The following is a 57,325-nucleotide window of genomic DNA, read 5'->3' as shown; positions in this document are numbered from 1 at the left end:
AGGTGTGCAGGGTGCGGAGGCGGTCCAGGTCGGGCGGCAGGTCGTACATGCGTTCGAGTCTAATCCGAGTGGAATGCACCCGCTCGCGGCCCCTGCCCTGCCACACTGGCAGTGCCCCCGTCGCCTCCCCCGTCGACGGGGGCACCCCGAGGAGGTTGTTGTGTTCGGAATCGTGCGCTCGTGGCTGGCTGATCCCACCTATCAGCGGGCTGTGGCGTTGAGCGCCTTCGCGGCGGTCATTGTCGTGGCGGCCGTAGCCGCTCTGAACCTGTCCGCCGGATGACCCGCCACCTCGCCCGCGCTGGCCGCGCCTACTGGCGGGAGAACGCCCGCGCTTTCCAGGCGATCAAGGGGATGGTTGAGCGGGACCTGCCGTCTGTCCTGGCGGTCGTCGCGCTGGTCTGGGCGCTGGCCTTTGTGGCGGCTGGCTTCGCGACGGCGGCGCTCATCGTCGCCGGGGGCAGCGTGACCGCACAGTTGCTGCGGTGGGCGGTCGGCCGATGATCCGCCGCCTGCTGGCTGCCGCCCTTCGCCGCCTCGGCGTCCCGGGCCGGGCTCGTGGCGGGACGCTTCCGCCGTACCAGCCGCGCCCGGACGACGTGCCGGTCTACCTGTCGCTGGGAAAGTACCGGCCCCGCCCGAGGAGGACACTGTGACCGACCGTGGCATCAGCGAGACGAACGACCCGCGCGTCCGGGTGCTCTGGGAGCGCGAGGGGAAGACGGTGAGGCTCGGCCTCGAAGTCGACCCGCCGCCGCGAACGCCCGTCGCCAGCCTGCCGCCCACTGTCCGCCGCGAGGAGTCCCCGTGACGTACCGCCCGTTCCCGAACGCCGACCGCGCCCTGCGCCAGCTGAACCGGCACGTCCACACGGTGGAGCTGCCGGAGTGGCGGGTGAAGATGGCGGCCGACGCCCGCCGCGCGCTCGCGGTCGCCGCCGAGGCCATGGAGCCCATGACCCGAGTGGGCCGCTTCACGGACCGCGACTGGGAGAGCGCCCTTGGCGGGCCGGACTGGCAGGAAGGCCTGAAGGTCGGGTAGCCCGCCACGCCGAGGTTGATCGAGCCCGGGTTGTTGTCGCCCGTCGGTACGCTTGTCACACCAACCCCCAGGGCCCACGGCCCGCGAACAAGGGGATTGCTTACCGCCCCCGCCTGGCTGCTCCCGGGACGGGGGCGGGGCTGCTTCTGCGGACACTGAGGAGAATGGGCGCATGGGACCCGACACGCTGAAACTCCGCTGCCAGACCATCATCAACGGCGAACTCGCCCACATCCTTCTGGCAGTCGACCGGATGCTCTGGGAGACCAACGAGCACGCGCGCGAGCACGCCCAGCGGACCGCCCGCCAGGAGCTGCACCACTACGCCGTGAAACGCACCGGCCGCGACCTGCCCGTCGCCAGCTTCGACGCCCTGCCGGTCTGGGTGGAGTACCCGGACCGGTGCGAGGTGGAATGCGTCGGCGGACCCCATGACGGACGCCGGATGACGTGGAACAGTGCCGAGCCCCCGTTCGCCATCGATCTGCCGGTCGATGAAGGCATCGGCAGCCTGCTCGCCGCTGCGCAGGGTGAGCCTGCCAGCGTCGTCCGCAAGGCCACCTACGAACCGCTCATGGGCGACGGAGGCTTCTTCAGCCGCACCCAGGACGGGGCCTGGCGGTACGCCTTCCAGGCCTCCTGAACGGAGAGGTCGCTAGGAGGCGGCCTCGTCGAGTTCGGGGTGGAGCACGATCCGCTTCACCGCCTGCTCGATCGCCCCGCCACCCACGCGCCGCTGAAACGCTTCCGCCGCCTCCAGCCACGGGGCCCAGCCCTCACGGGAGTACGGCTGACTCAACGCCTCCGCCTTCGCCGCCTCGACGTTCCGGTACAGCTCGATCAGTTCATCACTCGGTCTATCCACGCCCGGAAGCCTAAACGAGGGGTCTCACAGCAGGCCGTCGGGCATGCAGGCCAGGGCATCACTTTCGCAGTACCGCGAACGCGATCACGCCGCCTCAGTCACGTCTCCGCGCACCGCCGCAGCCCACTCCACCAGAAGCTCCTCATATCGGCGGCGGCCCTCGGCGGACACCAGACCACCCGCCTCCAGCAGCGCCCGGATCTCTTCGTTCACCACGGCCAGCGGGCGGGCAGCGCGCGGCGAGGCAGGAGGAGTCGGCATGCCCGCAGTCTACGGGCGGGGTCCGACAACCGCCTCAACCGCATCCAAAGCGCGCGACCACGGGAACGCCTTCGAGTCACCCTGCTTCGGCGGATGCGACTCGTACCCAGCCGGACCATCCAGATACACCACACCCTGCGCCCGCAGATCCGCGACACTCCGGGCCACCGCCGGCTGCGCCCCCTGCGCCCGGTTGAAGTACGGCATCGCCAGCACCGGCACACCCAGGTGCACGCCCTCCGACACCAGACCGAGCGCCACCGTGTCCGCGATCCCATTGCCCCACTTGTTCAGGGACGTGCACGACAACGGGGCCACGAGCATGGCGTCCGCCTTCGGCAGCGCATCCTTCTCACCCGGCAGCTTGTACTGAGACCGCACCCGGTAACCCGTCAACGCCTCCAGCTCGCCTATACGCGGCTCCCACCACCGGGCAGCCGACGGCGTCAGAATCAGGCACACACTCCAACCACGGGCCTGCGCCAAGCGCACCCCCTCGTCGATGTGTTCGGTGGGGCCGGCGGCGCAGGCGATGAGGTACAGGACTCGGGTCATGCCTGGAGTCCACAACGTGTAGCCAGCGCACGCAACTCCCCGCTCGGCTTCGCCGTTGCGCCGACCACGCCCTTCACGAGGTTCACCGTGGCGGGCCTGCCCTTGAACTCCTCCGGCGCCAACCGGGCCGCCTCCACCAACGACTTGGCGGCGGCTTCCTTCTTCCGTGTCAAGAGCTGGGCGCGTGCCATCGTAATCAAATGCCCGGCCCGCCGTTCCGCCTTGAGCCCCTGCACCGCACCACCGTCCAGCCCATCGGCGGCTTCGAGCGCTGACCAGCCGTCCTCGAACCGGGCAAGAACATCCACCCGGTGCAGGCTGACGTTCGTCGGCCCGAAGTTCGTCCAGTCCGCATTCATGTCCGCACCCTGCCGGCCGGCGACCTCTTCGGCCTGATCAACATGTTCCACCGCGTCCCGCACCCGGTCCGGCGTGCGTTCCATCGACGACGCCGAGATCGCCGCCGACAGGTACAACATGCCCAACGTCGACAAGCCGAGCGGACCCGCCGCAGCAAGGTCGTTGTGGAGACGCCGCGCGGACCCTATGGCGAACTCCACGGCAGCAGCTGGCTGGTGCTGGTTCGACAACGACTTCGCCACGCGCCTCGACGCGGCACCGATTGCCACCGGGTCCCCGGCCCGTTCCGCCGCAGCGAGCGCCCGGTCGGCCACCACGGCGGCCGGTGCCGCTGCGGGCTGCCCGTACTTGTGGAGGAACGACGCGGCCAACTGCAATACCCGCGAGTGCAGGACGTGAACCTCCTGCTTGCCCGAAGCAGATGAGGCAGCGGCCTTGCCAGCACCGGTGATGAGGTCGGGGAGGTCGCGGCCGAGCGCACCGTAGTGGCAGGCCTGGAACGCCTCGCAGCAGTACGTCAGGCGCCGCCGCAGCGTGTCCAGGGGAAGTGGCTGGTCGCCGGTGACATCCCGGTACAGGACGTCGATGACAGCGGCAGCCTCGGCTGGCGGACGGCCTGTGGTGGGCGCTGACGGTGTGGTGTCGGTCAAGAGTTGCTCCAGGGGGACGCGCAGGGTTTCGGCCGCCCTGACGAGGACGGACAGGCGCGGGTCCTGTTGGCGTTGCCCGCCTTCGAGGTCTTGGACCCATCGGCGGGTTTGTCCCATGAGCCGGCCGAAGTCGGCCTGGGTGAAGCCTCGCTGCTCGCGCCAGTAGGCGATACGGCGGCCGATGCGGTCAGTGTTCATGTAATGCCCCCGGGTAAGGCACGCAGAGTGCGTGCACACCTCTGTTGTACCGCGGCCTACCGTGCAGAAACAGCAGGTCGTCAACACAGTCAGGGACCGCAATGACCACCAGAGCTTTACCACCTGTCACCAACCTGACCGAGCCGCAGCAGCGCGGCTGGGCCTGCGTCTGGTGCCTCAAGTGGCTCAGTGTTGGAACGGATGAAGATCTCGGCGAGCAGCGTGTCGTTCCCGCCTCGGGTGCCGCGTACAGCTGGTTCCCCCGGGCCTGCGGGGACAAGGCGAAGTGTGCGCAGCGCGAAGAGGGAAGGAAGCGGCTGTGATCTGTGCCCGCTGCGACCGACCGGTCGAACAGCGGACCGCGGTGCGCATCGACCGGTCGGGCTCGATGTCCGGGGCCCACCCGGATGACTGGGTGCACCCGGTGGGGGATCCGGCGTGCCGACCGTATCCGGCCACCACGTCACCGTTGCGGGCCGCACTCCGACACCATGGCCGGTAAGGCCCACCTTGCCCCTGGCCTGGGGTTATACGCGCGGTGACCTGACGGGCGGTCAGTGAAACTGTTGTCGTCGGGCACTAGTTTTTCAGTCAAACATGAGCAACGCTCGATAGTGCTGCTGACTCATGGGTCAGGAGCTGCCGTCATCCCGCTGATCAGCCAAGGAGGTCTCGCGCGTGCACCCGCAACGCTTTGGCGATCATGAGCAGGTGGCTGGTCTTCGACTCTGCCCCGTACTCGATCCGCTGGATCGTGCTGCGGTCTATGCCAGTGGCTTCAGCGAGGCGTTCCTGGGTCATGTCGAGGCGCATGCGGCGGACGCGGACGCGGTCGCCGATGGCCCGGCGGGCATCGAGGATCCACTGGTCGTCTGCGGGGGCGCGACAGCCACGCTCCGCCGAAGATCATCTTATGTCCGCAGCAGGATTGAGGCATTCTTCGATCTTGAAGGATCGGGACCAGCCGGGTCGGTAAGCCTCTTGATCCTCACCAGCCTTGCGACTGTATGGCATATGCCGCCCGACTAGGGATAGCGTGCTGAACTCGAACGAGTGTTCACTCGAACGAGTGAATGACCCGGTCCGCACTGCATCCGTTGAACATGGTGAACGGTCCAACCCCCAAGAACGTGTTGACGGACAGCTTTGGATTGGCCCCCTGAGCCTCCGCCGACACACACGGCCCCCCTCACGGAAAGAGGGGGGCCGTGCTCGTGCCCATGGCCCGAGACGCTGGGTGCTCCGCCGGGATGCGGCCGCAAGGCATTGGTGCGCTGAGCTGCGTGTTTCCGGGTTGGCCTTAGGAGGAATTTAGGAGGTGCAACCCGGTAGGGGAAGCGTATTCAGTGTGCGCCGCAACGTAGGCGAGATGCAGCAGGAGGCGTCGAAAAGGGCCCCGCACCCGGCCTGACCTGGCCGGACGCGGGGCCCGTTACTGGTGGAGAGTGTGCCCCCGGCAGGATTCGAACCTGCGACACCCGCTTTAGGAGAGCGGTGCTCTATCCCCTGAGCTACGAAGGCTGGGGCTTGGAGAAAACCTTGGAGAAAATCCAGTGAATGGATCTTCAACAAGAGCGCCAAGCCCTCTGGTCAGACGTGGTGTGGACCTTGCTGAGCAGCAACGCTGCCCGACATGAGCTACGCCAACGACCGACCAGTGAACAGCGTAGCGGATGGCGATCCACCAGGGGCGCCACGTCTCTTTCCGGCTTGTACGATGGGCTCTGACCAGCATGTTTGTCGCGATCGACGGTGACCGTGCGGTGCTGCCACTCGGAGACGGCGCCGAGGTCCAGGGCCCGGCGGAGCAGGGCGCTCATGGACACGCGCCGAATCCGCTTCAGTTCCATCAGCCTCGGGAGGTCAATACGGGTCTGCGAACGCCTGCCGGATGTCGGCCGCCGGCATCAGGAACTCGGCTGCGAACGAGTCGGCTGCCCTTCCTGCTCGAGCCCGGAACCAGGCTCTGTGTACATGACCAGGTGGCCCAGCCCGTGGGCCACGCTGAACCGACAGCGATCGCCGGGCGCACGATTGTTGATCAGCGGCCCAGGTGCCACGTTCCAGGAGCGACGTACCTGCTGGGCCGCGTCCTTTGTCGTTACGAGGTCATCGATTGCCACTCTGACGAACCCGGGTACAGCGTCTCGGCCACAGCGACGACTTACTGGCGCGCGCCGGCCTCAGCGTCACGGACCGGGGCCGCCCGCGTGAATGACGTGGTCGCGACGGGGGTGCCTCTCCTTTCCGGATCCCGCTCACCCTCGTCGTAACGAGGGGCAGAATCAGGCACGTTGCGGCATGCGATCCGGGGGGAAGTCATGACACACGCGGAGGGTGGGACGAGCGAGGTGCGGACGCCCAAGGCGCTGCATCCGGCTGTCTTACAGCCACGACGAGGACTGGTGGAGGGGAACCGGGGTCGGAACCGTGCTCGTCGGCCGAGCCATCCGACGCCTCGGTACCGGGTGCCGTGGAGTCGCCTTTTACCCTGCACCTCTTGACGATCCTGGCGAGAGTCAGAACGACGGCGGTCGGGAGAACGCACACCAGGCCCTGCGCCGGAGTTGGGAACGTCTCGGCTTCGAGCACTACCGACGGGGCGTGTATGTACTCGATCTCGGCACCGTGACTCTCGAAGGTCCCTCACCTCGTTGACCTGCAGCGGTGTGCTGAGCGTTTCCAGGCGGGAGGTCACGCGTTCTGGGCCAGGCTCTCGATCGCTCGCTGACCTGCGGCGACGAGGTTCTCTCCGCGCCCTACGAAGGCGGGATGTGTGGGAAACGTGCCGGAACGCAGGCCGAACCTTTGCGATGCCGGACATGAGGACCCGTGGAGTTGTCCGGTGCGCGGCCTGCGGCTGCGTACCAGCGCCGGTCCAGCGGGTAGGGGCGGGCCCGTCGCTCTCGAGATGTCCGGGTGGCTCACGGCGGCGGGAGGGCGCGTTGTGGTTCGCGTGGAGGAAACGGAAGGGCGGGAACCCCATGCTGGCAGGTTGCTGCCAGACATGTGAGGAACGTCTCGGATCGCTGGCCGCTTCAGCTCTATCGGTGACCGTTTTCAGATAGGTGCGCGGGACTACCCGTCGCGGCTCGCCGATATGTTTCTACCCTTCGGTGTGGAATGCCGAGGGTTGCGAACTGGGGGAATCAGATGTCCACGATGATGGCGAAGACGCGAGGGCGGTCGATCATCACGCGGCTCGCCGCTCGGGAAAGCGCTCTGGAACGCCGCATGGTTCGGAATCTGGAGCAGGTGGAGACGCGGCTTCGGGAGTGCGTGCGGGAGGCGGACGATCCGCGTTTGGCAGAGGTCGCCGGTCACCTGATCGCGGCCGGCGGGAAACGCATGCGGCCGCTGCTTACTCTGCTCGGGGCGGAGTTCGGCGACCCGCGGTCCGTCGGAGTCATCGACGCGGCCGTGGTCTCCGAACTGGTCCACACGGCCTCGCTGCACCACGACGACGTCATGGACGAGGCTGTGCTCCGCCACGGCGTCACCAGCGTCAACGCCCGCTGGGGCAACACCGCCGCCGTCAGGTCGGGCAACTGGCTGCTCGCCAAGGCCGCTCAGCTGTCGGCCGGTCTGACCTCCGAGGCGATCCCGCTGCAGGCGGAAGCCTCGGAACGACTTGTCCGGGGCCAGATGCGTGAGTTGACCGGCCCGGATTCCACCGAGGAGCGGCTGTACCACTACTTCGGCGTGATCTCCGACAAGTCGGCGTCCCTGATCTCCTTCTCCCTGCGACTTGGTGCGCTCCAGGCGGGTGCGCCCGGTCACGTGGGGGAGACACTCGCGCGGTATGGCGAGCACCTCGGCGTGGCCTTCCAGATATCGGACGATTTCCTCGACATAGCCTCGCCGTCCGGGGACCTCGGCAAGGAGCAGGGCAAAGACCTCGCGGTCGGAGTGGCGGGCCTTCCCGTCCTGCTGGCGCTCGACGACCGGAGTCCGGCGGACAGTGAACTCCGCGAGCTGCTGTCCGACCCCTGGGGGTTGCGGGGGGACCGGCACATCAGGGCGCTCGCGCTGCTTCAGCGGTCCGCGTTCATGGACCGGACACGGGAGATCATGGAAGAGCGGCTCGCCGAGGCGCGTTCGGCGTTGGCGCCGCTGCGGCCGGGTCCGCCGAAGGAGGCCCTGGAAGCCCTGTGTGACTTCGTCGCGACGCGGACGACGTAGGCCAGGAGCGGCCCCCGCCGTCGTCGGCTCACCCGCGTGCGATGTCGCGGGCTCGTTCCACCGACCGCTTGAGCGAGTCGATGGCGGCCTCTCGGTACGGGGCCAGTTGGGGAACGTACCCGGATTTCGTCATCTCGGCGTGCAGGAACAGCAGATCGTCGGCGAGCCCCACCATGCGGAACGCGGCCCGCAGGTAGGGCTCCTGAAAGTCGTCCCGGTGGCGTGGCGAACCCGGCCCGTAAGTCCCGCCGCGCGCCGTCGCCACCACCGTTCGCAGTCCGGAGAGCGGACCCTTGCCGGTCTGCTGGTTCACGATCAGGGGCGGTATGGCGACGCGGTCGAACCAGGCCTTGAAAGAGGAGGGGACGGAGAAGTTGTACATGGGGAGGCTGATCAGCAGCAGGTCGCAGGCGAGGAGTTCGTCGATCAGCTCCCAGCTGTGCTGCCAGCTGCTGGACTCCTCCGCGTCCCGCGCCGCCCGGCGCGCCTGGCCCAGGTCGACGGTGCCCGCCGTTTCGAGTCGGGAGACTATCTCGATCTGAGCGGCGTCGACATGCCGGACGGGTGTGGCTGCCAGGTCACGGTGGACGACCTCGCCCTCCGGGTGGGCCGAACGCCAGGCCTGGGCGAATTCGGTCGAGATCTGGCGTGAGACGGATTCGGGGCGTGCGCTGCAGTCGACGAGGAGCAGTGTGGGCATGCTGGGCGACCTCTCTCCGAAATACGAAGGACGGGTGGTATGTCATTCAACCGGGTAGCGGGCCCTGAAGCACCGGAGCTTCGAGTAACAATCGGCGATGGTCGGCATAAGGGGAATAGACGGTATGAACGGTGCTTGACATACGAAAGCTGGTATTGCTGCGGGCGGTGCAGGCGTGCGGCTCGATCGCCGCAGCGGCCGAAGCGCTCAACTACACACGGTCGGCGGTGTCGCAACAGCTATCCGCCCTCGAATCGGAGACCGGCACGGAACTGCTGGACCGACGGAGCAAGCGCGCCGGGCTGACCGCGGCCGGACGGCTCCTCGTCGAGCACACCGAGCACATCCTCCTGGGTCTGGAGGCGGCGGAGTCCGACCTGCTCGCCATCAATGGCCGGGTCCGCGGGGAACTGCGGGTCGGGGTGCCGTTCCACGAAGGTCCCGCGCTGCTGGTGCCCGCGCTGTCCCGGGTCCGCGAGACCTATCCCGAGCTCAGGATCACTCTGCAGGGTCTCACCGCGGGCGGTGGCCGGGAGGCGGTACGGCTCGGACAGGTCGACCTGGTCCTCGCCATGGGCTACGACGGGGTGACCGAGCCGACGATGCCGGGGCTGCACGAGGAACCGGTGGCCGTCGATAGCGTCCGCCTGGCAATCGGCCCGGAAGCAGTGACCGGCAGGGAGGGGAGCCGCGGCACGCTGCCGGCCACGCTCGCCGAGTACGCGGATTGGCCCTGGGTCCTGGACCCGTCCTCCGGGCTCGGCCGGCTCACCCTGCACGCCTGCGCGGCCGTCGGATTCGCCCCCGATGTGGTGGCCCGCACATCCGATCTGCACGCCACCCTCGGCCTCGTCGCGTTGGGCTGGGGGATCGCCTTGGTACCGGATCTGGTACCCAACCGTCCCGGCTATCCGGTCCGCAGGATCACCCCCTCCGGCCCTCGGCTGATCAGACGCGTGTCCATCGTCGTTCGCCGGGGCGCCCTGTCGAGCCCCGCCGTCTCGGCCGTCCTCGCGGAGGTCCGCAGACAGTCGGGGGACTCGCTCAGGGCGTCGTGAATCCGTTGCGGTCGGCGGTCCCCGACGCTCAGCTCTCGACGAGCTGGCGGAAGGGGACGCTGTCGAAGATGTCCTCCATCACGGTGGCCTTCCCGTCGCGCAGGGTCCACGAGTGGACGAACTTCAGCTCCTTCGTGGTGCCCCGGGTCGACGTCACGTGGCGCACGCCGAACACGACGATGCGATCGCCCGACTCCAGGAACTCACGGGGTTCGATCCGCATGGACTTCAGCACGGTCGGTACGTGGGACAGGAAGCTCCTGACACCGCCGTGGCCGTGTCTCGCGCCGCCCAGGTTGTACTCGGACATGCTGTCGGGGTGGATCCAGCACACGTCGGGCGCCAGGAGGTCCAGGAGGGCCTCGGTGTCCCGCTCGTGGAAGGCCCGGTAGGCGGCTTTGACCAGTTCGAGGTTGGGCGAGGCGACGGCGGTGCGCGCCCGCTCTTCGGCATCGGCGGGCTGCGTCGGCACGACTTGGTCGGACATGGGCATGAGAGTGTCTCCTCGACGTCAGGCGGATCGGCGTACGTACTCGGGGAAATGGGCTGCGAGCGTGCGGCGGATGCCGTCCTGCCAGGTGACCGTGCAGGGGCCGGTCAGCGCGCGCCGCCGGGCCGGGTCGAACCGGTAGGTCTCGCGGGTGACTTCGCTCGGCACCGACGTGGCGGGCACGCCCGTCAGTTCGGCCATGTAGCGCAGGCAGTCGGTGATGCCCACCGATTCGTCGCCGCCCCAGTTGACCAGGGTCGCCGGGGTCGCCGCGGCCCGCCACAGATGGGGAACCTGGGCGACGAGGTCGTCGGTGTGCAGCAGGGAGCACCAGTTCTGCCCGTCCATGGGTACGGGGATCGGCTCGCCCGCGAGCATCCGCTTGAAGTACAGCATGGGCACCCCGCCGTAACCCCCCGGACCGTACGCGATGTTCAGCCGGGCGATCGTGGTGGGGAGGCCGAGTACCCGGCTGAAGGCGCGGACCGCACCCTCTGTCGCGATCTTTCCGACGGGGTAGGCAGGCAGCCAGTCGGCGACTCCGTCGACCGGATCGTCCTCGGTGTACAGGTGGTCGAGGGTCTGGCGCGCGTACAGGGCGCCGGTCGACACGTACAGGAACGCCTCGGCGGTGCGGCAGTGCGTCATGAGCCGGCCGGTGGCCACCGCGTTGACCTCGATGGTCGTGTTGAAGTCACCGTCGTCGCCGCGACGCACCGCGGAGTGGATGACATGGGTGAAGTCCTCGGGCAGGCCCTTCAGCGCGTCCTGGGAGAGGTCTTCCATGTCCCAGCGCCAGGTGGTGATGGACTTCTCGTTGAGTTCGCGCTCGATGCCAGGGGCGCCGAACCGGCCGAGACACCAGACATCGTTGTGCTGGGCGAGTGCTTCCGCCACCGGTCTGGCGACCTGCCCGGTGCCTCCGGTGACGAGGATCTTTCTGCCCTTCAGCATGGTGTCTCCGCTCTCTTCGTGTCGGTGTCGCAGTGGTTCCGCTCGTTCGCGATGCGGTCGGCGTCCGACAGGGCGCGGTCGAGCTCTCGGCGGAAGATCGCCTGGAAGGAGGTGACATGTCGGGGGCCCATCAGCGTGTAGTGCTCACCGGGAACCTCGATGTAGTGGTTGGGCTCGGTCGTGTGCTCGTCCCAGCGGCGCAGTTCGTTGTGGAGCCAGTCCTCCTTGGTGCCGCGCAGTGGAGTCGCGTAGAAGACGCTCATCGACGCCACCGTGCCGCTCGGCCGATAGGACCGCCCGAGGTCCGTGAGGGCATTGGCGATCTCCGACCAGTCGCCGAACCGCTCCTTGGTCAGGTCGAGTTCGGCGAGCCGGTCGCGCGGGGCGATGTCCATCAGGCGCCCGATCTGCTCCTCGGGTGGAAGGCCGCGAAGGTGGGCGGGCAGGTCCAGGGCCTGCTCGCGGCTGATCAGGTTCAGGAAGTAGGCCAGGTTGACCGCGGTCTCGACGAAGTCGAGCTCGTCCATCCGGTACTTGATGTTCGGCGGCAGGTTGATGCTGCCGACGAAGTCGACGCGTTCGCCCTGGCCGCGCAGCACCTTGGCCATCTCGAAGGCGACCGCGCCGCCGAAGGAGTAGCCGGCGAGGGCATACGGACCGCGCGGCTGCCGCGCGCGGACAGCGTCGACGTAGCAGTCGACCATCTGCTCGAAGGTGGTGAAGGGCTTCTCGCCCTTGTTGAAGCCCTTGGCGCGCAGCGCGTAGAAGGGCCGGTCGCCCACGAAGTACTTGGCCAGATTGACGAAGACCAGGACCTCACCGACCCCGGGATGGACGCAGAACAGCGGGGTCTTGGCGCCATGGGTCTGCATCGCCACGATCGGGTCGTACGAGGGCGGGCTCGAGGACGGCTGTTCGCCGAGCCGCGCGGCGAGGGCCCGGACCGTGGGAGCCCTCAGCACGGTGATGATCTCCAGGCCGGTGACGCCCAGGCGCTGGGCGACCTTGCTGCGCAGACGCAGGATGTCGAGTGAGGTGCCGCCGATGTCGAAGAAGCCGGCACTCGCGCTGACTGTGCCGGGCTCGGCGCCGAGGATCTCCGCGTAGATCTCGCACAGGATCCGCTCGGTGTCGTTCTCGGGCGCGTCGTAGCCGCCGAGCATGCGCAGGGTGAGGGCGTCGACGGCACTCCTCCTGCTCTCGTAGGCGCCGGACTCCAGCCGTCGCCGCATGACGGAACGCTGGATCTTGCCCAGGCTGGTCTTGGGGAAGGCGTCCTTCGGCAGCGGCAGGACGAGGAAGGGCCGGAACCCCCAGTGCATCACGACGCTGTTGCGTACGGCTGTGAGCACCTGGTAGAGCGCGGTCTCGTCCCCTTCCGGTACCTCGGGGTGCAGAGCGATCACCAGTTGCTCGGTGTCGGCGCCCGCCGAGCGGGTCGGAAAGGCTGCCACATAGGAGCCTGCGACGCCGGGCAGCTGTTCGAGAGAGGTCTCGATCTCATGGCTGAAGTAGTTGACCCCGTTGATGATGACGCTGTCCTTGCTGCGGCCCACCAGGGAGAGTCGTCCGGCGTCGATCCGGCCCAGGTCGCCGCTGCGGAACCAGCCGTCGGCGGTGAACGCCTCGGCGCTGGCCCGCGGGTTGTTGTAGTAGCCGCTGGTGATCATGGGGCCGATGAGCTGCAGTTCGCCCACCTCCCCGTCGGGCAGCCCCCGGTCGGCCGTGTCGGCGACCCGCATGCGCAGACCGGAGACCGGGGTGCCCAGGGAGGCGAATTCGCTGCCCCGGTCCACTTCGGGGAAGACGGCGCGGGAGTACACGCTGCCGGCGCAGGTCTCGGTCATGCCGAAGGCCGGCCACAGTGCGTCGGAGGCGAGTCCGTACGGGGCGAAGTGGTCGAGGAAGGCTTCCCCGGTGGCGCGGACCACGGCCTCCCCGCCACTGACGATGTGGCGCAGCCGGGACAGATCGAGCTGTTCCTCGTCGGCGTCGAGCCTTTCGGCGGCGGAGTTGAGCTGCCCCAGAAGGAAGTTCGGGGTGAACGTCATGGTCACGCCGTGCCGGGAAACGAGCCGGAGGAACTCCAGCGGCTCGCCGAGGACGACCTGAGGCTCCACGTGCAGTTGGCGGCCGCCGGTGGCCAGGGGGAGCAGGTGGCACTCGAGGAGGGCGGCCACATGGTCGAAGGAGACCCAGTTCAGCGTCGTGTCCGCGGCTGTGAGGCGGTGGTGGCCGTTCTTCCCCGCCATGGACGCGAGCAGGTTGGCGTGGGTGAGGACGACGGCCTTGGAGTTCCCCGTCGAACCCGAGGTCAGCACCAGCAGTGCGATGTCTTCGGGCGCCGCGGTGTACGGTTCGGCCCGTTCCGCCGACGGCAACTGCTCGACGAGGGCGATCGTAAGCCCGTCGACTGCGGGCAGTTCGGCGCCGATGGCCTCGTCGGTGACGATCAGAGGCCCGTCGAGCAGGGTGTTGACGTGGGTCAGCTGGGACGACCATCGCTCGGGGTCGCCGCGCAGTGCCACCATGGGGCACGGGACGAAGCCGCCGAGCACCGCGGCCCAGAACGTGGTGAGGAACTCCCTCGGCCGCTCCAGGATCAGGACGACCTTGTCCCGGGGGCGCAGGCCCCGGGCGCGCAGGCCGACGAGCAGCCGCAGGGCGTCGTCGAGGAGTTCCTGGTGGCTCTGCTCCTGGAACCCGGCGGCTTCGCCGCCGACGCAGTAGCGGATGCCGGATTCGGGATGGTGCTGAGCGGCGTACACGAGCAGGTCGCTGATGCTCCGCTGGGGCGGTGTGTTCACGGTTGTCTCCGTTGCCTGATGGAGTGTCGGGCCTGGCGGGCACACGCCTCGACGGGGTGAGAGCTGCAGGTGTCGTGGCGGGAGGCTCGCGTGGGAACCGCAGAGAGTCCTGTGGGTCTCGCGAGCGGTTGGTCGGGCGGCCTCGTACTCCGTGCTCCGCGGGACTTTGTTCGTGAGGGCGTGAAGGGAGAGAGCTCCTATGCGGGAGTTCGTCATGAGGAATCCATCGGCTGTTCGGCCGTGATTTCCTCAGGAGCCCTGCTGGGAGCCGAAAGAGCATGCGCACCGGTTTGGCCGGTTTGCGCGACTATTGCTGTACTGCCTCTGGATAAACGGGGTCTTCCGCTATGGGTGATGCGTGACGGCGGAGAGGAGTCGCGATGTCTGAAAACCGAAAGTTTCAAGAGTCGGTCCGGTCGGCCGGTGTGGAGCCGAGGTCACTCGAAAAGAGGCTCTTGCACCTTTTGTTCAGACCTGGAGGTGCCGATCCGCTGGGGCTGTCGTGACGGGAGGGAACTTTTTTGCGGGTGAGTGGTGTGCGCGGCGTGTGCTCATGTCGGAAACTTAGACGGCGCCCTGTCCATGGTGCGGAACGGTTGGCCGCTAACGGACAGGGGTGCTACGGATGGTGACGACTACGATGCGGTAACGCGAGAAAAGGGGAACATGAACCGCCGCTTCCACGGTTTCCGTGCAGTTTGCTGACAAGGCTTCGAGTCGTGGCGACGGTGATGTTGAAGAACGTTCTTCATTTAGTCTCATGTTGAACTAAATGCTTAAGCAGGTTGACTGGATGTGATTGCCCGAACTAGTGTCGGAAAAAAGTTTGACAGGGCCTTCTGGGCGTAAGTCAGGAAGGCGAAAAGTGGCTTAGTCACCAGGTTTCTGCACGGCGATCCCGTGACGACCCGATATCGGCAGGAGCCGCTGGGGTCCGGACCTGGTGAACTGACGGGGGGAGCTTGATGTCGGACGTATTACTTCAACGCTTGGCGAGTGGGACCGAGGGGCAGGGAACAGCCGGTCATTCCGCAAGTCTGGAACAGACGCTGCTGCAGGTCAGCGCCTTGATCGATTCAACAGTCCTGCTGCACCGGCAGCGCTCGGTCATGCCGACGCCGGTGGCGCGCACGGGAGGCGTCCCGATCGGCGACGCGCTCGACTCGCTCCTGGGGCGGGCCCGCCACACGGTGTGCGTCGCGATGACCGGAAGCAGCGAGTTCACCGACGCCGTGGCGCGGTCGCTGATCACCATCCCGGCGCAGGTGACGGTGCGCATCCTCTGCACCGCGGCGGCCACCGACTCCTCGCTCGCCCAGCTGGCCCGGCTGGTCCGGCCGACCAGCCGCCGGGTCGAGGTGCAGGTGTCGGAGAGCGAACTGCGCGAGACCCTCGTGGTCGACGGTGTGGTCGCGCTGGTACGCGGGGAGAGGGGAGCCGGGGAACAGGCTGCCGTGGTGAACGACGCCGCCGCGGTCCGCGCCCTCGAACTGCTCTTCGCCGGCGCCTGGTCCCGCGGGCGCAGGCTCGCCGACCACCTTCAACTCAGCCCCCGGCTCCGCACCGAGCTCGCCAGGAACATCCTGGAGCAACTGCGCGCCGGCAACACCGACGAGACGGCGGCACGTGAACTCAGCGTGTCCCTGCGAACCTACCGCCGCTACGTCGCGGAGATCATGCGCGAACTCGATGCGCACTCCCGCTTCCAGGCCGGAGCCCGAGCCGTGGAAGTCGGCTTGCTGACGGAGTAGAGCTCGCTGCTGAGTAGGGATCCGACACGTGGGAACGGCCCGTAGAAGAGTCTGTGCCCGGCGGGCCTCGATGCCAGAGCCAAGGTGGTGGATACGACGTGCTCAACAAGGGAGATGACGAACTGGAGAATGCTCTCCTCGAGGTTCGGGCGCTGATCGAGTCGACGGTCGCTCTTCACAGAGACCGCAATGTCCAGGAGAGTCTGATCTCCAGCCCGGGGAACGACTACGACGCCGTGCTCGACCAGGGACAGCGGCTCATTCGGGCCGCCACCCGCAGCATCGACATCGTGCACGCACGCCAGCTCGCATCCGACGAGCGCTCCGATCGCACCGAGCGACAGCTGATATACGACGCGCGCGAGGACGTGTCCGTGCGGGTGCTGACCAGCCCGGACATGCTTGACGAGAGCTTCGTCCGCGAACAGATGGCCATCGACAAGCCGGTGGCCGTCCGCGTCGCCCGGGTTCCTCCGCTACAGGCGCTCATCGTGGACGGGAACGTCGCACTGGTGGTCGCGGATTCCGCAGTCGGCCGCCGGGCGTCGCTGATCCAGGTGCCGGAGGTGCTCAACACGCTGCAGTCCCTCTTCGAGAACGTGTGGGTCCGGGCGGTTCCCGCCGGCGAGCGCACGATCTTCGGGGACAACTACCGGGCGTCGCTGGCGCGGCAGATACTCGGCGCGCTGCAAGCCGGTGTCACGGATGAGGTGGCGGCCCGTGAACTGAAGATATCCGTGCGCACCTACCGGCGTCATGTCGCGGAGATCATGACCCTGCTCGGGGCGCACTCCCGCTTTCAGGCGGGGGTACGCGCCGCTGAGCTGGGATTGCTGCCACCGGCAGCCAAACCGGGCACGAGGCGGGGCGACCCGTTGGCATTTTCCTGAAAGGTCCGTTGCCGGAGCTCGGTCCGGCGCAGTCTCCTTAGGCGTCAGGAACGGATCCGCCCAGATGGCGGGCCCGTTCTCCGGCGGCCGATTCCCCCGTAGAGCCGTCGGCGCACGAGGCCGGCCATCTGAGCCCAGATGGCCGGCCCTGCGTGCCCCTTGATGAGCGTCGTGCGGAAGGCGGGTTCATGGATCAGGTACCGGTCGGCTTGGTGTTTCCCGGGCAGGGAACGCAGAAGCAGGGAATGGGCGAGGTCTGGCGGGACACCCCCTCCTGGCACCTTGCCGAGGAGATCTCCGAGGTCACGGGAGAAGACCTTCCCGAACTCCTGTTGCGCACACCCCAGGAGCATCTCCGGCGTACCGACCTCGCACAACTCACCGTGTTCACCGTGACGATGATGGCCCACGCCGAAGCGGTACGCGGTGACAGCTTCGGCGGGCCCGTCGTCGCCTGCGCCGGGCACAGTCTCGGTGAGTACGCGGCTCTCGTCGCTTCCGGCGCCCTCGCGGTCACCAGAGCCGCGGCTCTGGTGACCGCGAGGGGTCGTGCCATGCGCGAGGCGGCACTGGCACACGAGGGCAGGATGGGCGCGGTGGTGGGGGTGCCGCCCGAAGAGGTCGCGGCCCTGGCGGACGAGATACGCGGGGAGGGCGGCGAGGTGTGGGTCGCCAACATCAATGCCCCCGCGCAGACCGTGATCTCCGGATCACCCGCATCGGTCGCCGAGTTCGGGGGGCGAGCGCCGGCGATCGGGGCGCGGATGATCGCCATGGAGGTCGGAGGAGCCTTCCACACTCCGTTCATGGCACCCGCCGCCGAGGCACTGGGCCGTGCGCTGCAGGGCACGCCGTTCGCCCCGACGGCCGTTCCGGTGGTGGCCAACGTCGACGCGGCGCCGTACAGGGGCAACGTCGACTGGCCGGCGCTCTGCGTTCGGCAGCTCACCTCTCCGGTGCTGTGGGAGCAGAGCGTGCGGACCCTCACCGGACAGCTCGGCTGCCGCCGGTTCGTCGAGCTCGGGCCGGGCCGGACGCTGGCCGGGCTGATCCGCCGCATCGACCGGAACGTGGAGGTCGTCTCCTCGGACGTCTCCGGAGCGCTTCTCACCCGACGGGTGAGTGAACGATGAGCGTCACGGCGGAGCACCGGCCGCGAGGGATCAGCGGGATCGGGGTGCTCGACAAGGCATCGGTCCTCCTGGAAGTGGTGGAGAAGGGGCCGGCGACGCTGGCGGAGCTGGTGGCCGACAGCGGGTTCGCGCGCCCGACCGTGCACCGGATCGCGCTCGGCCTGGAGCATATCGGGCTGTTCACCCGGGACTTCAAGGGCCGATTCGTCCTCGGCCCGAGGCTCGGCACCATGGCGGCCGAGGTGCAGCGCGACCGGTTGGTCAGGGTGGCGCCGCCCGTCCTGGCGGAGCTGCGGGAGCGGACCGGGTTCGACGCCCGGCTGTTCCGGCGCAGTGGAGCCATGCAGCTCTGCATCTCCTCCTCCGTGGATGCCTCCGGTGGCAGGGAGGACCTGCCGGTCGGCATGGCGCGTTCGCTCAAGGCGGGGCCGGTTGCCCAGGTCCTGCTCGCCTGGGAGGAGCCCCGGGAGCTGTACGAGGGGCTGCGCAGCGCCCGCTTCACCGGTGCTCAGCTCACTCTCGTACGCAGTCGCGGCTGGGTGCACGGCCCTGAGGCGATCATCCCGGGGGCCGTCTCGATTGCGGTGCCGGTACGTGCCGTGGGGAAGCGGGTGGTGGCCGCGCTGGCTCTCACCGGTCCGTGTTTCCGGATGCCCGCGACCCCGAACCGGTTGCTGCTCGGTGCGCTGATCGACGCGGCGGGCCGGCTCGGTGACCTGATGGCGAAACCCGGGTCCGCCGGCCGGGCATGGGCCCGGTAGCCGATCGACCGCGAGTGCCACGGGCGAGTTCGGTGTCGGAGCAGTGGGAGCCGGGTGAGGGCCGGTGGCTTCTCCTGGTGGAGAACCGGGGTGGCGCCGACGAGCCGGACGGCTTCCGGAGGATGGCCGTCACCGAGGCCATGTCGAGGAGACCGGTGGTGCTGCTTCTGGTCGAGGAAGGCGTGGCGCTGGCCGTTCCGGGGAGCGACTCCGCTCTCGACCGGTTTCAGCGAGCAGGCGGACGACTGGCCGCCGACCGCCACTCCCTGGCGCGGCGCGGTCTGGACAGGGCTTCGCTGCGCGTCGGGACGCGGGTGACCGACCTGGGCGAGGTGGCGGGCTGGGTTCTCGACCGTGCTGTGCGCGTGGTGTGGCACTGACCCGTCATTGAAACGCCCCACCGCATTCTTCCTTTTCTCTTTTCTCGACCTCGCAGTTTCTCATTCGGAGCGGGCGGGAGTGAAAACACGTCGCCGGGTGGGCGGAGGGCTTCCATGCCAGTCGGACCTGACCATATGAGGAGTTGGCAATGACGATGCAGGACCGGGTGAGTGAGCTCGGGCTTATCCGCGACGAGGTTCTCGAAGGTGCGGCGCCGGCCACGGCCGCCCAGCACGCCAAGGGGAAGCTCACCGCGCGTGAACGCCTTGCGCTCCTTTTCGACAAGGGTTCTTTCACTGAAACCGAGCAATTGCGCAGACACCGGGCGACGGGCTTCGGCCTGGAGGCGAAGAGGCCGTACACCGACGGCGTGGTGACGGGGTGGGGCAAGGTGGAGGGCCGCACGGTCTTCGCCTTCGCCCACGATTTCCGGATCTTCGGCGGGGCGCTGGGCGAGGCGCACGCCACGAAGATCCACAAGATCATGGACATGGCCATCTCGGCGGGTGCTCCGCTGGTGTCGTTGAACGACGGCGCGGGGGCCCGTATCCAGGAGGGTGTCTCCGCGCTCGCCGGTTACGGCGGGATCTTCCAGCGCAACACGCGTGCTTCGGGTGTTATCCCGCAGATCAGTGTGATGCTCGGTCCGTGCGCGGGCGGTGCGGCCTACAGCCCGGCGCTGACCGACTTCGTGTTCATGGTCCGTGAGACCTCGCAGATGTTCATCACCGGACCGGACGTCGTGAAGGCGGTCACCGGCGAGGAGATCACCCAGAACGGCCTCGGCGGCGCGGACGTGCACGCCGAGGTCTCCGGCGTCGCGCACTTCGCGTACGACGACGAGGAGAGCTGCCTGGCCGAGGTCCGGTATCTGCTGTCCATGCTGCCGGCCAACAACCGTGAGATGCCGCCGGCCGCGCGCGCGGACGATCCGGCCGACCGGCGGTGCGAGCGGCTGTTGGAACTGGTGCCGCTCGACGGCGGGCGCCCGTACGACATGCACGAGGTGATCACCGAAATCGTGGACGACGGCGAGTACATGGAGGTGCACGAACGCTGGGCCACCAGCGTCATCACGGCCCTCGCCCGCCTGGACGGCCACGTGGTCGGTGTCGTCGCCAACCAGCCCCAGTCCTTCGCCGGCGTGCTCGACATCCCCTCCTCGGAGAAGGCCGCGCGCTTCGTCCAGATGTGCGACGCGTTCAACATTCCGCTGGTCACCCTGGTCGATGTACCCGGGTTCCTGCCAGGCGTCGACCAGGAGCACGGGGGGATCATCCGGCACGGGGCCAAGCTCCTGTACGCCTACTGCAACGCCACCGTTCCCCGGGTGCAGGTGATTCTGCGCAAGGCGTACGGCGGCGCGTACATCGTGATGGACTCCCGTTCCATCGGCACCGATCTCTCCCTGGCCTGGCCGACCAACGAGATCGCGGTCATGGGGGCGGAGGGCGCGGCCAACGTGGTCTTCCGACGGCAGATCCAGGCGGCCGACGACCCCGAAGCGGTACGCGAGCAGCTGGTCAAGGAGTACAAGTCCGAGCTGATGCATCCGTACTACGCGGCGGAACGCGGCCTCGTGGACGATGTGATCGACCCCGCCGACACCCGCTCCGCGTTGGTCGGCGCCCTGGCCATGCTGCGCACGAAGCACGCTGCGCTGCCCTCCCGCAAACACGGCAACCCCCCGGTGTAGAGGAGACCGCCATGTCGGCTTCAGCATTCGACGGGCCTCTTGGCCCCAGCCTGCTCAAAATCATCAGAGGAGCCCCCTCCGCGGAGGAACTCGCTGCCGTGACCGCACTGGTCACCGCCCTGTCGAGTGCAGCCCGGGCCGAAGCGGACGGCGAGCCGGAGCCGGAGCCGGCCGACTGGAACCGCGCCACGACCTTCTCGCAGGTCTCCTGGATGGCGGCCGGGCACCGGGCTGGCAGGTAGCTGTCAGCTTCGTTGTCGCCTCTCGACTTGCCCATCAATCATCAAATAGCGGTGTGAACGAGTCATACGGAACCGGGCCGCGACGTCAGGAGGCTGCTCGTGCTTCAGGTGGTGTTCCGCATCCTGGGGCCGTTGGACATCAGCGTCGGAGGGCAGGCGGTCGTTCTCACCGGCGCCCGTCGGCGCACCATCATGTCGATGCTGCTCCTCAACCCCGACCGGGTGGTCTCGGTCGACGAACTGGCCGACGCCGTCTGGCACGGGGCTCCTCCCTCGACCGCCCGCAACCAGGTCGCGATCTGCGTCTCGGCACTGCGCAAGACGCTCAAGGCCGCCGCGAGGTCGGACGACATGCTGGTCACCAGCCACCCCGGCTACATGCTGTTCACCGGGGACCACCGCATCGACGCCGTCGAGTTCGAGGAGCGGGTCGCTCTGGGCCGGGCCGCAGCGCGCAGCGGTGGTCGCGAGGAGGCATGTGCCCGCTTCGACGAGGCCCTGGCCATGTGGCGCGGGCCCGCCCTCGACGGAATCTCGGCCGGCCGTGCCGAGGCCGCGGCGGCCCGACTGACCGAGATGCGCCTCGACGTGTACGAGGAGTACATGGGGCTGCGCCTGGAGCTGGGGCAGCACCGGGAGGTGATGAGCGAACTGGCCTCCTTCGTGCGCGAACACCCGCTGAGAGAGCAGGCGATGGCGCACCTGATGCTCGCTCAGTACCGGTCCGGACGGCGGGCCGAGGCGATGGAGACCTACCGTGAGGGCTACCGGTTCCTCACCGACGAGCTCGGTATCGATCCCGGCCCCCGGCTCCGGGAGCTGCACGAGGAGATCCTCGCCGACTCCCCGCGGCTCAGTCTTCCCGACGAATCGGCCACGTCCACCCCCGCGACGGTCGCACCCGCCCAGCTTCCCGCGGGAACAGCGGCCTTCACCGGTCGCCATAACGAACTCGCGACGCTGGACACGCTGCTGGACCATGTCGACGCATCGGCACTGCCCGTCGGATCGGTTACCGGCATCGGAGGGGTCGGCAAGACCGCGCTGGCCGTCCGCTGGGCGCTGCAGGTCGCCGGCCGGTTCCCCGATGGCCAGCTCTTCGCGGACATGCGCGGCTACGACGAGGAGGCGCCGCGCTCTCCCGCCGCCGTGCTCGACCGGTTCCTGCGCGCCCTCGGTGTGCCCGTACCTGAGATTCCCGCGGACCTCAACGAGCGGGCTGCGCTCTTCCGCAGCGTCCTCGACGGCCGGCGCGTTCTGATCGTCCTCGACAACGCGCGCTCCTTCCGGCAGATACGTCCCCTGCTGCCCGGCTCCGGCCGCTGCTGCGTCCTGGTCACCAGCCGGGATCCCATGGGCGGCGCGCTCGCCGGTGACTATGCCTTCGTACCGCTGCACCTCGGCGCGCTGGGACAGGACGAAGCCATAGCGCTGCTCTCCAGGGTCGCCACAGACGGCAGGCTGAGTGCCGAGCCCGTGGCGGCGGCCCGGCTCAGCGCCCTGTGCGACCGGCTGCCCCTCGCCCTGCGCATCGCTGCCGCCCGGCTCGCGGCCAAGCCCCACTGGTCGGTCCGGACCCTGGTTTCGCGCCTGGAGGACCAGCACCGGAGGCTGGACGAACTGAGTCCGGACGAGCGCGGTGTCCGGGCCGGCCTCCGGCTGAGCTACCGCGACCTGCCCGCTTCCACAGCCCGGATGTTCCGGCTGCTCGGCTCCTTGAACGTGCCCGACTTCGCTTCCTGGGCCGGCGCCGCGCTCCTCGACATCGATCTGATCGACGCGGAGGACCTGATCGAGGAACTCGTCGATGCCCAGATGCTGGTGCCGCTCTCCTCCGCCACCAGCCATGTGCGCTACCGATTCCAGGGGCTTCCCCGGCTGTTCGCCCGTGAACTGGCGCTCTCCGAGGACAGCGAGGACGAGCGCCGCGCCGCGCTGCGGCGAGTGTCCGGGGCGTGGTTGAGTCTCGCCTCGGAAGCCCATCGGAAGATCTACGGCGGGGACTACACCATCATCCACGGCCCGGCCCCCCTGCATCCGCTGCCCGCACAGCTGTCGGAGAACCTGCTCACGGACCCGATGGAGTGGTTCGAGAGCGAGCGCGCCTCACTGACCGGCCTGGTGGACCAGACGGCGCGGGAGGGCGAGGCGGCGTTCGCCTGGGACCTGGCGTTGACCAGCGTGACCCTCCTGCAGAACCGCAACTACCTGGAGGACTGGCGCTTCTGCTGCGACCGGGCGCTGGCCGCTGCCCGGGCGGCCGGCGACCGGCTCGGCGAGGCCGTGATGCTGCACTCGCTCGGCACACTGGAGATCGTGTGCTGGGAGTACGAGGCGGCCTCCCGCCATCTCGACCTCGCGCTGTGCCTTTTCGAGGAGGTGGGGGAGGAGCTGGGCGCGCGCGGGAAGAAGGGGCGGGCCCTGGTCCTTCGCAACCTGGCGCTGTGCGAACGCCACCGTGGGGACCTGGACGCGGCGCGGGAGCTGGGGTACTGCTCACTGGAGCTCTTCCGGGAGGTGGGCGATCACTACGCGGTGGCTCATCTGCTGGGCCTTTTGGCCCAGATCGAATTGGAGCGGGGGGATTCGCAGGCGAGTCTGATGCTGTCCGCCGAGGCGGTTGCCAGGAGCCGTGGCCTGGGGACCGTTCGGGGAGAAGCGCAGAGCACCGTCCGTCTCGCCGAGGTACTGATCCACCGAAGGGAGGGCGAACGGGCGGAGGAAGCCTGTCGCAGGGCGCTGGAACTCGTACGAGCCAGTGGCGATCTGCGCGGGGAGGCCCATGCCCTGCGGGCCCTGGGCGAGGCGTTGTGGTGTCAGGAGAGGAACGCGGAAGCGGAAGTGGTGCTCGACCTGGCCGTGTCGGTCGCCGGCCAGGTGCCGGACCACTACCTGGAGGCCAGAGCCGGGCTGACCCTCGGCCAGGTGCGTACCGCGCTCGGTGACCGGGCCGGGGCCGCGGCCTGCTTCAAGGTGGCGGGCGACCTCTTCGCCGAGATCGGGACTGTGTCCTGGCGGGACCGGACGAGCCGGCTGCTGACGTCGCTCGGCGATCAGGACCTGGCCCCGCCGACGGACCTCATCGAGCTGGTCGGGCCCTGAGGGGCCGCGACACGGCCGGGATCAGGTCCACGGGTCGTCCGCGGCGGCCCTCGCGACGACGCGGTCCGCCGCCGAGTCCGTGAGCGCGGTGGCCGGGGTAACCGTACCCACGACGAGCAGAAGTGTCGCGCCGGTCGCGGCGACCGCCTTGGCCGAGGTGATGACGAAGCGCTGCACGACACTCTCCTTCTGCTCTACGGGCCGCCGTGGTACAGGGCCCCGCCGGATGCCGTGAAGATTACGAGGGCGGCTTGTTCCGGCGGTTTCGTCTCGCTTTCGTGAGCGCGAAAGCGCTCCGATAGCCGTGGAAAAGACCAGGTCAGTAGTCTTCTGCGGCAGATGGCTCAGCATCCGGAGCGGGCTGCGCGGCGAGGAGGAGGCCATGGACTTCACCATCCTCGGTGCGGTTTCGGCCGCATCCGACGGGCGTCCGATCGCACTCGCCGGCGGCAAGCAGCGCACCGTTCTCGCCGCCCTGCTACTGGCCCGCGGCGGTGTCCTGACGGATGAGCGGCTCACCACCCTGGTGTGGGGCTGGGAGCCGCCGCCGACCAGTACCAGCCAGCTCTACACCTACGTTTCGCGACTGCGCACCCGCATGGAACCCGGGATCGCCCTGGAGCGCAGCGGTCCCGGGTACCGGATGGACATCGGTGAGGCCACACTCGACTGGGACTCCTTCCGGGACCTGGCACAGGCGGGCGACGCCGACCTCCGGGCCGGACGGTTTGCCGACGCCGAACGCCGGCTGGCGGCGGCCCTCGCCCTCTGGAAGGGGCCGGCGCTCACGGGCGTCACCGAGCAACTCGCCCTGACCGAGGCTCCCCGGATGGAGGAGGCCCGGCTGTCCGCGGTCGAGCACCACGCGGAGGCGGCGCTCGCCCTCGGCCGGCACGCCGAGATCGTCTCCGGTCTGACCCGCCAGGTCACCCTCCACCCGCTGCGGGAGCGGCTGCGCGGTCATCTGATGACCGCTCTGTACCGCTGCGGCCGGCAGCCCGACGCGCTCGAACTGTACGAGGAGGGGCGTCGTACCCTCGCCGAGGAGCTGGGCATCGATCCGGGCAGGGCGTTGCGCACGCTCCATGAGGAAATCCTCGGAGGCATACTCGCCCCGCCTGCCTCACCGGAGCCGGAGCACAGCGTCCCGGCCGGTCCGGCGGTAATGGGCCAGGACCGGAGTGCCCCTGTGCCGGCGCTTCTCCCCGCCCCGGTACGCGACTTCACGGGCAGGGACACCGAGGTGGAGCAGGTGTTCGCTGCTCTGCGCGCGCACCAGGACGTGGTGATCACCGGCGCGCCGGGGACGGGCACGTCGGCACTGGCCCTCCACACGGCGGGACGCGGTCGCGACGCCTTTCCCGACGGCCAGCTCTACGCGGACCTGCGGACCGATGGAGGCGCGCGCGAACCGCGGGTGGTTCTCGGTTGGTTCCTGCGCGCCCTGGGACACGACCCCGACCGGTTGCCCGAAACCGTCGACGAACGCGCGCAGCTCTACCGGACGTTGCTGGCCGGACGACGGATGCTGATCGTCCTCGACAACGCGACCGACGACGCGCAGGTACGCCCGCTGCTGCCTGGTTGCGGGCAGAGCCGCACCGTCGTCACGGGCGGACGCGCCCAGTTGGCCTCGCTGGAGGGAACGAGGCTGGTCCGGCTCGGCCCGCTGAGTCCGGGTGACGCCGTACGGCTGCTCGCGGCGGTCATGGGGCCCGCCCGGATCGGGGAGGACCCCGAGGCGATCGTCCGCATCGCCGAGTTCTGCGACCGCCTGCCGCTCGCCCTGCGGATCGCCGCGGCCCGGCTCGTCGTCCGTCCCCAGTGGTCCACCACCCGGTTCGCCTCCCGTCTGGAGCAGGAGGAACGACGTCTGGCGGAACTGAGGCTGGGCAGCCTCGATGTCGGCGCGGGGTTGCGGCGCGCCCTGGACGAGCTGCCGCCCCGCCTCGCCGAAGCACTGGTCACCCTGACGGCCAACGGGCCCCAGCAGTTCACTGCTCCCGCCGCGGCCACTGTTCTCGGCACCGGGACCGATGACGCCGAGGAACTCCTGGAGCAGTTGTCCGACGCCTGTCTGCTGGACAGCCGGGGCGCCGGCGACGCCTGGCCGTGCTACCGCTTCCCGTCCCTCGTCCGGCTCTTCGGCCGCGAGCTGAGCCGCCCGGCTCTTCTGGCCGCCTGACGTCGCGGGGCCCGCCCCGGTGGGGAGTGCGGGCCCCGGAGGGCTGGAGCCCACGATCAGCCGCAGCCTCCCGCGTGGCCCTCGTCCAGGGCATACAACGGGGCCGGGCTGTCGTAATCCTGCCCGCGCGCGATGATTTCGCTCAGCGCGTCTATGTAGTCCGCGAGCAGCACAGCCCAAGGGGTGGTGCTCGCCGGGAGCATATCCTCCTGTTCCTTCGAAAGCTTCTCCTCGATCTCCTCCAGGAATTCCAGCGGGTGAACAACCTGGGCAGGAGAATTCAGATCCTCGCGCATAATTCCTCCTCTGGTCCGGGCCGGGGCAATCCCGCATCGCCAGAGTCGGCCTCTCCCCTTGAGGAATTCCTGCGTCGTTCTCCCATCCTCCGTACAGCTCCCGGGCGGCCCGGTACAGGTTTCGTACAGACCCGCAGCCGGGCCGCGGTCCGCGCCCGCGTGACCTCGGCGCGGTTGCATGAAACTGCCAAGCCGCCGCCGAGCCCCGCCTGTCTCCCGAAAGGCCGCCTCCCCCTCCTCGTGGCCGTCCGCAACGGCTCACCGACGGGGACCGCCCGCCGGGCAGGTTCCTGCACCTTCCGTTGTCCCACTGCTCCAGATCGGTTGATATGGAGTGGAATTCATGTGCTTCCGGAGGTAGGGAACGGGCGGCGCCCGATCTCGCTTCTGTTCCACGGAGAGACAGGGGGAGTGATGCATGAGCGGGAGTTCCGGGCGTTTGTGTCCGTAGCCGATATCGGACGAATGGACCAGGCGGCGAAGGTGCTTGGATATTCGCAACCCGCCATCAGCTACCAGATCAAGTGCCTGGAACGGATACTGGGCGCCAAACTCTTCACCCGGGACTCCGCCGGGGCGAGACTCACCCGGGAAGGGCACATGGTTCTGCCGTCCGCCCGAGCCGTCCTCGCCCTGATCGACAGCATGAAAGGCGTCTGTGCACCGGTGTGCCCCGACGGGCCGCGGCCGGGCATGGCAGCTTTATGCAACGAGTCTTGTCGGTGAAGAGCTCCGTCTCATAGAAAGATCGCGACCGAGTCGGCCATTGTGGCTGAATTATCGGGATGACGAAGGAGCTGAATCAGCCATGACCGGTACGTACGACGAGCGTTTGGCGAAGATCCAGGAAATCATTGTCGACATCCTGGAACTCGAGGACGAGGAAGTCACCGAGACAAGTCTCTTCAGGGAGGAGCACGGGGCCGATTCGCTCCGCGCGATCGAGATCCTCGCTGCTCTGGAGAAGGAGTTCGGCATAGTCATCGACCAGGCGGAGCTCGCCAGAATGGTCCATCTCAAGGGCGTCTACGAAGTGGTGTCCGAGGCAGCCGGCTGGTAGTGGGCCATCGGCGCCGTGATGGGGCGGGACAGGCCCCTGCGTCCGGTGCACAGCGAGGGAGAGCAATGACAAGCACGGACAACCGGGTTGCCCTGGTCACGGGAGGCTCACGTGGCATCGGCAGGGCGACGGCGCTGCGGCTGGCACGGGACGGCTTCGACGTCGCCTTCTGCTACCAGGCCAACGACGAGGCCGCTCGTGAACTGGAGAAGGAGCTCACCGAGATCGGTGTTCGCGCGCTGGCCCGCAAGGCGGATGTGCGCGACAAGGAATCGGTACGGGCACTGGTCGCCGGGACCGAGGAACTGCTGGGGCCCATCGAGGTGGCCGTGACGGCGGCTGGAATCACCAGGGACAACCCTCTGGTGCTGATGACCGACGACGACTGGCACCAAGTGCTGGACGTCAATCTCGACGGCGTCTACAACCTCAATCGTGCCGTGGTGTTCCCGATGATGAAGCGGAAGGCGGGGTCGATCATCAACCTCTCTTCCGTCGCCGGGGTCTACGGAAACGCCGGCCAGGCGAACTACTCCGCTTCCAAAGCGGGGATCATCGGGTTCTCCCGTGCCCTCGCCAAGGAAGTGGGGCGCTACGGCATTCGCGTCAACGTGGTGGCGCCAGGATTCATTGACACCGACATGACCTCCGTTCTCAGCGGTCCCGTCAAGGACAAGGCTCTGGGGCAGATTCCGCTGGGGCGCCTGGGGCGTGCCGACGAGGTCGCCGACCTCGTCGGGTATCTCGCCTCCGACCGCGCCGGCTACGTCACGGGAAGCGTGATGCAGATCGACGGCGGCATCACTGTATAGCCGTGCCCGCACGGTGCATCTTCAGGAGGTTGTGATGGCTGTCAAGCCAACACGCTGGTACTTTTCGTTCCGCAGCCCGTACTCGTGGCTCGCCTTTCACGATCTGACCGAGCGGTACCCGGATGTCGCCGACGCCATCGAGTGGCGTCCGTACTGGGAGCCGGACGGGATCAGCAGTCGGCTCCTCGACGAGGAGGGTATCCAACTACCCTACGTTCCCATGTCGAAGGAGAAGCACCTCTACATTCTCCAGGACGTCAAGCGCCTGTCCACCGAGCGTGGGCTGCCCATCGCCTGGCCCGTCGACAGGGATCCCAACTGGGGGGTTCCCCACCTGGGCTACCTGGTGGCGGAGGAGGGGGGCCGCGGACGCGACTACATCAGAGCGGTCAGCGAGGCCCGCTGGGTGAAAGGGCACGACATCACGGACCGCAAGGTCATAGCCGCCCTCGCCGAGGGGCTGGACCTGGACCCGCTCCGGGTGGCGAACGCGGTCGATGACGAGTCGATCCGTATGCGCGGCCTCGGATTCCTCCGCGAAATGGACCGGGACGGAGTCTTCGGAGTTCCGTTCTTCATCCACCGGCGCGACAAGTTCTGGGGAATCGACCGGCTCCCCGGCTTCGTCGCGGCGGTCCGGGCCGCGAGTGCCGCCGCCTCCGCCGCCGATGCAATTTCCGCAACGACCCGCAGGGAAGGTACCCAAGAATGAGCAATCCGTTCGAGGACGACAACGCGAGCTACTACGTCCTGGTCAACGACGAACTGCAGCACTCCCTCTGGCCGGCCTTCGCCGAGGTCCCGGCCGGATGGACCACGGTGTTCGGTCAGGACACCCGTCAGGCGTGCCTCGACTACGTGGAGGCGAACTGGACCGACATGCGGCCCAAGAGCCTTGTCGAGGCCATGGGCTGACCATCCCGGCCACTGCGAAGCCCGGAGCCGTTGCCGGCTCCGGGCTCTCTTTCCGTTTCCTGACAGCTCCCAATGCAGTGAGGGATGTACATGATCGTGGGAATCGCTGTCCTCGTGGCGGCCAGTTTCGCGCTCTTCCTCGTGGTCTTTCCCGTGGTGGCGCGCCGACTGCTCGGCATCCAGGTGGGCATCACCCGGACCGTTCTGACGGGCGGCATAGCGATCGGGGGGATGTTCCTCGCCAGCACCCTCATCAGCACCCCCGAGCGACCGGTGGTGCTGATCGGCGTGCGGCTGGGCATCGCGCTGATTCTGGCCATGACCTTCCTCGTCGTGTCCGAGATGGTCATACCCAGCGCATCCAGCGGCGGCTGGATTCGTGCGATCCGCTCCCGGGTGGCCAGAGTCCGCAGATACTCACAGATCAGCGGCATCGCGCTGCGGCATGGACTGAGCCCGTACCTGCGCGGCCGCGAAGGCCGGCGGGGGAAGGGAGTCGCGCCGGGGAGCGCCCGGCTCGCCAAGCCGTTGCGACTGGCCCTGGAAGAGGGCGGTCCGACCTTCGTCAAGCTGGGACAGGTGCTGTCCACCCGGCACGATCTGCTGTCCCCGGGCTTCATCGCGGAGCTGAGCCGGCTCCAGTACCAGGTGCCTCCCGAGCACCCCGAACGCATCGCGGAGCAGTTGCACAAGGAGTTCGGCAGGCCACCGGAGGACGTCTTCGCGCACTTCGATCATGACTCTCTCGCCGCGGCCTCGATCGCCCAGGTCCATCTGGCCCGGCTGCACTCCGGCGAGAGCGTCGTGGTCAAAGTGCAGCGGCCGGGTGTGGGGCCGGGCGTCGAGCGGGATCTCGACATCATCAGCCGCATGGCCAGAATGCTGGACCGGCGTGCCCGTTGGGCCCGGGACCTCGGCATCATCGAACTGGCCGACGGGTTCGCCGCATCCGTGCGGGAAGAGCTCGACTTCCGGGTGGAGGCCCGCAACGTGGCCACGGTGCGGGCCGCCTGGGCGCGGCGCCCGACCGACACCGCAGTGATCATCCCGGACATCGTCGAAGAGCTGAGCGGTGAACACATATTGGTTCTGGAACAGTTGCCCGGTCTGCCCATCAGTGCCGGTGAAGCGGCGCTCGTCGGAACCGATGAGGAACGGGCGCACCTGGCGCGCTCGTTGCTCGGCAGCCTGCTCATGCAGGTCCTGATCGACGGCACGTTCCACGCCGACCCGCACCCCGGCAACATTCTCCTGCTCGACGACGGCCGGATAGGGCTGATCGACTTCGGTTCGGTCGGCCGTCTCGACGGCCAGGTGCAGTCCGCTCTGCGGCGCTTCCTCATGGCGGTGCACCACACGGACTCGGCGGCCCTGCGTGACGCGTTGCTGGATCTGATCAACCGGCCGGAGGAAGTCGACGAGCAAGGTCTGGAACGTGAGCTGGGCAGGTTCATGGCCCGTCACTTCAGCACCGGATCCGCCCCGGACGTACGCGTGTTCATCGATCTCTTCCGGCTGGTCTCCGTGCACGGTCTGGGCATCCCGCCCGAGGTGGCCGCCGTGTTCCGCGCGCTGGCGACGCTGGAGGGGACTTTGACCCGGCTGTCGCCCGGCTTCGACATGGTGGCGGAGTCGCGGTCGTGGGCGTCGGGCGACCGGAGCGGTGCGGGGATGGGCGGTTTCGCTTCCGTCGGCGCGCCCCTGGAGAGCGAGCTGTTCTCCGCACTGTCCGCGCTGCGACGGCTGCCGCGCCGGATCGATCGGGTCTCCAGCGCCCTGGAGGAGGGCCGCCTTTCGGTCAACGTCCGGGTGCTCGCCGACAGCCGTGACCGCCGCTACATCCGCACGCTGGTCCATGAAGTCCTGCTCACCCTCCTGGCGAGCACCGCCGGGCTGATGGCGGTGATCCTGATGCAGTCCGACGGGGGGCCGATGGTCACCGAGTCGATCCGGCTTTTCGAGGCCGTCGGATACCACCTGTTGATCGTCAGCGGTGTGCTGAGCCTGCGGATGCTCTTCACCTTCTTCCGGGCCCAGCGCTGATCGGCGCCGTACGGACGGGAGTTCCCATGACGGGGGCCGCCGCCGGCCGTCTCACCACGTGACGGGCAGGGACTCAAGCGGGCGGACGACCATGCTCTGCGTGTAGCGGAGGGCGGAGGGGTCCACCGCCGGCCGGGCGTCGGGGAACCGCTCGAAGAAGAGGCGTGCCGACACCTCCGTCATCAGCTTCGCCAGGTGCGCCCCCGAGCAGTAGTGGATGCCGTGGCCGAAGCTGAGGTGGGCGGGCTTGGGCCGCTTGAGATCCAGCGCGTCCGGCCGCTCCGGGAACGGGCACCGGTCCCGGTTGGTCGAGATCACCGAAATGATCACGACCTCGTCCGCGGGGATACGCACCCCGCCGAGTTCCACCGGCTCCAGGGTGACCCGTTGCAGGGTGTTGGTGATGGGGCTGACGTAGCGGATCAGCTCGTCCATCTCCGCCAGCCAGCGGCCGGGCGTGGCCAGCAGGTCGGCCCGCTCCTCGGGATGGACGAGGAGCGCCCGGAGTACTCCGCCCAGGAGGCTGGCGGTGGTGTCGTTACCGCCGGTCATCAGCGCGAAACTGGTGGAGAGGATCTCCGTACCGGTCAGCCGGCGGTCCGGCTCGGCGTGGATCAGGGCCGAGATCAGGTCGTCGCCGGGAGCGCGTTCCTTCTCGGCGATGAGCGCCGACATGTAGGAGGAGAGCTCCTTGACGATGCGGTCCGCCGCGGGATCGGTCGCCTCGACCGCGCGAAGGTGGGTCGACCAGCGCAGGAAGTCGGGCCAGTCCGTGGCCGGCACGCCCATCAGGGTGGCGATGACGATCACCGGGAGGGGATCGGCGTATGCGGCTATCAGATCGCCGCCCCCCTTCTCCGCCAGCCCGTCGAGGAGTTCGTTCGCGACGGCCTCGATCTGCGGACGCAGCGCGTCCGCTCGCCGGGGGGTGAACGCCGAACTGATCGCCTTGCGCAGCGGGGTGTGCCGAGGAGGTTCGAGGTTCGCCAGATGGTTGGCGTGCTCCGGCGGCGGCGTCACGGTGGTGCCGGTCAGCCGCGAGACCAGATCGAAGTGCACGTTGATGTCCCGGCTGAGCCGCGGGTCGGAGAGTGCCGCCTTGGCGTCCTCGTGCCGCGTGACCACCCAGGCACGGCCGCCCCCGGGCATCGAGAGCTCGCAGACCGGCTGTTCCTCCCGGACCCGCTCCAGAATCGGGTAAGGATTCTGGGTGAAGTCATCAGTGAGCATCCAGTACTTGGAGAGCTTCCGCTGTTCCGTCATGTCTTCCTCCCCGGCATCCGGGCGTCGGCCGCCGACGCGGCACTCAAGATGGGCGCAGATGGTCACCGGGCCGGAAGGCCATCACCATCTGTCCCACGGACATCGCCGGGCCCGCGGAGGTCCGGCTTTCGCCTTCGAAGATCACCGAGTCGCCGAGTGAACGCGTGAGCGTGATGCGATGCTCGACCAGGTCGCCAGGCAGCACCGGGCGGTGGAAGACCGCGTTCGCCACGGAGCCGAAGAGCATCACCTGTTCGCGGGCTTCCGGGGCCGCCGCCGATGCGAGCAGCCCCGCCGACTGGCCCCAGGACTCGACCAGCAGGGACGCCGGGTAGGCGAGATCCTGGCCCGGGCCGGACGCGGCGTACCAGGGTTCGTTGTGCGTGACCGCCTTCACCGCGGTGATCCGCTCACCGGGGCGCAGCGCTGTGATCCGGTCGACCAGGAGCATCGGATGCCTGTGCGGCAGGAGGCTCATCACCTCGGGCAGCCCGGCGTCCCCCCGCTCGGGTACGAGGATGGGCGTATCCCTCGTGGTCGGGGCGTCGGGCGGCGTGCCGACGCTCCGGTACCGCAGACGCATCGACGCGGCGTCGCCCCGTGCGGTGACCGCGGTGGCGGACACCTGCCAGCCGCCGTCGTGGCGCTGCCACTTGAGGCGGAACGTCAGGGTGTCGCCGGGGAACGCGGCACCGGTGAAGCGGGCGGAACGCACCGCCGACAGCTCGACCGGTTCCGGTGCCGTGGCCAGGGCGCTCCGGTGCGCGCACTCCACCACGCACACCCCGGGAAAGATGGGGAAGTCCGGGTAGTGGCCGGCGAACACCGGCTCGGCCGGCGAGACGGCGAACCGCGTCGTGGCGCTTCCGCCGTCGCTGCGCGGGGAGACGACGAGCAGACCGGCCGCGACCGGGCTGATCCCGTGAGCCGTCTCCCACGTGCTCTCCTGGTCCGGCAGCGCCGGAGGCAGCGGCAGACCGGTCATGACGCCGCCAGGCGCAGTACGGCGCAGGACAGCGAACCGTCCCGATCGACCGAGGTCGCCACGGCGGTCCGCCCGGCCGCCTCGGCGTTGCCGGCGGCGGTGGCCAGCACCATCGCGATCTGGAAGGCGCCCGAGGCCGCGGAGACGTCGCCCAGCGCGCCCAGGGCGGGTACCCGGTTCAGGGCGCGCTCGCCCACGATCGACCCGAGCACCTCGCGTTCGACCACCCCCGCCTCGCCGGGAGACTCGCTGCAACTGGCCGCCCACACGTCCTGCGCCGGGACGCCGGCGGCGTCGAGGGCCGAACGTACGCAGGCGTCGAGAGTCGCCCGCAGGCGTGCTCCCACCGCCACCCGGGACTCGACGGCCAGGATCTCCGCGAGCGCGGGGCGCTGCGGGCTGCACGCGTTCGCCGGCTGGATCAGCAGCATGGCGCAGCCCTCACCGAGATCGGGTCCTTCCGATCCGGGCTCCCTGCTGTGGTGCTCCAGCCAGTAGCGCGCCGAGGAGAATTCCTCGGCCGCGCCGCACAGCACCGACTCCGCGCGCCCGGAAGCCAGCAGCCGTGTCGCGTAGTTGACTGCCGCGAGGCTTGCGGTGCGGCCCCCGGCGAGTGTGGTGTTGGGGCCTCGGATGCCGTACCAGATCGCGCACTGGCCTGCCGCGCAGTTCATCACCGCGTTGGGCATCTGCGCCGGGTCGACGTCGAAGGGCCGGTTGCCCACCAGGGAGCTTCGGGTGAAGTCCATCATGCTGGCGACGCTGCCCGTGGTGGTGCCCAGCACCAGAGCGGCCCGGTCGCCCGTCTCGCGGTCCCGGTCGGCGTCGGGCTGCTCCAGCAGGCCTCCGACCGTGGTCACCGCGAGTCCGGTCACCCGGTCCATGGAACGGGTGCCCTTCTTTCCGAGCGCCGCGCGCACCTCGAAGGCCGGAACCAGGTGGGCGTCGCCCGGGGGAACCCGCCAACGCTCGGTGTCCACCGGCGCGGAGGTCGGCCGGCCGGCGAGGAGCCCGGCGGTGAGCGCCTCGGCGCCCACGCCGTACGGAGACACCGCCGACCATGCGGAGATCACCGGACGGGACGCGGTGGCGGTGCTCATGCGTCCACCGCCTTCGGGCTGCTCAGCGCGGCGACGGTCGCCTCGTCGAGGGTGGCCATCGACCACTCGTTGGGGGCGTGCTCGGTGAGATAGCCGTGGGTGATGGAGCCCGTGACGGTGCGGACCAGCCGCCCGTCCCGGATGACGTATCCATCCATACGAGCCGTGTAGAGAAGGTTCTTGAACACGTTCTCGATGGTGTAGACCGTGTACAGCTCCTCCTCCATCAGGGTCTCGTCGAGCAGCCGGAGGTCGGACTGGGTGACGACGGGAATCCAGTTCCGGGTGTCCAGCACCTCCTTGATGGCCAGTCCCCGCGAGGCGAGGAAGAGGTCCTCGGCCTCTTCCATCACCCGCAGGAAGCCCGACATCTGCACGCGGTCGTTGAAGTGGCAGTAGAAGTAGGGCATGCGCCAGCGCCAGCCGAACGCGTTGTCCTCACCGATCAATTCGTCCAGGACCGGGTCCGTGCCGATGACGCCGCGGCCCTCGGAGAGCGTCCCGTACGGGCGCGGGGTCGCGGCGAGCTCGATCCGGTCCCCGGTGCCCAGACGGCGTACCGTGAACGGTTCGAGGCCGGCGGGGTACGGCTCGGCGGCGCTGATGTGATCATCTATCCGCAGCAGTACCCGCACCGTGGACGTGGCGCACTTGATCCGCTCCCCGTCCCGCATGACGAACTGCGCCACCTTGAAGGTGAACGCGCCGGCTCCCTGCTTCGTCGCCGGGGTGACCTCCGCCTCCACCTCGTCGTCGACATCGAGCAGCGCGCCGAGCCGGGAACGCAGCTCCACGACCTCGAATCCCAGGCCGAAGCGCTTGTACATCGAGCCGACGGACAGCCCCGCCTCGCGGAAGTGATGCAGAACCGCGGCTTCCGAGACGTAGTTGATGTGCTTGAAGCCGATAGCGAAACTGATGTTGTTGCCTTCGAACACCGGGCGCAGCCGTGCCACGCTCGGAGTGTTCAGCAGTGCCGCAACAGCGGGATCGAGCACGGGGCTCATCGCTGTCTCCCTTCATGTCGGTGTGGTTCGGATCGTTCGGTTCTCATGCGTACGTCGGTGACGCGGGCCCGTACCCGGCCGCGGTGCGGTCGAGGAACTCCTGGACGGAGCCGGTGAACCAGCGGGGATGCTCCAGCATCGGGAAGTGGCCGCCCTCGGGCAGGACGAGCGCTTCACCCGCGGCCAGGTCGGCGGCCAGCAGCCGGGCCTCGCCGACGGGAGCGGTGGCATCACCCTCGGCACCGATCACCAGACCGGGCACGGTGATCAGATCAGGGCGCAGCCGGGGCGAGTTGAGGTAGGCGTCGAAGAAGCGCAGCCAGCCGTAGGGGCCGATCCACTCGCAGAGCCTGCGCGCCATGTCGGCGCGGAGATCCGGGTCGATGGGCCGGTCGCCCGACTGCAGGCGGATGCCCTCCGACATGGTCTCGGGGAAGTTGGCCAGCAGCGGAGCGATCATGTTCCAGTGGAAGTCGTCCGGATCCCGCCGGTAGAACGGCGTGACCAGGACGATGCCCGAGAGGCCGGCCGGCTCGCCGCTCAGCGCCCTGCGGCCCAGCAGCTCCAGGAGGGGCAGCACCGTGAACGAGTGGGCGACCACCACATCGGGGCCGCCGGGCACGGCGGAGATGACCTCCTCGACACGGCTCGCCGAGTCGGTCTCGTAACGCCACGCGTCGATGCCATCGCTGCGCCAGGGCAGGTCCGGGGCGTGCACCCGTACGTCGTCGCGCCAGTGGTCCTGGAGGCGGGACCAGATCGCGCCGTTGTTGCCCAGCCCGTGCAGCAGCAGGATCTGCTTCATCAGGAGCGGCCGCCCGGCAGGAGGACGAGCCCGGCGGAGGGCACGTCGGAGCCGCCGAGCAGCGCGTACGTCGGCTCGGTACCGCCCTGTGCCAGCCATGCGGATGCCGCGGCGCACTGGAGGACGCCCAGCGCGCCGGATGCCTCGCCCCAGCCCCGCAGACCGAGACGGGCCGCGCCCGGGGGGACCGGGGCCGGATCGTCGGACAGCCAGACTCCGCCGCCCGGGGCCGCCGCGGTCAGGCTCTCCGCGCACGCGGCGAGCCCCGCGGTGCGGACCTGCGGGCCGATCAGGGCATGGGCCCGGCTCCCGGCCGCACGGCTCACCACGAGCCCCGCGCCGCCGTCCACGACCGGGCCGCCCATGAGCGCCCGGGTCACCTCGTTGTCCGGCTCCACGCCCACCACCAGCATGTGGTCGGCGCGGCCCGAACGCACGGTCAGAGCGGCCCAGCGAACGGCGTCCAGACCGGAGGTGACGCCGTTGCACACCGTCAGGTTCGGGCCCCGCAGGTCGAAGCGGATGGCGATCTCGGAGGCGGTGATGTTGCTGGACGCGTTCGGGGTGTCCATCGGACTCAGCCCCCGGGTGCCCTCCTTGGCGATGGTCTCGACCGCCCGGCAGACCGTGTCGGCGTTGCCCAGATTGGTGCTCACGACCACGCCGACCCGCTCACCCGGAGCGGTGAGCCGCCCGGTGGCGTCCAGCAGTCCGGCATCGGTCAGCGCGGACACGCTCAGGCACAGGCCGAGCTGAGTGGCCCGGTCCTTGTAGCGCAACCCCTTCTTGCCGATCAGCGCGGCCGGGTCGACCGGAGCCGCGCCGGGGACGGGCGGTGCGAGCAGCCCCTCAGACGCCGTGACGCCGGGCAGTGCCACGCCGACGCCGGTGATCGCCGCACTCATGCCGCACCTGCCACGATCGCCACGGCGTTGACCCCGCCGAACCCGAAACCGTTCACCTGGGCGACCTGCACGGGCCGGTGAAGCGGGGTGTCACGGACCAGGTGCAGCTCCTTCGCCTCCGGCAGCGGCTCGTTCAGCCCGCCGATCGGAGGGATCTTGCCGCTCGTGATGCTCTGTGCGGCCACCAGCAGGCTCATCAGCCCCGCCGAGCCGGAGGTGTGACCGGTCCCCGACTTGATACCGGTCAGGGCGGGCCGGGCGGCGCCGAAGACGTCGGCGATCACCTCGGCCTCCATGAGGTCGTTGACGGGGGTTCCCGTGCCGTGCATCAGCACCAGGTCGATCTCCTGCGGGGTCGCACCGGCCGCCGTGTGGGCCTGCCGGACCGATGCCGTGATGCCCTCCCGGTCCGGTGCGGTGGGATGGCGGGCGTCGCAGTTGACGGCCACCGACCGCAGCCAGCCGCGTGCCGGGCGCCCCGGTGCCGGGTTGCGGCTCAGCACGATGGCGGCAGCCCCCTCACCGAGGATGGTGCCCTGGCGCTCGCGGTCGAACGGGCGCACCGAGGGCGGCGGGTCGAACTGCACCCGGTCGGCCTGGCCGAACATGGACTCGGTCACCGTGTCGCAGCCGGCCACGACGACCGTGTCCGCCTCGCCCTGCTCCAGCAGGTCCCAGCCGAGGGCCAGCGCGTACAGCGAGGCCGAGCAGGCGTTGGCGAACGTATGGCTGTCCACGGTCCCGAACCGCTCCCGCAGCGCGGGACCGAAGTCCAGGCCGGTGACGTCGAAGGGCACACCGTCGCGCCACCACAGCTCCAGCGAACGGTGTTCGCGCAGCCCGGTGCCCACCAGCACCGGAACGCCGCTCAGATCCTCGCCGAGACCGGCGTCGGCGGCGGCCTGCCTGACGGCCTCGACGAGGAAGCGCGAGGCGCGGCCCGGCTCGTCCTCCCCCTCGGCGGTTCTGTCGTCGATCTCGAAGAGCTGCTGGGCGTGGAACCGCTGCCGGTCGAAGGCGCGCAGGGGACCGAGTCCGGTGCGGCCCTCGCACAGGCCGTCGAAGATCTCTTCCGGTGTCCGGCCGATGCTGGCCACCGCGCCCAGCCCGGTGATGGGGAAACTCATGCGGCAGTCTCCTCGTACTTGCCGAGGATGACGATGGCGTTGTTGCCGCCGAACGCCAGGCCGTTGTTCTGCACGATGCGCAGGTCCGCTTCGACGGCGTGGTTGGGCACGCAGTCGATCTCGCACTCCGGATCCGTCTCGGTGTGGTTGATGGTCGGCGGGACGAAGCCGTGGGTGATGGCGAGACCGCTGGCGATGGCTCCGAGCGCGCTCGCGGCGCCCATGGTGTGGCCGAGCATCGACTTCAGCGAGATCGTGCGCGGCGGCGCGGACCCGAACACGTCGCGGATGGCCCGGGCCTCGGTGATGTCGTTGGCCTTGGTGCCGGTGCCGTGGGCCGAGATGAGATCGACCTCCTCCGGCTTCACCCCTGCGTTCTCCAGGGCGATGCTCATGCAGGCGGCCACACTGTCGCCGTTGGGCGCGACCTGGTGGTACGCGTCGCAGTTCAGGCCGTAACCGAGCACCTCGGCGTAGATCGTGGCACCGCGGGCGAGGGCGGATTCCAGGGTCTCCAGGACCAGGACGCCGGCGCCCTCGCCGGTGAGGATGCCCTTGCGGTCGACGTCGAAGGGCTGGCAGTACTCGGGGGCGATGGTGCCGAGGCGGTAGAAGCCGGTGAAGGTCTTGCGGCACATGGCGTCGGCGCCGCCGCACAGAGCGAACTCCACCTCGCCGGAGCTCACCGCGTCGAACCCGTACCCGATGGCGTAGTTGCCCGCGGAACAGGCCGTCGCGATGGTCTGGGCCTCGACGTTGGTGAGTTCCAGCTCCTGGGCGATGGCTGTCGAGAGCCGGACCGGGGAGACCCTGCGGACGACTTCCGGGTCCATCCGTTCGGGGCCGTCGGCGAGTTCGACCGCCACGAGCTGGTCGAGTTCGTACGATTCGCCGTCGGTCGTGCCCACCGAGATCAGTCCGCGGCGGTCGGCGAGTGCGACGGGATCGAGGCCGGCGTCCTGCAGCGCCATCCGGGCCGCGCCCACCGCGAAGCGGCTGGCGCGGCCGAGGCTCTGCAAGGGGGTGTTGGTGATCCACTGCTCGGGATCGAACGACGCGACTTCACACCCGTTGCTGTGGGCGAAACCTTCGACATCGAAAATCGAGATCGGCTTCGCCCCGCTGCGCCCTGCCTTGAGACTCTCCGTGAATTCGACGGCACCGATACCGATACTGGACACCACGCCGAATCCGGTGAGCACCACGCGGTGCCGTTCCGGCGTATTACCGGGAAGCGCTGGAGACATACCTGTCCTTCGGTCTGATCGCCTCGATAGGAGGAATTCCGGCACAGGGGCCACCCTCGGATTGCAGGCGGTTTGGTCAGTGGGGTGAGATCGATCGGTTCCGAACCTGCGCCTTAAACCCTGGCTGTGGTGGGGAACCGGCTCAAGAGAAGGTGCAGCAAGCTGCCATGTGAATACCGTTCGGCTCAGTGGCGGTCGGTGACCAGAACATCCGCATCCGGCAGGGCCCATCCCTCGACGCTCAGGAGCCGGGAAAGACCGGGAGCGGCCTGCTGGTCGACGAAGATCTCGATCAGCCCGCGCGGCTGCTCCGGCGCGTGATCGATGCGCACGTCCTCGATGTTGACGCCTGCCTTTCCGACGGCGCTGAACAGCCGGGCCAGCGCACCGGGCCGGTCGGGCATGATCACCGGGACCGACACCACTCCTCTCGGCGGTGCACCCGGCCAGTGCGCCACCCGCGCCTGACCCTCGTTACCGCGTTCGAGGAGGTCGTCCAGGCCGGCCGCGGCACGGCCGCGCACCTCATGGTCCGGGCTGCGCAGTCCGCGCAGCGCACCCACCGCCTCGCCGAGATCGGCCGCGTACGCGTCCAGGACGTCCGCCACGGCATCGGCGTTGGCTTCCAGCACGTCCCGCCAGAACTCCGGGTCACCCGCGGCGACCCGGGTCACATGCCGCAGTCCGTGGCCGGAGAGCCGGACGCTGTTGTCCGGTACGTCCACCAGCCTGGCCGCCATGAGCGTGGCGATCAGGTGCGGGGCGTGCGTGGTGAGGGCGACCGCGAGGTCGTGCCGCTCGGTGTCCATGATGACCGGCACCCCTTCGCACAGGGCGACGAGTTCCAGGACTCGGTTGAGCACGCTCCGGTCGGAGGCCTCCGACGGGGTGAGCACCCACCAACGGCCTTCGAACAGGTCGGGTCTCGCGGCCAGCGGGCTGGGCCGTCCTTCGCTCGCCAGGGGATGGCCGCCGACGTAGGTGACCGGATCCGCTCCGGCGGCGAGGATCTCGTCGCGCGGCAGCCCCTTGACGCTCGCGATATCGGTGTAGGCATGGGCTGTTCGGGCGCGCTGGACGCGTGTCAGGAGCGAGGCGACCTGGGTGGGCGGCACCGAGAGCACCGCGAGGTCCACCGGCTCCCGGGGCTCTTCGAGGGTTCCCGCGCCCATCGCCTCGGCGGTTCTGGCCGCGGTGGTGTCCTCGTCGTCCAGGTGGACCTTCACGCCGCGTCGGGTCAGAGCGAGCGCGATGGACGTCCCGATCAGCCCGGTTCCGATGACCTTGACGGTCCTCATCTCTCGCGCCCCGTCTCCGACTCGATGAAGCGCGCCAGCCGCGCGATCCCCTCCTCGATCTCGCTGTGCGAGAGGTAGCTGAAGGAGAGCCGGATGGCATGGTCGCCACCACCGTGCGGATAGAAGTACGCCATGGGCGTCCAGATGACGCCGTACTCCCGGGCGGAACGCAGCAGCGCCGCGTCGTCCACGGCGAACGGGACGCGGACGGTGAGGAAGAATCCGCCGCTGGGCTCGTTCCAGCTCACCCCCGACGCGTCCCGATCGGCCTCGGGGAAGCGGCGTTCGAGCTGCTTGAGAGTGACCCGCAGCGCGTCACCGTAGTGTGCGGCGGGACCGGTGTTCAGCTCCGAGATCCGGCCGTCGGACGCCAGCAGCATGCCGGCGAGCGCAGCCTGGCTCAGCGGGGGAGTGTTCACCGTCACCATGCTCTTGATCTTGGCCAGTTCGTCCGCGAGCAGGCCGGTGGCTCCGGCGTCGTCGCGGACCCGCTGGTCCGCGATCACGAAGCCGATGCGCGCGCCCGGGAAGACCGTCTTGGAGTAGGAGCCGAGATGCACGACGTGCTGCCCGCGGTCCAGCGACTTGAGCGTCGGGAGTTGCTCGCCGTCGCTGACCAGCCGGTACGGACTGTCCTCCAGGATGATCAGGCCGTACCGCGCGGCCAGTTCCAGCAGCTCGGTACGGCGCTGCGCGGACAGGGTGTTCCCGGACGGGTTCGAGTGGTCGGGCACCAGGTAGAAGGCCCGCGGCCGACGTCCCCCGGCCAGCTCGTCCCGGACCGCCGCCTCCACATCGGCGACCGACAGCCCGTCCTCCCGCTCCGCGACTTCCCTCAGCGGGATGTCGAGCAGCTCGGCGGCGCCCGTGATCCCCACGTAGCAGGGGCTCGCGACCAGAAGCACGTCCCGCGGTTGTGCGAACAGCGCACGCAGGGAGAGCAGCATGGCCTCCTGGGCTCCGACCGTGACCACGATCGAGGCGGGCGGGACGTCGATCCCCTCGTCCTTGCGGAGGGAGTCGGCGATCAGGTCGCGGATCAGACCGGCGGTGGGGCCGTACTGATAGACGGCGGTGCGGATGCCGTCGTCGCTGACCCCGCTCTCCCGCAAGTGGTCCAGATAGCGGCGGATGTGTGTGAAGACGTCCTCGGTCTCGAAGAACCCCTCGTACGGGCGGCCCGGGGCGAAGGAGACCGCGTCGGGAAAGCGCCCGGTGATCTCGTTGAGGAAGTTCATCGTGTCCAGCACCGGGGCGGAGACGCTGCGGTGCAGCTCCTCCTTCCGCAGGCCGGTGACGGGGGACCGCCGGGGCTCCGGGGCCGGCGCCGGAGCCCGGAGCCGGACGGAAGGGGCGGTGGGCCCGTCCAGGAGCGAGGGTCCGGCGTCGGCTGCCGAGGCCGTGCCGGTGAGCACCAGCGCGTCGGCCAGTTCCTCGACGAGGATGTCGAGCACCTGCGAGACGCCCCGCTCGCCGTCGACCGCCAGACCGTGCAGCACCGGCCGGCCCAGCAGGACCGCGTCGGCGCCCAGGGCGAGAGCGGCCAGGGCATCCGTACCACGGCGGATGCCGCCGTCCACAAGCACCGGGCAGCGGCCCGCCACCGAGGACGAGATCTCGCCGAGCGCCTCCAGCGTCGCCTGCCCGCCGTCCAGTTGCCGACCCCCGTGATTGGAGACGATGACGCCGTCGACGCCCGCCTCCACGGCGCGTACCGCGTCGTCGGACGTCATGATCCCCTTGAGGAGGATCGGCAGCGTGCTGACCGACCGGAGCCAGGACACCACGGACCAGTCCAGCGCGGGGTCGATCTCGGCGCGACCGTGGGCGGCGGGGGAGGAGTAGTCGGCGTCCGGAAGGTTGACGGGCACGATGCCCGGCGGCAGCCGGAAGTCGTTGCGCAGATCACGCAGGCGCCGGCCGAGCCGGGGAGTGTCGACGGTGAGGACCAGGGCTTCGAAGCCGGCGTTCTCCGCCCGTTCGATGAGGTGTCGGGTCGTGGTCCGGTCGCGGAAGCAGTAGACCTGCAGCCACAGCGGCGATGAGGCGGCCTGGGCAAGTTCCTCGAAAGCCCGTCCGGCGAAGGTACTCACGACGGTCGGCAGGCCCGCCGAGCCCGCCGCCCGTACGGTGGCGAGCTCCCCCTCGGGGCGGACGAGCGTGTGGTAGGCCATCGGCGCGATGCCCAGAGGCGCCGCCCAGCGACGACCGAGCACCGTAGTGGAGGCATCGGCGCGAGCGACCCCGGACAGTACCCGGGGGCGCAACCGCACCCGGTCGAAGGCCCGGACGTTGGAGGCCAGGGTCCGCTCCTCGCCGGCCCCGCCCTGGATGAAGTCCCAGACGTCCGGGTCCACCGCGGTCCGTGCCAGCTCGGCGTAGTCGTCGAGGGTCAGCGCGGGCTTCGCCGTCAGCCGCAGCCCGGAGATCGTCACGAGGCGAGTTCCCGGGCGCGCTCCACGGCCTCGTACAGCGCCCGGATGTTGGCGCTGCCGAAGCCCTGCGCGCCCTGGCGCTGGATGAGCTCGAAGAACAGCGTGCGCCGTTCGAAGGGGGAGCGGCTGAACAGCTGCAGCAGGTGGCCCCACTCGTCCAGGTCGGCCAGGACGTTCGCCTTGCGCAGGCCCGCGATCTCCGCCTCAAGGCTCGGGATGCGCTCCGCGAGAGCGTCGTAGTAGGTGCCGGGCGTCTGCAGGAACTCGATGCCGCGGTGCTGGAACTCGAGGACCGAGGGGATGATCTCGTCGACCAGGAAGGCGAGATGCTGGACACCGCCGCCGCCGTTGCGGTTCAGGAACTCGTCGATCTGGCCCGACTTCTTGGTGGTGTCCGGCTCGATGATGGTGAAGGTGATGTCGTCGGAGGGGCTGCGCACCACGATCGAGTCCATCGCCTGCTCGCCGACGGTCACGTACTCGCTGTAGAACTGGGTGAAGCCGAAGCCCTCGATGTAGAAGCGGACGACGTCGTGCAGGGTGCCCGCGTCGAGGCACACCGCGACATGGTCGAGCTTGCGGAGCACCGGCGTCGACGGGTCCGCGACCGCGGGCGGGGCCGGCACCGTCCACTCCCGGTCGGCCGGGAACGCCGGGGCGCCGCCCGCGGGGCGCTGGACGAGCGTGTGACGGACCACGCCGAATCCGGAGACGACCGGTGCCCCCGTTGTGCTTTGGCTCAGCAGCGTGGCGCCGGCCGCGAGCGCGCTGTCGCGGGCGCCGATGGCGTCCTCGCAGGCGAACGCGATGTCCGCGACACCGTCACCGTGCAGCGTGAGGAAGTCATCGGTGTCGGGCCCCGACGTGACGACCAGCTGTACGCCACCCTGGCGCAGCAGCGCCGAATCCCTGCCGGCCGTCCTCGACCGGGCCACCTCCGTGAACCCGAACGAGGAGACGAAGTAGTCGATGGTGCACTTCCGGTCGCTCGCATAGATCTCTATGTATTCGACATCGTACGCGGTCATGGCGCTCCCCTGTCAGGAATTCTTGGGTCCGGCTTCGATGAGGCTTTACGGCGACGTGTTTCGGGCCCCGCAGGCATATCGCGCAGCCATTCCTGTGGGCGGGTCGAAGTTCGCACCGGCGTCTGAGAATAATGACTTCCTCAGCATGGTGGGCGACCTGTAATCCCCTCAAGTGAAGCTGCAGCAAACTGCCATGAGGAGCGGCGGAGGGTGCTGCTGCCGATGGCAGCTTGTTGCCGAGGAGATTGCCGGGGAAAAGCTGCCGCCCGCAGGATGGCACGGGCCGGGTGCAAGCCCTGCCCGCCGGACCTTTTCTTTCGTCGAAAAAGGAAGACATTGACGATGGCTACCGATCCCTTTTACGGCGATGCCCGAGACCGTGCGGACTGCGCATTGGTGTGCCTGCCTTTCGCGGGTGGGGGCGCCGGGTTCTACCGAGGATGGAAGGACCTGCCGGAGGGCAGCCCGGACGTCATCCCGCTGCAGCTGCCGGGACGCGAGGAACTTTTCCTCGACGAGCTCTTCCGCGACGCCGTCGTGGCCGGCGAGCGGCTCGCCCAGGGGGTCGCCGAGCTGACCCGGGGGTACCGCCGCGTCGCCCTGTTCGGCCACAGCCTCGGGGCCGTTCTCGCGTACGAGATCGCCCGCAACCTCGACCGGGAGGGCGACCTCAGGCCCGTCCACCTCTTCGTCAGCGGATCCCCCGGACCGTGGACCGGCCGCAGCGACCGGGCCACCGGCCTCGACGACGACGCGTTCCTCGGCCAGGTCGAGGCGTTCGCGGGCTACAAGCACGAGGCTCTGGAGGACCCCGACATGCGGGAGCTGCTGCTGCCGCTGCTGCGTGCCGACGTCGAGATGCACGAGAACTACCGGCCGCTGTCCCGGGACCGGCTGGGAATCCCCGTCACCTCGCTGCGCGGGACCACGGACGACCTGGTGACCAGGGAACAGGCCGAGGAGTGGCGGGAGACGACCGCCGCGGAGTTCGGGTTCCAGGAGATCCCGGGCCACCACATGTACCTGGCCGACGACCCGGCGCCGCTGCTGGCCGCCATCACCCGCACGCTCGGCTGAGAGGCCCGGACCATGCAGCTGAAGGGCAAGACAGCCGTCATCACGGGTGCGGCGCGCGGCCTCGGCCGCGCCTGCGCCACCCGGTTCGCCGAGGAGGGCGCCGACCTCGTCCTGCTGGACATCGCGCAGGATCTCGACGGGGTGCCCTATCCCCTCGGTTCCACCGGACAGCTGGAGCACACCGCCGACCTCTGCCGGCGGCACGGAGCCGCCGTGCTCGCGCTCGGCGCCGACGTCCGCGGCGCCGATGCGTGCCGGACGGCGGTCGACCAGGCTCTCGACCGGTTCGGGTCCGTGCAGGTGCTGGTCAACGGTGCTGGGATCGCGGCCCCTTCGGGTAAGGCGGTCCATGAGATCACCGAGGACGAGTGGGATCTCATGGTCGACACGGATCTCTCCGGCGCCTGGCGGATGATGAAGACCGTCGTTCCCTCGATGGTCGCCGGGAACGAGGGCAGCGTCATCAACATCGCCTCGACCGCCGGGCTCGTCGGCTACCGCCACTTCGCCGGATACGTCGCCGCCAAGCACGGGCTGATCGGCCTCACCAAGGCCGCCGCCCTGGACTACGCCCCGCACCGCGTACGCGTCAACGCGCTCTGCCCCGGCTCCGTACGGGACGACCCGCTGGTCGAGGGCCGCATGCTCGCCGAGATCGCCCGCTCCCTCGACGTGGCCGTCGAGGAGCACGAGGAGATCTTCGTACAGGCACAGCCGATGAACAGGCTCGTCGAGCCGGACGACATCGCGGGAGCCGCCCTCTGGCTGGCGGGTGACGACTCGCGCCAGGTGACCGGCACCACGGTCACCGTCGACGGAGGCTTCACCGCCCGCTGAGCGGCGTTCCTCCGCTCCCGCCTCTCCCTCGCTCTTGCCCTGCCCCGCCCTAGCTTCGATCACCTTCGCCCCGCAGGAGTCCGCATATGTCGACAGCTGTCCGCTACCGTGTGGCCGTTCCCGTCGGTGCGGGCCGGTTGCCGGCCGCCCGGGCAAGGTCGTGCCACAGCCTCACCATTCGGGTCGCCGATGGCGCCGCCGCTCCGAGGACCGTGGGCGGCGTTCGCCTCTGGCACGAGGCCGTTCCGGCCGCCTCCTCGTCCCCGGCCGCACAGGCGCGACGGGACACCGAGGCCGGAAGGCCGCTCGCCCCGTCGGGCCCCCCGGTCCGTGCTGTGCTGCTGCGGTACGCCGACGGCCCGGCCGACCTCGTACTGGTCGCCCGGCGCGCGGCGCTGAGCGAGCGGGAGCTGCGGGAGCTGGCGGCGTCCCTGCCGGGGGGAACCGGACCGGACGTTCCGGCCGTGGCGGACCGTCGGCCGACGCCCGCCGGCGGCGAACGCCCCCGTGTCGCATGGGGTCTCGGCGAACCGTCCCACACGGGCCGCACGGGCACGGCGGGGGTGGAGATCAAGGCCCAGGAGCCGTCCGACGAGCTGCTGCTGGCCGCCGTCGGCCTGGTGCTGGCCCGGTACTCGGCGGGGGAGGACACCGCCGTCGCCGTGTTCGACGCGGAGAGCACCGATGGCGAGACCTCGGTGTTCTCCGTACCCGTGGACGAGGATCAGGACGCCGCCGCGTACGTCGCCCGGTGGCGTGCCACGGACGGTGTTCCGCTCGACGACCGTGGGCCGGTGCCCACCGTGGGGGTGTACGTCAGCACGCAGCGGCCCGGCGTGCACTACCAGCCCTTCCTCGCACCACCGCTCCCTCTCGTCCTGCACTGGCGACGCGAGGCGGACCGCTCGGTCTCCGGCGTCCTCAGCTATGACGAGGGCGAGACCGATCCCGGCATCGCCCGCGCCTTCGCACGCCATGTCGCCCACGTGGCAGAACAGTTGGCCGACGGACGAGCCGCCGGCGGGGGCGGCTCCCTCGCCGGTGTCGACCTCATGTCCAAGGGCGAGGCGCTGGAGACCGTGGACCGCGGCATCACCCCCTCCGTCGCCGCCCCGGGGACGCAGGACCGCACCATCCACGGTCTGTTCGCGGAGGTCGCGCGCAGCCGGCCGGCCGCGCCCGCTGTGGTCGAGGGCGACACCCGGCTCAGCTACGCACAGCTCGACGAACGCGCGGAGCGGATCGCCCGGGGACTGCGCCTGCTCGGCGTCGCGCCCGGCGGCCTTGTCGGCGTGGCCCTGGACCGTACGGCGGAGCTCGTCGCGACCCTCCTCGGCGTCCTCAAGGCGGGGGGCGCGTATGTCCCCATGGATATCCGCTACCCGCAGGAACGTCTGCGCTACACCGTGGACAGCGCGGGAATGCGGATCGTCATCGGAGCCGCCGACACGTTCCCGCGCGTCGAGGGGGTGAAGGTGATCTCTCCGGCGGATCTGATCGCCCTCGCCGACCGTGCGGCCGACGGACTTCCTCCGCTCGCCGAGGACGAATCCGCGGCCGCCTACGTCATCTTCACCTCGGGCTCCACCGGCCGGCCCAAGGGCGTCGTCGTCCCGCACCGCAACGTCGCCGCCCTGGTGGAAGGCGTCCGGGAGGACTTCGCGCTGAACGGATCCGACGTATGGACCTTCTTCCACTCCAGCGCCTTCGACTTCTCCGTCTGGGAGATCTGGGGCTGCCTGCTGACCGGCGGTGAACTCGTCGTGGTGCCCTACTGGGTGACGCGGGACACCGAGCTCTTCTACGACCTGGTCGTCGAACGGGGCGTGACCGTTCTCAGCCAGACCCCGTCCGCCTTCGCCCAGTTCGTCGAGGCCGACGGCCGACTGCGTTCGCCGCTGGCCCTTCGCCTGGTCGTGTTCGGCGGTGAACCGCTGGACGTCTCCATGCTGGTGCCGTGGTTCGCCCGCCACTCCCACACCCGCTGCCGGCTCTCCAACATGTTCGGGATCACCGAGACCACGGTCCATGTCACGGAGCAGACCGTGAAGCCCGCCGATGTCGTCGCCCGGACCCGTTCCGTCGGGCGGGCGATGCCCGGCTGGTCCCTGTCGGTGCGCGACCCCCGGGGCCGTGTGCTGCCCGCGGGAGCGTCCGGGGAGATCTACGTCGGCGGCGCCGGCGTGGCGCAGGGCTATCTCCACCAGCCCGAACTCACCGCGCAGCGCTTCGTCGACGACCCGTACGGCAGCGGTCGGATCTACCGCAGTGGCGACCGCGGCCGCCTGCGGCCGGACGGTCGGCTCGACCATCTGGGCAGGCTGGACAACCAGGTCAAGATTCGCGGCCACCGGATCGAACTCGACGAGATCCGCAATGTACTCCTCGGCCACCCGGGCGTGTCCGGGGCGGCGGTGGTGCTCCGCCACGAAACCCCGGGTGACACGGCGACGGCACGCATCGACGCGTACGTGTCACTCGGCGACGCGAGCGTGTCCGAGGCCGACGTGTCCACGCATGCCAGCGGTGTGCTGCCGGACTACATGATGCCCGCCTCGGTGACCCGGGTGGACGCCATTCCGCTGACCATCAACGGCAAGGTGGACACCGCCGCCCTTCCCGAGCCCGCCGTCCACGGCAGGGCGGCCGAGGGCACCGCCGCACCGGCCTCCGGGCCCGGCACCGCCGACGATCCCCTGGCCGACGAGGTGCTCGCGCTGTGGAGCCGGATTCTGGGCACCGAGGTCGGGACCGGCGACAACTTCTTCGAGCTCGGCGGCAATTCGCTGCTGGTGATCCGGCTGCTCCGGGAGATGCGGGACCGGGGGCTGCCCCGGGTCTCCACCCAGGACTTCTACCGCAATTCGGTCGCGACGCAGTTCATTCAGCTGGTCCGCGGCGCCAATGGAGGTAACTAGCCGTGTCCGTACGACAGGACGTTTCCCTGCCGCTGACCGCCGCCCAGTCGGGTATCTGGTACGCACAGCAGCTGAATCCGCAGAACACGATCTTCCTCCTGGGCGAGTACCTCGACATCGAAGGCCCCCTGGACACGGAGCTGGTCGAAGAGGCCCTGCGCCACGTGGTCGAGGAGGCGGACACGCTGCGCGTCCGCTTCGAGCAGGCGGACGGTGAGCCGACGCAACGAGTGGTGCCCGCGGCGGACTTCGCTTTCGAACCCGTCCGGCTCGACTTCACCACCGAGAACGATCCGCAGGAGGCCGCCCGTGCCTGGATGGCCGCGGAACTGGACCGCCCGGTGGATCCGCTGCGGGATCCGCTGTTCCTGTTCGCCCTGCTCAAGGTCGGTGAGGAACGGCATTTCTGGTTCTACCGCTATCACCACCTGCTCGCCGACGGCTACACCGTCGTCGTCATCGCGCAGCGCGTACCGGAGATCTACTCGGCGCTGGCATCCGGGCTCCCTGTCGGCGACAGCCCCTTCGCACCGCTGACCGACCTGCTCGACGAGCACGCCGCGTACCAGGGCTCCGAGCGCCGGGTCAGGGACCGGGACCACTGGGCGGAGCGGATGGCGGACGCGCCCGAGCCCGTCAGCCTGTCCGGACGACAGCCCGGTGCGGTGTTCGAGCTCGTCCACCGCACCGCGCACCTGCCGCAGGAGGAGACCGACCGTCTGCGCAACCTCGGCCGTGCGGCCGAGACCTCCTGGCCACCGGTGCTGTTCGCCTCGGTCGCCGCCTACCTCCAGCGGCTGACCGGCGAGCGAGAAGTGATCCTCGGGCTGCCGGTGTCGAACCGGCTGGGCCGCACCGCGCTGAGCGTGCCGTCCATGGTGTCCAACGTCCTGCCCCTGCGGATCGCCTTCCCCGACGGCGTCACCGTCGCTGAGCTGATGCACCAGGTCTCGGCCGAGCTGCGCGGAGCCACCCGCCACCAGCGCTACCCGTACGAGGACATCCGCCAGGACCTCGGCATGCTGGCCGCCGACCGTCGGCTGGTCGGCCCGCACGTCAATCTCATGATGTTCGACCACAAGCTGTCCTTCGGCGAGGTCCCCTCCCGGCCCTGCACGCTGGCCACCGGGCCCACCGACGACCTGTCCTTCCTGATCTACGACCGCACGACCGAGGCCGGTCTGCAGATCGACTGCGACGCCAACGCGGACCTCTACGACGAGGTCGCTCTGGAGGCCTACCAGGAAGGCTTCCTGACCTTCCTCCGGGAACTCTCAAAGGCGGGCCCGCACCAGCGCGTCGACGCACTCGCCGTCTCCGACCGCGCCCAGCAGGTACGGGACGGGGCACGGGCAGCCCTCGCCGCGGGCCAGGAGAGCAGCCGGCAGGACGGCGTCCCGGAGCCGTCCCCGGCCGGAGCCGCCCCGGCGCACCGCCCCCGCACGCCGCAGGAAGAGATCGTCTGCGCCCTCGCCGCGGAGGTCTTCGAGACGGAGAAGGTCGAGGTCGACGACAACTTCTTCCTCATCGGCGGACGTTCGCTGCACATCACCAAGCTGGTGAGCAAGGTGCGCAAGGCCTTCAAGGCGGAGATCCCGCTCCGCAGCGTCTTCGAGAACCCGACGGTCGCGGGTCTGGTCGAGCAGCTGGCCGGGGCCCGGGGCGCGAGGCAGCCGCTCGTCGCCGCCGAGCGCCCCGCGGAGATCCCGTTGTCGCCCGCCCAGCAGCGGCTGTGGTTCCTCAACCAACTCGGCGGCCAGGACTCCGTGTACAACGAAGCGGTGGCCATCCGGCTGCGGGGCAAGCCCGACACCCCGGCGCTCCGGGCAGCCCTGAACGACGTCGTCGCGCGTCACGAGAGCCTGCGCACGATCCACCCGGAAGCGGACGGACAGGCACGTCAGCTCATCCTCGATCCGGTGGCCGCGGATGTGGCGCTGCCCGTCGTACCGGTCACCTGGGACCGGCTTCCGGCCGCGCTGGCGGAGGAGGCCCGGGAGGGGTTCGACCTCGGCGCCGAGATACCCGTGCGCGCCCGGTTGCTCGTGCCGGCCGAGGACGAGTGCGTCCTACAACTCGTGGTCCATCACATCGCCTGTGACGGCTGGTCCGTGACCCCGTTCACCCGGGATCTGTCCGTCGCGTACGCGGCGCGGTGTGCCGGCCGGGAGCCGGTGTGGGAGCCGTTGCCGGTGCAGTACGCCGACTATGTGCTGTGGCAGCGCGACCTGCTGGGCGACGCCGCCGAGGAAGGCAGCGAGCTGGCCCGGCAGCTGCGCTACTGGCGCGAGGCGCTGGACGGGCTGCCCGAGGAGATCGCGCTGCCGATCGACCGGCCGCGGCCCGCCGTGGCCACCCATGACGGGGGGCGCGTCCCGTTCGAGCTGCCCGCGCGGACCCACGAACAGCTCAGGGAACTGGCGGCCGACAGCGGCGCCAGCTTGTTCATGGTGGTCCAGGCGGGTCTGGCGGCTCTGCTGTCGCGGTTCGGTGCGGGCTCGGACATCCCGATCGGATCACTGATCGCGGGGCGTACGGACGCGGCGCTGGACGATCTGGTCGGGTTCTTCGTCAATACGCTGGTGCTGCGTACGGACACGTCGGGGGATCCGACGTTCCGCGAACTGCTGGACCGGGTACGCGAGAGCGACCTGGCGGCGTACGCGCATCAGGACCTGTCCTTCGAGCGGCTGGTGGAGGAGATCAATCCGGCCAGGTCGCTGGCCCGGCACCCGCTGTTCCAAACCGCGCTCGACGTACAGAGCAGCGATGGTTCGCGGCTGGATCTGGCGGGGCTCGAAGCCGAGTCCGAGCTGATGGACACCGGGAGCGCCCGCTTCGACCTCTTCTTCCGGCTCGTGGAGTTGCGGGATGGGGAGGGTGGTGCCGCGGGTGTGTCGGGGCGGCTGGAGTTCGCCCGGGATCTGTTCGACGAGGAGACGGCGCGTCGGCTGGCGGCGGGTCTGGTGCGGTTGCTGAAGGCGGTCGCGGCCGATCCGCGGGTACGGGTCGGTGAGCTGGACGTGCTGTCCGCGGTGGAGCGTGGGTGGGTGGTCGAGGGATGGAACGCGACCGACCACACGGTGACACCGGGAACCCTGGTCTCCGGGTTCGAGGAACAAGTGGCCCGCACCCCGGACGCACCGGCTGTTCTCTTCGAGGACCAGGCTGTCACATATGCGGAACTGGACACCCGGGCGAACCAGCTCGCCCACGCACTGGTGGCCCGGGGAGTGGGGCCGGGAACGTTCGTCGCGGTCGCCGCCCCCCGCTCCGTGGAACTGGTCACCGCCCTCTACGCCGTCCTGAAAGCGGGCGCCGCGTACGTACCGGTCGACCCGGACTACCCCGCCGACCGCATCAGCACCATCCTCCAGGACGCCACCCCCGCACTCCTCCTCACCACCACCAACACCGCCCCGCAACTGCCCACAACACCAGTGCCCCAGCTCCTGCTGGACACCGACCAGGGCCGGGGCACCGAACACCCCGCACACCGCCCCGACGTGACAGTCGCACCGAACGCACCCGCCTACGTGATCTTCACATCCGGTTCCACCGGACGCCCCAAGGGCGTCGTGGTCGGACACGACGCGATCAACAACCGCCTCGCCTGGATGCAGGACACCTACCAACTCGACACCACCGACCGGGTCCTGCAGAAAACACCCTCAGGCTTCGACGTCTCCGTCTGGGAATTCTTCTGGCCCCTGCGCACCGGCGCGACCCTCGTCCTCGCCCGCCCCGAAGGCCACAAAGACCCCGCCTACCTCACCACCCTCATCCAGAACACCGGCATCACCACCGCCCACTTCGTGCCCTCCATGCTCCAGGCCTTCCTCACCGAACCCACCACCCCCCACTGCACCACCCTGCGCCGGATCATCTCCTCCGGCGAAGCCCTCCCCACCGACACCGCCCACCGCTTCCACACCCAACTCCCCACCACCCAACTCCACAACCTCTACGGCCCCACCGAAGCCGCCGTCGACGTCACCGCCCACCACACCACCACCACCAGCAGCAGTGGAAGTGACACCACCAGTAGTGGTGGCAGTGGAAGCAGTGGCAGTGGCAGTGGCAGTAGTGGTGGCAGTAGTAGTGGCAGTGGTGGTGGTGTTCCGATCGGGCGGCCGATCTGGAACACCCGCACCTACATCCTCGACAACGCCCTGCGCCCCGTCCCCGTCGGCGTCCCCGGAGAGCTCTACCTCGCCGGAATCCAACTCGCCCACGGCTACACCCACCGCCCCGCCCTCACCGCCGAACGCTTCACCGCCAACCCCCACAGCACCACCGGCGAACGCATGTACCGCACCGGCGACATCGCCCGCTGGACCACCGACGGCACCATCGAATACCAAGGCCGCAGCGACGACCAGATCAAACTCCGCGGCTTCCGCATCGAACTCGGCGACATCGAAACCGCACTCACCACCCACCCCCACATCACCCACACCACCGTCCTCCTCCGCGAAGACCAACCCGGCAACAAACAACTCATCGCCTACACCCTCCCCACCCCCGGACACACCCCCCACCCCGACCAACTACGCACCCACGCAGCCACCCACCTCCCCGACCACATGATCCCCGCAGCATTCATCACACTCACCGAACTCCCCCTCACCGCGAACGGGAAGCTGGACCGCAAAGCCCTCCCCGCACCCGACTTCAGCCGCCAAGTCGTCGGCCGCAGCCCCCGCAACCCCCGCGAAGAACTGCTCTGCACCCTCTTCGCCGAAACCCTCAACCTCGACACCGTCACCATCGACGACAACTTCTTCAACCTCGGCGGCGACAGCATCGTCTCCATCCAGCTGGTCAGCCGCGCCCGTGCGGCCGGGCTCGTCTTCACACCGCGTGACGTCTTCCAGCAGCGCACCGTCGAGGCGCTCGCCGCCATCGCGGTGGCCTCCGACGGCAGCGCGGTCGACACCCCGAACGACCCCGAAGCGGGGACCGGTGACCTCCCGGCGACGCCGATCATCCACTGGCTGTCCGAGGCAGGCGGCGAGATCGACGGCTTCTACCAGGCCATGGTCGTCCGGACGCCCGCCACCGCCACCGTGGAGACACTCACCACGACGCTCCAGTCCCTCATCGACCACCACGACATCCTGCGCCTGCGGACCACGCGGACCGAGGGCCGCCCATGGACGTTCACCGTCCGGCCCAAGGGTGACGTCGACGCCGCGTGGATCCTGCGCCGCGTCGACACCGCCGGCGTCCACGGCGGCGAACTGCGCAGCCTGATGGCGAAGGAGACCAAGCCGGCTCAGGACGCACTCGCGCCCGACGACGGTGTCGTGCTCCAGGCCGTCTGGTTCGACGGTGGTCCGGGCGTCGAAGGGCGCCTGCTCCTGATGGCGCACCACCTGGTCGTGGACGGAGTCTCCTGGCGCATACTCCTCCCGGATCTCGCCACCGCGCACGATGCGGCCGAGGCCGGACGCGAGCCCGACTTCGGACAGCCCGGAACCTCCTACCGCGGCTGGGCCCAGGGGCTGGTCGAGGCCGCCTCCACCGAGGCGCGCACCGCGGAGCTGGACACCTGGACCGCCATGCTCGGGGCCGAGGACCCGCTGCTCGGCAACCGTCCTCTCGACCCGGACCGGGATACCGCGGCCACCAGTCGCGCGCTCTCCGTGGAACTTCCCCCTCATCTCACCGAGCCTCTGCTCACCACCGTTCCCGCCGTCTTCCACGCGGGTGTCAACGACATCCTCCTCACCGGCTTCGCACTGGCCGTCGCCGACTGGCGACGTCGCCGCGGGCAGAACACCACCGGGACGCTCATCGACCTGGAGGGGCACGGCCGTGAGGAACTCGTCCCCGGCACCGACATCTCCCGCACCATCGGCTGGTTCACCAGCCTCTACCCCGTACACCTCTCCCCCGGCGTCACCGAAGACGCCTGGGAAGAGATCCGGACCGGCGGCCCCGCCGTCGGCAACGCCGTCAAGAGCATCAAGGAACAGCTCAGGGCCCTGCCCGACAACGGCGCCGGCTACGGCCTCCTCCGCCACCTCAACCCCGACACCGCACCCACCCTCGCCGCCCTCCCCACCCCCCAGATCAGCTTCAACTACCTGGGCCGCTTCGAACTGGCCGGCAAGAAGGGCGGCTCCGGCGGGACGACCGCCTGGTCCCCCGCTCCCGAGGCGGACAGCGGGGTGAGCGGCGGCAGCGACGACGGCATGCGGCTCAGGTACGCGTTCGTCCTCAGTGCCGCGGCGATCGACGGACCCGACGGGCCCACCCTGACGGCCGGCTGGTCCTGGCCGCGGGAACTGATCGACGAGGAAGACGTACGCGACCTGGCGGAGAGCTGGTTCCGGGCCCTGGAAGCGATCGTCACGCACGCCGAAGGGCCGGACGCCGGCGGTCGCACCGCCTCCGACTTCTCGCTCGGAGGCCTGTCGCAGGACGAGATCGCCGAGTTCGAAGACGACTTCCTGCTCTGAGCGGAGATCACTGATGCCGAAGGAAAACGCAATGACGAAGTCCGGTCTCGAAGATGTTCTCCCGCTCTCGCCCATGCAGCAGGGGCTGCTGTTCCACTCGATGTACGACGAGGACGACGCCGACGTCTACACCATCCAGCTCAGCTTCGCGATCGAGGGTGAGCTGGACGCGGAAGCCCTGCGCCGGGCCGCTGCCGGCGTGTTGCGCCGGCACGCGAGTCTGCGAGCCGGATTCCGGCCCCGTAAGAACGGCGAACCGGTCCAGCTGATCTCCCGCGAAGTGGAACTGCCGTGGGCCGATGCCGATCTGCGTGGTCTGTCCGACGCCGAACGCGAACGGGAACTGGACCGGCTGATCGCCGAGGACCGCGCCCGCCGGTTCGACCTGGCCCGTCCTCCGCTGGTGCGCTTCACCCTCATCAGGGTCGGGCAGGACCGCTACCGGTTCCTGGTGACGCACCATCACATCCTGTTGGACGGATGGTCGTTCGCCCGTGTTCTGGGCGAGCTGTTCGAGCTCTACGGCACCGGCGGTGACGATTCCGGGCTGCCTCGTGTGACGCCGTACCGCGAGTACCTCGGCTGGCTGGACCGGCAGGACCGCCCGGCCGCCGAAGCGGCCTGGCGGCATTCCCTGGCGGGCCTCGACGGGCCCTCGCTGCTCGCCACCGGAAGCCGGAGCACCTCGCTCAGCCGGGGGCAGCTCACCGTGGAACTGTCGGCCGAGCGGACCGCGGCGCTCGGCCGGGCCGCCCGGCGGGCGGGGGTGACGGTCAACACCGTGGTCCAGGCGGCCTGGGCCATGGTGCTGGGGCGGTTGGCCGGCCGCGACGACGTGGTGTTCGGTGCGACGGTCTCGGGCCGTCCGGCCGACATCCCCGGGGTCGAGTCGATGGTGGGTCTGTTCATCAACACCCTGCCGGTCAGGGTCCGCATCGATCCCTCCGAGAGCCTGAACGATCTGCTGGCCCGGATCCAGGACGAGCAGTCGGAGCTGATGCCTCACCAGCACCTGGGGCTCAACGAGATCCAGCGACTGAGCGGGCACAGCGAACTCTTCGACTCGATCCTCGTCTTCGAGAACTTCCCGGTCGACTCGCAGAGCCTCCAGAAGTCCTCCGGTGCGCTCGGCATCGTGGCGAGCGAGAACCGCGACGACACGCACTACCCGCTCACCATCGCCGTACTCGTCGGCGAGACCATGGAACTCGCCCTGGCCTACCAGCCGGATGTGCTGGATCCCGCGCTGGCGCGGTCTCTCGCCGACAGCCTCGTGCTTCTTCTCAGCACGGTCGACGAGGACGCCGAGCGTCCGGTCGGGCTGCGGCAGTTCGGCTCCCCCGAGCAGAACGCGCTGCTGCTGGCGCAGAGCACGGGACCCGTGCTGGAGTTGCCGGCCGAGGAGACGCTGCACGGCCTGCTGGAGTCGCAGGCGGCA

The 57,325-nt window shown here is 69.4% G+C and carries 51 protein-coding genes and 1 tRNA gene (2 of these 52 only partly in view); 28 read left to right on the top strand and 24 right to left on the bottom strand.

Going from position 1 to position 57,325, the window contains the following annotated elements:
* Positions 1 to 49, bottom strand: the 5' end (the start) of a protein-coding gene (locus tag G3I54_RS35925) for a DUF6233 domain-containing protein (RefSeq protein WP_164621032.1). It extends 281 nt beyond the left edge of the window; only the first 49 of its 330 coding nucleotides appear in the window; the start codon lies at positions 47 to 49; its stop codon lies off the left edge, out of view.
* Positions 50 to 160: 111 nt separating this feature from the next.
* Between G3I54_RS35925 and G3I54_RS40075 the strand changes: the two genes are divergently transcribed.
* From G3I54_RS40075 to G3I54_RS35905, 5 genes are all read left to right on the top strand, one after another.
* Positions 161 to 283 carry a hypothetical protein gene (locus G3I54_RS40075; RefSeq protein ID WP_275408040.1) on the top strand — a complete coding sequence of 41 codons (123 nt, stop codon included), beginning with the start codon at positions 161 to 163 and terminating at the stop codon, positions 281 to 283.
* Positions 280 to 504, top strand: coding sequence for a hypothetical protein (locus tag G3I54_RS35920; protein ID WP_164621030.1), 225 nt, complete (start codon positions 280 to 282; stop codon positions 502 to 504). Before G3I54_RS40075 ends, G3I54_RS35920 begins: the two co-directional genes overlap by 4 nt.
* Before the next feature lie 148 nt (positions 505 to 652).
* Positions 653 to 811: a hypothetical protein gene (locus G3I54_RS35915; protein ID WP_164621028.1), complete on the top strand. Its 159-nt coding sequence runs from the start codon at positions 653 to 655 to the stop codon at positions 809 to 811.
* Positions 808 to 1,041 carry a hypothetical protein gene (locus G3I54_RS35910; protein WP_164621026.1) on the top strand — a complete coding sequence of 78 codons (234 nt, stop codon included), beginning with the start codon at positions 808 to 810 and terminating at the stop codon, positions 1,039 to 1,041. The genes G3I54_RS35915 and G3I54_RS35910 overlap by 4 nt, the downstream gene beginning before the upstream one ends.
* A gap of 172 nt (positions 1,042 to 1,213) precedes the next feature.
* A complete protein-coding gene (locus G3I54_RS35905; protein ID WP_164621024.1) occupies positions 1,214 to 1,684 on the top strand; it encodes a hypothetical protein in 471 nt (156 codons plus the stop codon).
* Positions 1,685 to 1,696: 12 nt separating this feature from the next.
* Here the strand turns inward: G3I54_RS35905 and G3I54_RS35900 are convergent, their stop codons facing one another.
* The 4 genes from G3I54_RS35900 to G3I54_RS35890 form a co-directional block, all read right to left on the bottom strand.
* Complete coding sequence (locus G3I54_RS35900; RefSeq protein ID WP_164621022.1) at positions 1,697 to 1,906, bottom strand: hypothetical protein; 210 nt, start codon at positions 1,904 to 1,906, stop codon at positions 1,697 to 1,699.
* Between the two features lie 84 nt (positions 1,907 to 1,990).
* Positions 1,991 to 2,167, bottom strand: coding sequence for a hypothetical protein (locus G3I54_RS39160; RefSeq protein WP_203687676.1), 177 nt, complete (start codon positions 2,165 to 2,167; stop codon positions 1,991 to 1,993).
* A gap of 9 nt (positions 2,168 to 2,176) precedes the next feature.
* Entirely contained in the window at positions 2,177 to 2,722 is a 546-nt protein-coding gene (locus tag G3I54_RS35895; protein WP_164621020.1) for a flavoprotein, read from the bottom strand.
* Positions 2,719 to 3,930, bottom strand: coding sequence for a helix-turn-helix transcriptional regulator (locus G3I54_RS35890; protein WP_164621018.1), 1,212 nt, complete (start codon positions 3,928 to 3,930; stop codon positions 2,719 to 2,721). Before G3I54_RS35890 ends, G3I54_RS35895 begins: the two co-directional genes overlap by 4 nt.
* A 101-nt stretch (positions 3,931 to 4,031) precedes the next feature.
* On the opposite strand from G3I54_RS35890, the gene G3I54_RS35885 reads away from it, so the two are divergent.
* Entirely contained in the window at positions 4,032 to 4,253 is a 222-nt protein-coding gene (locus G3I54_RS35885) for a hypothetical protein (protein WP_164621016.1), read from the top strand.
* 334 nt (positions 4,254 to 4,587) lie between these two features.
* On the opposite strand, the gene G3I54_RS35880 is transcribed toward G3I54_RS35885, so the two are convergent.
* On the bottom strand, positions 4,588 to 4,791 hold the full coding sequence (locus G3I54_RS35880) for a helix-turn-helix transcriptional regulator (RefSeq protein ID WP_164621416.1): 204 nt from the start codon (positions 4,789 to 4,791) through the stop codon (positions 4,588 to 4,590).
* Between the two features lie 587 nt (positions 4,792 to 5,378).
* Positions 5,379 to 5,451, bottom strand: a tRNA-Arg gene (locus G3I54_RS35875).
* 1,782 nt (positions 5,452 to 7,233) lie between these two features.
* Here G3I54_RS35875 and G3I54_RS35870 point away from each other — a divergent pair.
* On the top strand, positions 7,234 to 8,112 hold the full coding sequence (locus G3I54_RS35870) for a polyprenyl synthetase family protein (RefSeq protein ID WP_239144736.1): 879 nt from the start codon (positions 7,234 to 7,236) through the stop codon (positions 8,110 to 8,112).
* A 28-nt stretch (positions 8,113 to 8,140) separates the two neighbouring features.
* Here G3I54_RS35870 and G3I54_RS35865 read toward each other — a convergent pair whose 3' ends face one another.
* The gene (locus G3I54_RS35865) at positions 8,141 to 8,812 is read right to left on the bottom strand and encodes an NAD(P)H-dependent oxidoreductase (protein ID WP_164621011.1); all 672 of its coding nucleotides are present in this window, start codon (positions 8,810 to 8,812) and stop codon (positions 8,141 to 8,143) included.
* 131 nt (positions 8,813 to 8,943) lie between these two features.
* On the opposite strand from G3I54_RS35865, the gene G3I54_RS35860 reads away from it, so the two are divergent.
* Positions 8,944 to 9,870: a LysR family transcriptional regulator gene (locus G3I54_RS35860; protein WP_164621009.1), complete on the top strand. Its 927-nt coding sequence runs from the start codon at positions 8,944 to 8,946 to the stop codon at positions 9,868 to 9,870.
* Between the two features lie 28 nt (positions 9,871 to 9,898).
* Here G3I54_RS35860 and G3I54_RS35855 read toward each other — a convergent pair whose 3' ends face one another.
* The 3 genes from G3I54_RS35855 to G3I54_RS35845 are packed head-to-tail and all read right to left on the bottom strand — an operon-like array spanning position 9,899 to position 14,121.
* Positions 9,899 to 10,357: a nuclear transport factor 2 family protein gene (locus G3I54_RS35855; protein ID WP_164621007.1), complete on the bottom strand. Its 459-nt coding sequence runs from the start codon at positions 10,355 to 10,357 to the stop codon at positions 9,899 to 9,901.
* A 24-nt stretch (positions 10,358 to 10,381) separates the two neighbouring features.
* A complete protein-coding gene (locus tag G3I54_RS35850) occupies positions 10,382 to 11,314 on the bottom strand; it encodes an NAD(P)-dependent oxidoreductase (RefSeq protein WP_164621006.1) in 933 nt (310 codons plus the stop codon).
* Positions 11,308 to 14,121: a non-ribosomal peptide synthetase gene (locus tag G3I54_RS35845; RefSeq protein WP_343240506.1), complete on the bottom strand. Its 2,814-nt coding sequence runs from the start codon at positions 14,119 to 14,121 to the stop codon at positions 11,308 to 11,310. The genes G3I54_RS35850 and G3I54_RS35845 overlap by 7 nt, the downstream gene beginning before the upstream one ends.
* A gap of 1,067 nt (positions 14,122 to 15,188) precedes the next feature.
* Between G3I54_RS35845 and G3I54_RS35840 the strand changes: the two genes are divergently transcribed.
* From G3I54_RS35840 to G3I54_RS35805, 8 genes are all read left to right on the top strand, one after another.
* Positions 15,189 to 15,872, top strand: a complete 684-nt coding sequence (locus tag G3I54_RS35840; RefSeq protein WP_239144735.1) for a LuxR C-terminal-related transcriptional regulator — start codon at positions 15,189 to 15,191, stop codon at positions 15,870 to 15,872.
* A gap of 98 nt (positions 15,873 to 15,970) precedes the next feature.
* Complete coding sequence (locus G3I54_RS35835; RefSeq protein ID WP_164621000.1) at positions 15,971 to 16,762, top strand: LuxR family transcriptional regulator; 792 nt, start codon at positions 15,971 to 15,973, stop codon at positions 16,760 to 16,762.
* A gap of 188 nt (positions 16,763 to 16,950) precedes the next feature.
* A complete protein-coding gene (locus tag G3I54_RS35830; RefSeq protein ID WP_164620998.1) occupies positions 16,951 to 17,895 on the top strand; it encodes an ACP S-malonyltransferase in 945 nt (314 codons plus the stop codon).
* A complete protein-coding gene (locus tag G3I54_RS35825) occupies positions 17,892 to 18,656 on the top strand; it encodes an IclR family transcriptional regulator C-terminal domain-containing protein (RefSeq protein ID WP_164620996.1) in 765 nt (254 codons plus the stop codon). The genes G3I54_RS35830 and G3I54_RS35825 overlap by 4 nt, the downstream gene beginning before the upstream one ends.
* A gap of 32 nt (positions 18,657 to 18,688) precedes the next feature.
* Positions 18,689 to 19,036 (top strand): hypothetical protein, encoded by a 348-nt coding sequence (locus G3I54_RS35820; RefSeq protein WP_164620994.1) that lies wholly within the window; start codon positions 18,689 to 18,691, stop codon positions 19,034 to 19,036.
* A gap of 149 nt (positions 19,037 to 19,185) precedes the next feature.
* Positions 19,186 to 20,733, top strand: a complete 1,548-nt coding sequence (locus G3I54_RS35815) for an acyl-CoA carboxylase subunit beta (RefSeq protein WP_164620992.1) — start codon at positions 19,186 to 19,188, stop codon at positions 20,731 to 20,733.
* A gap of 11 nt (positions 20,734 to 20,744) precedes the next feature.
* A complete protein-coding gene (locus G3I54_RS35810; protein ID WP_164620991.1) occupies positions 20,745 to 20,975 on the top strand; it encodes an acyl-CoA carboxylase subunit epsilon in 231 nt (76 codons plus the stop codon).
* Positions 20,976 to 21,074: 99 nt separating this feature from the next.
* Positions 21,075 to 24,077, top strand: a complete 3,003-nt coding sequence (locus G3I54_RS35805; protein WP_164620989.1) for a BTAD domain-containing putative transcriptional regulator — start codon at positions 21,075 to 21,077, stop codon at positions 24,075 to 24,077.
* 21 nt (positions 24,078 to 24,098) lie between these two features.
* Here G3I54_RS35805 and G3I54_RS35800 read toward each other — a convergent pair whose 3' ends face one another.
* On the bottom strand, positions 24,099 to 24,254 hold the full coding sequence (locus G3I54_RS35800; protein WP_164620987.1) for a hypothetical protein: 156 nt from the start codon (positions 24,252 to 24,254) through the stop codon (positions 24,099 to 24,101).
* Positions 24,255 to 24,459: 205 nt separating this feature from the next.
* On the opposite strand from G3I54_RS35800, the gene G3I54_RS35795 reads away from it, so the two are divergent.
* On the top strand, positions 24,460 to 26,262 hold the full coding sequence (locus G3I54_RS35795) for a BTAD domain-containing putative transcriptional regulator (RefSeq protein WP_164620986.1): 1,803 nt from the start codon (positions 24,460 to 24,462) through the stop codon (positions 26,260 to 26,262).
* A 56-nt stretch (positions 26,263 to 26,318) separates the two neighbouring features.
* Here the strand turns inward: G3I54_RS35795 and G3I54_RS35790 are convergent, their stop codons facing one another.
* Complete coding sequence (locus tag G3I54_RS35790) at positions 26,319 to 26,558, bottom strand: DUF6269 family protein (RefSeq protein WP_164620983.1); 240 nt, start codon at positions 26,556 to 26,558, stop codon at positions 26,319 to 26,321.
* A gap of 414 nt (positions 26,559 to 26,972) precedes the next feature.
* Between G3I54_RS35790 and G3I54_RS35785 the strand changes: the two genes are divergently transcribed.
* From G3I54_RS35785 to G3I54_RS35760, 6 genes are all read left to right on the top strand, one after another.
* A complete protein-coding gene (locus G3I54_RS35785) occupies positions 26,973 to 27,284 on the top strand; it encodes a LysR family transcriptional regulator (protein ID WP_164620981.1) in 312 nt (103 codons plus the stop codon).
* A gap of 82 nt (positions 27,285 to 27,366) precedes the next feature.
* On the top strand, positions 27,367 to 27,618 hold the full coding sequence (locus G3I54_RS35780; protein ID WP_164620979.1) for an acyl carrier protein: 252 nt from the start codon (positions 27,367 to 27,369) through the stop codon (positions 27,616 to 27,618).
* A gap of 65 nt (positions 27,619 to 27,683) precedes the next feature.
* On the top strand, positions 27,684 to 28,430 hold the full coding sequence (gene fabG, locus G3I54_RS35775; RefSeq protein ID WP_164620977.1) for a 3-oxoacyl-[acyl-carrier-protein] reductase: 747 nt from the start codon (positions 27,684 to 27,686) through the stop codon (positions 28,428 to 28,430).
* 34 nt (positions 28,431 to 28,464) lie between these two features.
* Positions 28,465 to 29,142, top strand: a complete 678-nt coding sequence (locus G3I54_RS35770; protein ID WP_164620975.1) for a DsbA family protein — start codon at positions 28,465 to 28,467, stop codon at positions 29,140 to 29,142.
* Complete coding sequence (locus tag G3I54_RS35765; RefSeq protein WP_065489958.1) at positions 29,139 to 29,345, top strand: MbtH family protein; 207 nt, start codon at positions 29,139 to 29,141, stop codon at positions 29,343 to 29,345. The genes G3I54_RS35770 and G3I54_RS35765 overlap by 4 nt, the downstream gene beginning before the upstream one ends.
* A gap of 90 nt (positions 29,346 to 29,435) precedes the next feature.
* Positions 29,436 to 31,388: an AarF/UbiB family protein gene (locus G3I54_RS35760; protein WP_203687674.1), complete on the top strand. Its 1,953-nt coding sequence runs from the start codon at positions 29,436 to 29,438 to the stop codon at positions 31,386 to 31,388.
* Between the two features lie 51 nt (positions 31,389 to 31,439).
* Here the strand turns inward: G3I54_RS35760 and G3I54_RS35755 are convergent, their stop codons facing one another.
* The 11 genes from G3I54_RS35755 to hppD all read right to left on the bottom strand — a co-directional run bounded on the left by G3I54_RS35755 (position 31,440) and on the right by hppD (position 44,588).
* On the bottom strand, positions 31,440 to 32,651 hold the full coding sequence (locus tag G3I54_RS35755) for a cytochrome P450 (RefSeq protein WP_164620971.1): 1,212 nt from the start codon (positions 32,649 to 32,651) through the stop codon (positions 31,440 to 31,442).
* A 43-nt stretch (positions 32,652 to 32,694) separates the two neighbouring features.
* Positions 32,695 to 33,636, bottom strand: coding sequence for a hypothetical protein (locus G3I54_RS39900; protein ID WP_239144734.1), 942 nt, complete (start codon positions 33,634 to 33,636; stop codon positions 32,695 to 32,697).
* Complete coding sequence (locus G3I54_RS35740; protein WP_164620969.1) at positions 33,633 to 34,736, bottom strand: beta-ketoacyl synthase N-terminal-like domain-containing protein; 1,104 nt, start codon at positions 34,734 to 34,736, stop codon at positions 33,633 to 33,635. Before G3I54_RS35740 ends, G3I54_RS39900 begins: the two co-directional genes overlap by 4 nt.
* Complete coding sequence (locus G3I54_RS35735; protein WP_164620967.1) at positions 34,733 to 35,743, bottom strand: hypothetical protein; 1,011 nt, start codon at positions 35,741 to 35,743, stop codon at positions 34,733 to 34,735. Before G3I54_RS35735 ends, G3I54_RS35740 begins: the two co-directional genes overlap by 4 nt.
* Before the next feature lie 43 nt (positions 35,744 to 35,786).
* On the bottom strand, positions 35,787 to 36,548 hold the full coding sequence (locus G3I54_RS35730) for an alpha/beta hydrolase (RefSeq protein WP_164620965.1): 762 nt from the start codon (positions 36,546 to 36,548) through the stop codon (positions 35,787 to 35,789).
* The gene (locus G3I54_RS35725) at positions 36,548 to 37,453 is read right to left on the bottom strand and encodes a beta-ketoacyl synthase N-terminal-like domain-containing protein (protein ID WP_164620962.1); all 906 of its coding nucleotides are present in this window, start codon (positions 37,451 to 37,453) and stop codon (positions 36,548 to 36,550) included. Before G3I54_RS35725 ends, G3I54_RS35730 begins: the two co-directional genes overlap by 1 nt.
* Positions 37,450 to 38,580 (bottom strand): beta-ketoacyl synthase N-terminal-like domain-containing protein, encoded by a 1,131-nt coding sequence (locus G3I54_RS35720; protein WP_164620960.1) that lies wholly within the window; start codon positions 38,578 to 38,580, stop codon positions 37,450 to 37,452. Before G3I54_RS35720 ends, G3I54_RS35725 begins: the two co-directional genes overlap by 4 nt.
* On the bottom strand, positions 38,577 to 39,827 hold the full coding sequence (locus G3I54_RS35715; RefSeq protein ID WP_164620957.1) for a beta-ketoacyl-[acyl-carrier-protein] synthase family protein: 1,251 nt from the start codon (positions 39,825 to 39,827) through the stop codon (positions 38,577 to 38,579). The genes G3I54_RS35720 and G3I54_RS35715 overlap by 4 nt, the downstream gene beginning before the upstream one ends.
* 185 nt (positions 39,828 to 40,012) lie before the next feature.
* Positions 40,013 to 41,125, bottom strand: a complete 1,113-nt coding sequence (locus G3I54_RS35710) for a prephenate dehydrogenase (RefSeq protein WP_164620955.1) — start codon at positions 41,123 to 41,125, stop codon at positions 40,013 to 40,015.
* A complete protein-coding gene (locus G3I54_RS35705) occupies positions 41,122 to 43,560 on the bottom strand; it encodes an aminotransferase class I/II-fold pyridoxal phosphate-dependent enzyme (RefSeq protein WP_343240505.1) in 2,439 nt (812 codons plus the stop codon). Before G3I54_RS35705 ends, G3I54_RS35710 begins: the two co-directional genes overlap by 4 nt.
* Positions 43,557 to 44,588 carry a 4-hydroxyphenylpyruvate dioxygenase gene (gene hppD, locus G3I54_RS35700; protein WP_164620953.1) on the bottom strand — a complete coding sequence of 344 codons (1,032 nt, stop codon included), beginning with the start codon at positions 44,586 to 44,588 and terminating at the stop codon, positions 43,557 to 43,559. The genes G3I54_RS35705 and hppD overlap by 4 nt, the downstream gene beginning before the upstream one ends.
* A 342-nt stretch (positions 44,589 to 44,930) precedes the next feature.
* Here hppD and G3I54_RS35695 point away from each other — a divergent pair, with 342 nt between their 5' ends.
* The 5 genes from G3I54_RS35695 to G3I54_RS35675 form a co-directional block, all read left to right on the top strand.
* Entirely contained in the window at positions 44,931 to 45,665 is a 735-nt protein-coding gene (locus G3I54_RS35695) for an alpha/beta fold hydrolase (RefSeq protein ID WP_164620951.1), read from the top strand.
* Positions 45,666 to 45,677: 12 nt separating this feature from the next.
* Positions 45,678 to 46,502, top strand: coding sequence for an SDR family oxidoreductase (locus G3I54_RS35690; protein WP_164620949.1), 825 nt, complete (start codon positions 45,678 to 45,680; stop codon positions 46,500 to 46,502).
* 212 nt (positions 46,503 to 46,714) lie between these two features.
* Positions 46,715 to 49,420, top strand: a complete 2,706-nt coding sequence (locus G3I54_RS35685; RefSeq protein ID WP_343240504.1) for an amino acid adenylation domain-containing protein — start codon at positions 46,715 to 46,717, stop codon at positions 49,418 to 49,420.
* A gap of 2 nt (positions 49,421 to 49,422) precedes the next feature.
* Positions 49,423 to 55,887 carry a non-ribosomal peptide synthetase gene (locus G3I54_RS35680; RefSeq protein WP_164620945.1) on the top strand — a complete coding sequence of 2,155 codons (6,465 nt, stop codon included), beginning with the start codon at positions 49,423 to 49,425 and terminating at the stop codon, positions 55,885 to 55,887.
* A gap of 31 nt (positions 55,888 to 55,918) precedes the next feature.
* Positions 55,919 to 57,325: the start of a non-ribosomal peptide synthetase gene (locus G3I54_RS35675; protein WP_164610158.1), read on the top strand. It continues 10,326 nt past the right edge of the window; the window shows 1,407 of its 11,733 coding nt (coding positions 1–1,407); the start codon lies at positions 55,919 to 55,921; the stop codon falls past the right edge of the window.

The sequence above is a fragment of the Streptomyces sp. SID14515 genome (genome assembly GCF_010548505.1).
GTDB lineage: Bacteria > Actinomycetota > Actinomycetes > Streptomycetales > Streptomycetaceae > Streptomyces > Streptomyces caviscabies.
This window is presented reverse-complemented; position numbering and strand designations above follow the sequence as displayed.

Bases quoted from the DNA above. Each gene is read 5' to 3' on its own strand.
- G3I54_RS35885 (WP_164621016.1), top strand. From the start codon at position 4,032: ATGACCACCAGAGCTTTACCACCTGTCACCAACCTGACCGAGCCGCAG.
- G3I54_RS35730 (WP_164620965.1), bottom strand. From the start codon at position 36,548: ATGAAGCAGATCCTGCTGCTGCACGGGCTGGGCAACAACGGCGCGATC.
- G3I54_RS35850 (WP_164621006.1), bottom strand. From the start codon at position 11,314: ATGCTGAAGGGCAGAAAGATCCTCGTCACCGGAGGCACCGGGCAGGTC.
- G3I54_RS35815 (WP_164620992.1), top strand. From the start codon at position 19,186: ATGACGATGCAGGACCGGGTGAGTGAGCTCGGGCTTATCCGCGACGAG.
- G3I54_RS35695 (WP_164620951.1), top strand. From the start codon at position 44,931: ATGGCTACCGATCCCTTTTACGGCGATGCCCGAGACCGTGCGGACTGC.
- G3I54_RS35715 (WP_164620957.1), bottom strand. From the start codon at position 39,827: ATGTCTCCAGCGCTTCCCGGTAATACGCCGGAACGGCACCGCGTGGTG.
- G3I54_RS35765 (WP_065489958.1), top strand. From the start codon at position 29,139: ATGAGCAATCCGTTCGAGGACGACAACGCGAGCTACTACGTCCTGGTC.
- G3I54_RS35725 (WP_164620962.1), bottom strand. From the start codon at position 37,453: ATGAGTGCGGCGATCACCGGCGTCGGCGTGGCACTGCCCGGCGTCACG.
- G3I54_RS35905 (WP_164621024.1), top strand. From the start codon at position 1,214: ATGGGACCCGACACGCTGAAACTCCGCTGCCAGACCATCATCAACGGC.
- G3I54_RS35780 (WP_164620979.1), top strand. From the start codon at position 27,367: ATGACCGGTACGTACGACGAGCGTTTGGCGAAGATCCAGGAAATCATT.
- G3I54_RS35810 (WP_164620991.1), top strand. From the start codon at position 20,745: ATGTCGGCTTCAGCATTCGACGGGCCTCTTGGCCCCAGCCTGCTCAAA.
- G3I54_RS35720 (WP_164620960.1), bottom strand. From the start codon at position 38,580: ATGAGTTTCCCCATCACCGGGCTGGGCGCGGTGGCCAGCATCGGCCGG.
- hppD (WP_164620953.1), bottom strand. From the start codon at position 44,588: ATGACCGCGTACGATGTCGAATACATAGAGATCTATGCGAGCGACCGG.
- G3I54_RS35830 (WP_164620998.1), top strand. From the start codon at position 16,951: ATGGATCAGGTACCGGTCGGCTTGGTGTTTCCCGGGCAGGGAACGCAG.
- G3I54_RS35770 (WP_164620975.1), top strand. From the start codon at position 28,465: ATGGCTGTCAAGCCAACACGCTGGTACTTTTCGTTCCGCAGCCCGTAC.
- G3I54_RS35920 (WP_164621030.1), top strand. From the start codon at position 280: ATGACCCGCCACCTCGCCCGCGCTGGCCGCGCCTACTGGCGGGAGAAC.
- G3I54_RS39160 (WP_203687676.1), bottom strand. From the start codon at position 2,167: ATGCCGACTCCTCCTGCCTCGCCGCGCGCTGCCCGCCCGCTGGCCGTG.
- G3I54_RS35895 (WP_164621020.1), bottom strand. From the start codon at position 2,722: ATGACCCGAGTCCTGTACCTCATCGCCTGCGCCGCCGGCCCCACCGAA.
- G3I54_RS35890 (WP_164621018.1), bottom strand. From the start codon at position 3,930: ATGAACACTGACCGCATCGGCCGCCGTATCGCCTACTGGCGCGAGCAG.
- G3I54_RS35740 (WP_164620969.1), bottom strand. From the start codon at position 34,736: ATGAGCACCGCCACCGCGTCCCGTCCGGTGATCTCCGCATGGTCGGCG.
- G3I54_RS35785 (WP_164620981.1), top strand. From the start codon at position 26,973: ATGCATGAGCGGGAGTTCCGGGCGTTTGTGTCCGTAGCCGATATCGGA.
- G3I54_RS35690 (WP_164620949.1), top strand. From the start codon at position 45,678: ATGCAGCTGAAGGGCAAGACAGCCGTCATCACGGGTGCGGCGCGCGGC.
- G3I54_RS35710 (WP_164620955.1), bottom strand. From the start codon at position 41,125: ATGAGGACCGTCAAGGTCATCGGAACCGGGCTGATCGGGACGTCCATC.
- G3I54_RS35825 (WP_164620996.1), top strand. From the start codon at position 17,892: ATGAGCGTCACGGCGGAGCACCGGCCGCGAGGGATCAGCGGGATCGGG.
- G3I54_RS35755 (WP_164620971.1), bottom strand. From the start codon at position 32,651: ATGACGGAACAGCGGAAGCTCTCCAAGTACTGGATGCTCACTGATGAC.
- G3I54_RS35865 (WP_164621011.1), bottom strand. From the start codon at position 8,812: ATGCCCACACTGCTCCTCGTCGACTGCAGCGCACGCCCCGAATCCGTC.
- fabG (WP_164620977.1), top strand. From the start codon at position 27,684: ATGACAAGCACGGACAACCGGGTTGCCCTGGTCACGGGAGGCTCACGT.
- G3I54_RS35735 (WP_164620967.1), bottom strand. From the start codon at position 35,743: ATGAGCCCCGTGCTCGATCCCGCTGTTGCGGCACTGCTGAACACTCCG.
- G3I54_RS35855 (WP_164621007.1), bottom strand. From the start codon at position 10,357: ATGTCCGACCAAGTCGTGCCGACGCAGCCCGCCGATGCCGAAGAGCGG.
- G3I54_RS35795 (WP_164620986.1), top strand. From the start codon at position 24,460: ATGGACTTCACCATCCTCGGTGCGGTTTCGGCCGCATCCGACGGGCGT.
- G3I54_RS39900 (WP_239144734.1), bottom strand. From the start codon at position 33,636: ATGACCGGTCTGCCGCTGCCTCCGGCGCTGCCGGACCAGGAGAGCACG.
- G3I54_RS35790 (WP_164620983.1), bottom strand. From the start codon at position 26,558: ATGCGCGAGGATCTGAATTCTCCTGCCCAGGTTGTTCACCCGCTGGAA.
- G3I54_RS35760 (WP_203687674.1), top strand. From the start codon at position 29,436: ATGATCGTGGGAATCGCTGTCCTCGTGGCGGCCAGTTTCGCGCTCTTC.